General features: G+C 64.9%; 40 protein-coding genes and 2 pseudogenes (1 of these 42 running past the window's edge). 25 read left to right on the top strand and 17 right to left on the bottom strand.

The genetic code is table 11. The features are described 5' to 3' along the window. A protein-coding gene (locus tag VT84_RS07530) for an NAD-dependent epimerase/dehydratase family protein (protein WP_082839110.1) crosses the window boundary here: on the top strand, positions 1-714 show its 3' portion. The gene continues 210 nt to the left of window position 1, outside the view; the window shows 714 of its 924 coding nt (coding positions 211-924); its start codon lies off the left edge, out of view; the stop codon is at positions 712-714. After that, the gene (locus VT84_RS07525) at positions 705-1,472 is read left to right on the top strand and encodes a cephalosporin hydroxylase family protein (protein WP_082839109.1); all 768 of its coding nucleotides are present in this window, start codon (positions 705-707) and stop codon (positions 1,470-1,472) included. Before VT84_RS07530 ends, VT84_RS07525 begins: the two co-directional genes overlap by 10 nt. Before the next feature lie 151 nt (positions 1,473-1,623). On the opposite strand, the gene VT84_RS07520 is transcribed toward VT84_RS07525, so the two are convergent. The 4 genes from VT84_RS07520 to VT84_RS40595 form a co-directional block, all read right to left on the bottom strand. Then, a complete protein-coding gene (locus tag VT84_RS07520) occupies positions 1,624-3,093 on the bottom strand; it encodes a glycosyltransferase family 2 protein (RefSeq protein WP_204249724.1) in 1,470 nt (489 codons plus the stop codon). A 134-nt stretch (positions 3,094-3,227) separates the two neighbouring features. After that, entirely contained in the window at positions 3,228-5,030 is a 1,803-nt protein-coding gene (locus tag VT84_RS07515; protein ID WP_052559321.1) for a sulfatase-like hydrolase/transferase, read from the bottom strand. A gap of 412 nt (positions 5,031-5,442) precedes the next feature. After that, positions 5,443-6,870: a DUF1501 domain-containing protein gene (locus VT84_RS07510; RefSeq protein WP_082839107.1), complete on the bottom strand. Its 1,428-nt coding sequence runs from the start codon at positions 6,868-6,870 to the stop codon at positions 5,443-5,445. A 215-nt stretch (positions 6,871-7,085) separates the two neighbouring features. Next, positions 7,086-9,515 carry a PSD1 and planctomycete cytochrome C domain-containing protein gene (locus VT84_RS40595; protein ID WP_082839106.1) on the bottom strand — a complete coding sequence of 810 codons (2,430 nt, stop codon included), beginning with the start codon at positions 9,513-9,515 and terminating at the stop codon, positions 7,086-7,088. A 557-nt stretch (positions 9,516-10,072) separates the two neighbouring features. Here VT84_RS40595 and VT84_RS07500 point away from each other — a divergent pair. The 11 genes and pseudogenes from VT84_RS07500 (at position 10,073) to VT84_RS07455 (ending at position 21,307) form a co-directional block, all read left to right on the top strand. Beyond that, complete coding sequence (locus tag VT84_RS07500) at positions 10,073-11,380, top strand: DUF1501 domain-containing protein (RefSeq protein ID WP_239465725.1); 1,308 nt, start codon at positions 10,073-10,075, stop codon at positions 11,378-11,380. 98 nt (positions 11,381-11,478) lie between these two features. Further along, positions 11,479-13,971 (top strand): PPC domain-containing protein, encoded by a 2,493-nt coding sequence (locus tag VT84_RS07495; protein WP_157469300.1) that lies wholly within the window; start codon positions 11,479-11,481, stop codon positions 13,969-13,971. Positions 13,972-14,008: 37 nt separating this feature from the next. Beyond that, a complete protein-coding gene (locus VT84_RS07490; protein ID WP_162271634.1) occupies positions 14,009-14,245 on the top strand; it encodes an addiction module protein in 237 nt (78 codons plus the stop codon). Next, entirely contained in the window at positions 14,242-14,547 is a 306-nt protein-coding gene (locus VT84_RS07485) for a type II toxin-antitoxin system RelE/ParE family toxin (protein ID WP_082839102.1), read from the top strand. The genes VT84_RS07490 and VT84_RS07485 overlap by 4 nt, the downstream gene beginning before the upstream one ends. Positions 14,548-14,573: 26 nt before the next feature. Beyond that, on the top strand, positions 14,574-16,985 hold the full coding sequence (locus tag VT84_RS07480) for a DUF1549 and DUF1553 domain-containing protein (RefSeq protein WP_082839101.1): 2,412 nt from the start codon (positions 14,574-14,576) through the stop codon (positions 16,983-16,985). A gap of 6 nt (positions 16,986-16,991) precedes the next feature. After that, positions 16,992-17,636, top strand: coding sequence for an HTH domain-containing protein (locus tag VT84_RS07475; protein WP_082839100.1), 645 nt, complete (start codon positions 16,992-16,994; stop codon positions 17,634-17,636). Then, a complete protein-coding gene (locus tag VT84_RS38255) occupies positions 17,629-17,907 on the top strand; it encodes a hypothetical protein (protein ID WP_157469298.1) in 279 nt (92 codons plus the stop codon). Before VT84_RS07475 ends, VT84_RS38255 begins: the two co-directional genes overlap by 8 nt. A 55-nt stretch (positions 17,908-17,962) precedes the next feature. Then, the gene (locus VT84_RS07470; protein WP_239465724.1) at positions 17,963-20,095 is read left to right on the top strand and encodes a c-type cytochrome domain-containing protein; all 2,133 of its coding nucleotides are present in this window, start codon (positions 17,963-17,965) and stop codon (positions 20,093-20,095) included. Between the two features lie 48 nt (positions 20,096-20,143). Continuing rightward, positions 20,144-20,401: a transposase gene (locus VT84_RS07465; RefSeq protein ID WP_052559305.1), complete on the top strand. Its 258-nt coding sequence runs from the start codon at positions 20,144-20,146 to the stop codon at positions 20,399-20,401. A gap of 77 nt (positions 20,402-20,478) precedes the next feature. Beyond that, complete coding sequence (locus tag VT84_RS07460; protein WP_052559304.1) at positions 20,479-20,679, top strand: IS3 family transposase; 201 nt, start codon at positions 20,479-20,481, stop codon at positions 20,677-20,679. Between the two features lie 178 nt (positions 20,680-20,857). Continuing rightward, positions 20,858-21,307, top strand: a pseudogene (locus VT84_RS07455) (NADAR family protein). Positions 21,308-21,365: 58 nt separating this feature from the next. On the opposite strand, the gene VT84_RS07450 reads toward VT84_RS07455, so the two are convergent. Together VT84_RS07450 and VT84_RS07445 are read right to left on the bottom strand one after the other, a co-directional pair. After that, positions 21,366-22,184 (bottom strand): hypothetical protein, encoded by an 819-nt coding sequence (locus VT84_RS07450; RefSeq protein WP_052559300.1) that lies wholly within the window; start codon positions 22,182-22,184, stop codon positions 21,366-21,368. Positions 22,185-22,363: 179 nt separating this feature from the next. Beyond that, positions 22,364-22,924, bottom strand: coding sequence for an inorganic diphosphatase (locus VT84_RS07445; RefSeq protein WP_232069813.1), 561 nt, complete (start codon positions 22,922-22,924; stop codon positions 22,364-22,366). A 125-nt stretch (positions 22,925-23,049) separates the two neighbouring features. Between VT84_RS07445 and VT84_RS07440 the strand changes: the two genes are divergently transcribed. Beyond that, positions 23,050-24,048 (top strand): hypothetical protein, encoded by a 999-nt coding sequence (locus VT84_RS07440; protein ID WP_082839098.1) that lies wholly within the window; start codon positions 23,050-23,052, stop codon positions 24,046-24,048. Positions 24,049-24,135: 87 nt separating this feature from the next. Here VT84_RS07440 and VT84_RS07435 read toward each other — a convergent pair whose 3' ends face one another. Together VT84_RS07435 and VT84_RS07430 are read right to left on the bottom strand one after the other, a co-directional pair. Then, positions 24,136-24,576, bottom strand: a complete 441-nt coding sequence (locus VT84_RS07435) for an Hsp20/alpha crystallin family protein (RefSeq protein ID WP_052559297.1) — start codon at positions 24,574-24,576, stop codon at positions 24,136-24,138. 263 nt (positions 24,577-24,839) lie between these two features. After that, positions 24,840-25,601 (bottom strand): sensor histidine kinase, encoded by a 762-nt coding sequence (locus VT84_RS07430; protein WP_082839097.1) that lies wholly within the window; start codon positions 25,599-25,601, stop codon positions 24,840-24,842. Positions 25,602-25,757: 156 nt separating this feature from the next. On the opposite strand from VT84_RS07430, the gene pfp reads away from it, so the two are divergent. The 4 genes from pfp to VT84_RS07410 all read left to right on the top strand — a co-directional run bounded on the left by pfp (position 25,758) and on the right by VT84_RS07410 (position 29,918). Continuing rightward, the gene (pfp, locus tag VT84_RS07425; RefSeq protein WP_082839096.1) at positions 25,758-27,044 is read left to right on the top strand and encodes a diphosphate--fructose-6-phosphate 1-phosphotransferase; all 1,287 of its coding nucleotides are present in this window, start codon (positions 25,758-25,760) and stop codon (positions 27,042-27,044) included. 1,194 nt (positions 27,045-28,238) lie between these two features. Beyond that, positions 28,239-28,712 carry a helix-turn-helix domain-containing protein gene (locus VT84_RS07420; RefSeq protein ID WP_082839095.1) on the top strand — a complete coding sequence of 158 codons (474 nt, stop codon included), beginning with the start codon at positions 28,239-28,241 and terminating at the stop codon, positions 28,710-28,712. Further along, a complete protein-coding gene (locus VT84_RS39510) occupies positions 28,675-29,001 on the top strand; it encodes a hypothetical protein (RefSeq protein ID WP_162271534.1) in 327 nt (108 codons plus the stop codon). The genes VT84_RS07420 and VT84_RS39510 overlap by 38 nt, the downstream gene beginning before the upstream one ends. Positions 29,002-29,357: 356 nt before the next feature. Beyond that, a complete protein-coding gene (locus tag VT84_RS07410; RefSeq protein ID WP_162271633.1) occupies positions 29,358-29,918 on the top strand; it encodes a response regulator in 561 nt (186 codons plus the stop codon). A 347-nt stretch (positions 29,919-30,265) separates the two neighbouring features. Here the strand turns inward: VT84_RS07410 and VT84_RS07405 are convergent, their stop codons facing one another. Continuing rightward, positions 30,266-32,995, bottom strand: a complete 2,730-nt coding sequence (locus VT84_RS07405) for an MGH1-like glycoside hydrolase domain-containing protein (RefSeq protein WP_082839093.1) — start codon at positions 32,993-32,995, stop codon at positions 30,266-30,268. A 547-nt stretch (positions 32,996-33,542) separates the two neighbouring features. On the opposite strand from VT84_RS07405, the gene VT84_RS07400 reads away from it, so the two are divergent. From VT84_RS07400 to VT84_RS07385, 4 genes are all read left to right on the top strand, one after another. After that, positions 33,543-34,040, top strand: coding sequence for a hypothetical protein (locus VT84_RS07400; protein ID WP_052559280.1), 498 nt, complete (start codon positions 33,543-33,545; stop codon positions 34,038-34,040). A gap of 296 nt (positions 34,041-34,336) precedes the next feature. After that, complete coding sequence (locus VT84_RS07395; RefSeq protein ID WP_082839092.1) at positions 34,337-38,275, top strand: PAS domain S-box protein; 3,939 nt, start codon at positions 34,337-34,339, stop codon at positions 38,273-38,275. A 28-nt stretch (positions 38,276-38,303) separates the two neighbouring features. Beyond that, on the top strand, positions 38,304-40,217 hold the full coding sequence (locus VT84_RS07390) for a hybrid sensor histidine kinase/response regulator (RefSeq protein WP_052559274.1): 1,914 nt from the start codon (positions 38,304-38,306) through the stop codon (positions 40,215-40,217). A gap of 220 nt (positions 40,218-40,437) precedes the next feature. Then, a complete protein-coding gene (locus VT84_RS07385; RefSeq protein WP_082839091.1) occupies positions 40,438-42,984 on the top strand; it encodes a protein kinase domain-containing protein in 2,547 nt (848 codons plus the stop codon). 513 nt (positions 42,985-43,497) lie between these two features. On the opposite strand, the gene VT84_RS07380 is transcribed toward VT84_RS07385, so the two are convergent. Beyond that, positions 43,498-43,710 carry a hypothetical protein gene (locus tag VT84_RS07380; protein ID WP_052559270.1) on the bottom strand — a complete coding sequence of 71 codons (213 nt, stop codon included), beginning with the start codon at positions 43,708-43,710 and terminating at the stop codon, positions 43,498-43,500. Positions 43,711-44,264: 554 nt separating this feature from the next. On the opposite strand from VT84_RS07380, the gene VT84_RS07375 reads away from it, so the two are divergent. Then, positions 44,265-45,200 (top strand): hypothetical protein, encoded by a 936-nt coding sequence (locus tag VT84_RS07375; RefSeq protein ID WP_082839090.1) that lies wholly within the window; start codon positions 44,265-44,267, stop codon positions 45,198-45,200. 19 nt (positions 45,201-45,219) lie between these two features. Beyond that, positions 45,220-46,098, top strand: a complete 879-nt coding sequence (locus VT84_RS07370) for a hypothetical protein (RefSeq protein ID WP_052559265.1) — start codon at positions 45,220-45,222, stop codon at positions 46,096-46,098. A 72-nt stretch (positions 46,099-46,170) separates the two neighbouring features. Here the strand turns inward: VT84_RS07370 and VT84_RS07365 are convergent, their stop codons facing one another. The 7 genes and pseudogenes from VT84_RS07365 to VT84_RS07335 form a co-directional block, all read right to left on the bottom strand. Next, positions 46,171-46,560 carry a hypothetical protein gene (locus VT84_RS07365; RefSeq protein ID WP_052559264.1) on the bottom strand — a complete coding sequence of 130 codons (390 nt, stop codon included), beginning with the start codon at positions 46,558-46,560 and terminating at the stop codon, positions 46,171-46,173. A 1,084-nt stretch (positions 46,561-47,644) separates the two neighbouring features. Beyond that, positions 47,645-47,818: a hypothetical protein gene (locus VT84_RS40590; protein WP_239465722.1), complete on the bottom strand. Its 174-nt coding sequence runs from the start codon at positions 47,816-47,818 to the stop codon at positions 47,645-47,647. A 141-nt stretch (positions 47,819-47,959) separates the two neighbouring features. Next, complete coding sequence (locus VT84_RS07355; protein WP_052559258.1) at positions 47,960-49,117, bottom strand: TlpA family protein disulfide reductase; 1,158 nt, start codon at positions 49,115-49,117, stop codon at positions 47,960-47,962. 636 nt (positions 49,118-49,753) lie between these two features. Continuing rightward, on the bottom strand, positions 49,754-51,169 hold the full coding sequence (locus VT84_RS07350) for a DUF6513 domain-containing protein (RefSeq protein WP_082839089.1): 1,416 nt from the start codon (positions 51,167-51,169) through the stop codon (positions 49,754-49,756). 598 nt (positions 51,170-51,767) lie between these two features. Beyond that, positions 51,768-52,001: pseudogene (locus VT84_RS42150) on the bottom strand (glycosyltransferase); the annotation flags it as partial. A gap of 203 nt (positions 52,002-52,204) precedes the next feature. Next, positions 52,205-53,701 (bottom strand): ArnT family glycosyltransferase, encoded by a 1,497-nt coding sequence (locus VT84_RS07340; protein ID WP_162271632.1) that lies wholly within the window; start codon positions 53,699-53,701, stop codon positions 52,205-52,207. Positions 53,702-53,745: 44 nt separating this feature from the next. Beyond that, on the bottom strand, positions 53,746-55,860 hold the full coding sequence (locus VT84_RS07335) for an ABC transporter ATP-binding protein (RefSeq protein ID WP_082839086.1): 2,115 nt from the start codon (positions 55,858-55,860) through the stop codon (positions 53,746-53,748). An 879-nt stretch (positions 55,861-56,739) separates the two neighbouring features. Between VT84_RS07335 and VT84_RS07330 the strand changes: the two genes are divergently transcribed. Further along, the gene (locus VT84_RS07330) at positions 56,740-57,411 is read left to right on the top strand and encodes a hypothetical protein (protein ID WP_052559247.1); all 672 of its coding nucleotides are present in this window, start codon (positions 56,740-56,742) and stop codon (positions 57,409-57,411) included. Positions 57,412-57,671 lie beyond the last annotated feature (260 nt).

Genomic DNA, 57,671 nt, shown 5'->3' with positions numbered 1-57,671 from the left:
TGGGTCGCGACCCCCGGCGTGTACTGGACCTCGCCTGAAAATCACCGCTGGGCGGAGGCGTCGAAGCACCTGCTCCTCGCGTTCGCGCGGTACGGCGGGGAGCGTGCAGTCGTCGCCGGGTCGTGCGCCGAGTACGATTGGGGCGCGGGCGGAGTGTGCCACGAGCGCGACACCCCGACGCGCCCACGCACCACTTACGGCCGCAGCAAACTCGAATTCGGGAAATGGGCCGAGGCGCTCGGTTCAGCACGCGGCATAAACGTCGCGCGCGGGCGCCTGTTCTTCCTGTACGGCCCGGGCGAACACCCGGCGCGCTTGGTTCCGTCGGTCGCGCGCGCGTTACTCGCCAGAACCCCGGCCGCGTGCTCCACGGGCACACAGGAGCGCGACTTCCTCCACGTCGAGGACGCGGCCGACGCGCTCATGGCCCTCGTGCGGAGCGAACTGACCGGTCCCGTGAACATCGGCTCCGGCTCCGCGGTCGCGGTCCGGGACGTGATCGGGCACGTGGCCCGCGCGTGCGGGCGCCCGGACCTGGTGCAACTCGGAGCGCGCGAAACGCCCGCGGGCGAGCCGCCGTTACTGGTGGCCGACGCCGGGCGCCTTCGGAACGAACTCGGGTGGCACCCGCACATCGAACTGGCACGCGGACTACGCGAAACCGTGGGCTGGTGGCGCACAACGGGAAGTGAAGGAGTACGCAAATGCGGCTAATCATCGACACGGACGCGCGGACCGTCACCGAACAGACCGCGAACGGGCCGCACGACCACCCGCTCGACTCGCCCGAGGCGTTCCGGCTCATCACCGAGCACTGGCTCACCGTCGGGTGGACCCAGAAGTACACCTACGGGTTCACCTGGCTCGGGCGCCCCATCATCCAGTTGCCCGAAGACATGATTCGCATTCAGGAGATCATTCACCGGGTGCAACCGGACGTGATCCTCGAAACCGGGGTCGCGCACGGCGGGTCGCTGGTCTACTACGCGAGCCTGTGCAAGGCGACCGACCGCGGGCGCGTGATCGGCGTGGACATCGAGATCCGGCCGCACAACCGGACCGCGATCGAGGCCCACCCGCTCACGGGCTACATCACGCTCGTCGAGGGCAGTTCTACCGCCCCGGAGACAGTGGACCGCGTGCGCTCGCTGATCCGCCCCGGGGAGCGGGTACTTGTTCTGCTCGACTCGAACCACACGAAGGCGCACGTGCGGGCGGAACTGGACCTGTACGCCGGGTTCGTGAGCCCCGGGTCGTACATCGTGGCGACCGACGGCATCATGAGCCTGGTGGCCGGGCGCCCGGGGTCGAAGCCGGGCTGGGAATGGGACAACCCCTCGGAAGCGGCCCGCGAGTTCGCAACCGCGAACCCGCACTTCTCACTCGAAGAACCGGGGTTCCTGTTCAACGAAGGGAAGATCACACAGCACGTCACACACTGGCCGTCGGCCTATCTGCGCCGGGTCGCGTAAGGGAGATTACGCAAAGTGTTTTGACAGGATTAACAGGATCGACGGGATTCAAAGCGCACCAAGTCGAGGTGCGTTATCCTGCTCACCGTGTTAATCCTGTCAGTTTCTTTTCGGCCGATCAGAAGTGATCGTTTGATTCGCGCGACGTGCGTCACACTTTCGGGACAGGAACTCGACCGATAGCACGGGTGAGCAAGCGCTTTGCTGCCAGGAGCGGGCGCTTGAGCGACCACCGCCGCTCCTCGCGGAGTTGCCGGTTCAGCTCGCGTGTCTGAGCGTCCGCGCGCAGGATGATCTTTTCGCGCTCGTCGCACACGCCCTGGAGCCGGTGTACAGTTTGGATCAGGTCGGTCGAAGACAGGTGGACTCGCAAAATGGCCCGCTCGCGCTCGTTGCACACGTGCGCGAGGTCGGCGATCTTCATCGCCGCGATGTGCCGGTCGTCCTCGGAGTGCGAGTACTGCACCGGCTGGTCGCGGTAGTTCAGCAGGTGCGCACACAACTGAGCGGCCCCGGCCACATCAGAAACCCCGAACGCGGCGGCGTCCAGGTGCAGGAGCCGGCCATCAAAACCCAAGCGCTCCGGGCGCAATTGGACCCGCGCCGGAGGCGTATACAGCGTTGCGGCGAGTTCCGCGTCGAACCATTTTTGTGACTCAGGATCGTCCGCGAACGAATCACGAATGGCCACCAGCGCCGCCGGCCAATCGTCCCGCGAGACGCGGGCGTTGGTCACGCACACGCGGGCCAGCGCCCGCCGGTCCAGGTCCGCGTCGAGGTCCGGGAACAGAGTCCGTTTCGCGAACGCGAACGCGTCGGCGACCGGAACGTGCGGGTACACGGGCAGGTCCGGCACCGTCGGCTCGGACCGCAGCCCGTCGCGGGCGTTGAGCGCGTGGAACTCGCGGTCGATCGCGTTGCGCCCGCGGTTGAACAGGGTCGCGATTCCGTTGCTCGCCGCGGACTGGCCCGAAACCGACATCGGGACCGCGGTCGAAAGGAACCGCTCGGCCGCGTGCGCGATGGAGAACCCGGAGTACACGTCTGGAACCGGGTGCGGGAACACACGGCCCGCCCGCGCCCGCAGGGTCGCGAGCACGTCCCGGTGAACGGCCGCGTTGTACAGCATTGGCAGCGCCGTGTAGAACTCGCGGAACGCCGCCACCTCGCGGATCACCGTGCGCCCGTCGCGGTGACGCAGCGTACACCCGAACGACATCTCGATGTAATCGCCCTGGCCCGGAAGTGCCACGTTCGGCCAGGTGTAATAAATCGGGCTCCACCGAATGACCCGCGCCCCCGGTTCGCGCGAGAGCCGGTCCAGTTCGGTTAGCGCGTGGGGAAGCAGCCCGTCGTCGTCGCCGATCAGGAGAACGTATTCGCCCCGGGTGTGTGAGAGCCCGAACTCCCAGTTCGTGCTCATCGCCACCGGCTCGGACGTGCGCACGTACCGCACTTTGGGCGATCCGCACTCGTCGACTACGGCCTTCGTTGCGGGCGAGCTGAAGTTGTCCGAAACGATGATCTCGTAGTCGTCGAACGTCTGGTCCAGGCACGTGCGCAGTGCGAACCGGAGCGTCTCGGCGCGCTCCCGCGTCGGGATCACTACGCTAAACTTCACCGCGGACATCATGAACCCCCGTGCGGCTGACAATCCTGCCGCCCGTTCGCTCAAATCAGGTACAGGGGTGTAACAGTTGCTCGAAAAACGAGCAACCCCAACCGCGCACCGTGCCCGGATTGAAGCACCAAGCGTTATTTCGCGGGTCGGAGCACGATCTGACGGAGGTCCATGACCGCGACGCCCGGCTTGGTTTTCGCGCGCACGGTCATCGTGTACCGCCCCGCCTTCTCGATCTTGAGTGTGCCGACCGCGCGGGCCTCAAAGTTCTGGAACCCGCCCGTATCCTTCACGGTGAAAACGACCTTCTCGTCCCCGACCGCGAGTTCCACGTCCGCGCCGCCGCTCCCCTTCCCGCACCCCTGGAATACTTCCACCGTGAATGCCCCGCCCTTCTCGACCGTGAAATCGAACGCGGCCGAATCGTCCTTGTTCACCCAGAACCCGAGCGTGTTCTTGTGCGGGAGCGGCTCGAACCTCAGCATCACACCCTTCACGAGCGCGGTCCGCGCGGGCATCGTAATCACGCCGTCTTTGTCGGGCGGGTTCGGACGGTAATCGGGGTTCGGCGTCGGCATCTTCGCCCCGACCTCTTTTCGCCACGAATCGAGCGCCTCGGCCAGCGCCTTCACGGTCTCGGGCGCGTCGTTGACGAGGTTACGCGACTCGGACAGGTCTTTGCGCACGTCGAAGAGTTCCCGGCGCCCGTCCTCGTAGTATTCGACGAGCTTGTAATCCCCGGACCGCACCGCGCCGCCGGGTCGACCGCCCTGGTTCGCGTAGTGCGGGTAATGCCAATAGATCGCACGCGGAGCAAGCGCGTCGCAACTCGTGACTGTGCGCAGGAGCGACACTCCGTCTGTCTTGAGATTCGCGGGTTTCTTCGTACCGGTCGCGTCCAGGATCGTGTCGAAGAAGTCGATGCTACACGCCACTTGGTCCGTTGTGCCCGATTTCACTTTACCGGGCCACTTCACGACGAGCGGCACGCGGACGCCCCCTTCGTAGAGGTAGCCCTTTCCCTCGCGCAGCGGGGAGTTGATGGTCGGTGCGAACGGCATCCCTTCGAGCGTCGCCAGTCCGCCGTTGTCACTCGTGAAGATGACGAGTGTGTTGTCGGAGAGTTTGAGGTCATCGAGCTTCTTCAGCACGCGCCCGACGGCCGCGTCCATGCTCTCGACCATCGCCGCGTACACGGGATTACTCTGCCTACCGTGCGTCGGCGTCGCCTTGTACTTGTCGACAAGCGCTTGCGGCGCTTTAAGTGGCGTGTGAACCCCGTAGTGCGGCAAATAGAGGAAGAACGGTTTGTCCTTGTGTTTCTCGATGAACCCTTCGGCCTCGGCCGCGAGCCGGTCCGTGAGGTACTCGCCCTCCTTCGCGCTTTCCAACCCCGGCATCTTGCCGAGCTTGTTCTCGAAGGGGGCGAAGTAGCTGCGCGGGGTACCGGTCTCGTCGCCGGCAATGTTCACGTCGAAGCCGTGTTTCTCCGGCTCGAACCCCTTCCGGCCGAGGTGCCACTTCCCAATAAGCGCGGTGGCGTACCCGTTCTGCTGAAGCACTTTCGCGATCGTGGTTTCTTCGAGCGGCAGTTCGTTCCGGATTTCAGGGCGATTGAGCCGCTGGTCCGGCGCGTCTTTGCGCCCGGGAATCCAGTCGGTAATGCCTGTTCGTTGTGGGTACCGCCCGGTCAGGATGCTGGCCCGCGTCGGGGAGCACACCGGGCACGCGGCGTAAGCGTCCGTGAAGCGCACGCCCTCCTTCGCCGCGCGGTCGATGTTCGGCGTCTTGTAAAACGTGCTCCCGTAACACCCGAGATCGCGCTGGCCCAAATCGTCGATCACGATCAGCACGACATTGGGTTTGTCGGCCGCCCGAAGAGGTAAAAGCGAACTGCCCAGACAAAGAAAGCACAACGCGAAGGAGAGGCGGAACATCAGGAACGCTCCAATTCGGGCCGATCACCCTGCGAAAGCACCACCATAACAAACCCGCGCCCCGAGCGCCCGGGCGCCTCAGCTGGGGCCGTTGAGTTCTCGTAGTTGCGTAAACCCGCCTGTTCGTTGGCACTCGCGGTTCGCCAAGAATACAGAAGCATTTTTTGACAGGATTAACAGGATCGACAGGATTCAAAAGACAACGTCGCATTCGGTCTTGATCCGGTTGATCCTGTTAATCCTGTCAAAAATGTTTCTTGCGTTCACACAGCACCGGCCGTTCGCCAAGAAAGCTCCGGGCCAACGACGAGTGTTAACGAACGGGAGCCCCAGTACCCGCCCACACGAAATCGCCCCGCATCTCTGCGAAAAGACCACGAGGTTGAGCACGGTCCGGCGAGTGGTGCCGACTCTACGACAAAATCTCCTTAATCACGTTCCCGTGATCGATGTCGAGGCGCTTGCGCCCGGGGATTTCGAGTTTGCGCGAGTCCAGGCCCAACTGGTGCAGGATCGTCGCGTGGACGTCGGTGACGTAGTGCCGGTTTTCGACCGCGTGGAAGCCGATTTCGTCCGTTGCCCCGTGAACGATCCCGCCCTTCAGCCCGCCACCGGCCATCCACGTACTGAAGCCGTAGATGTGGTGGTCGCGCCCGTCGCTGCCCTGGGTGCCCGGCGTGCGCCCGAATTCCGTGCAGAACACAACAATCGTGTCCTTCAAAAGCCCCGTGCGTTTCAGGTCTTTGAGCAACCCGCTGATCGGCTGGTCGATCGAGAGGCAGTTCTTCGCGTGGTTGGCCTTCAGCCCGCCGTGCGCGTCCCACACACCGGCGCCGCCGGCACCGTGCTGGATCTGAATGAACCGCACGCCGCGTTCCACTAACCGGCGCGACGCGAGCAGTTGCATCCCGAACGCCTTCGTCTCGGGCCGATCGAGGCCGTACAGTTTTTGCGTCTCCACGGTCTCTTTCGCGAAGTCGAGTACCTCCGGCAGCGATTTCTGCATTCGGAACGCGAGTTCGTAGCTCTTGATGCGGGCGTCGAGGGCCGCGTCGCCGGGGTACTGCTTCTCGCGGAGCTTGTTCAGCTTGCCCGACAACGCGAACCCGGCCTTCTGCTCGGCCGCCGTGACCGGCACTTCCGGTTTGCCATAGTCCAGCGGGTTCGCGGGATCGACGCGCATTGGCACCGCGTCGTGGGCCGGGCCGAGGTAGTGGCCGTCCTTGATGTTCCAGTATTCGCGGAATCCCATCGAGACGAATTGCGGCAGGTTCTCGTTGAGCGTGCCAAGGCCGTAATGCACCCACGCGCCGAGCGTCGGGTACTCGCCGTCGAGCATGTGCCGGCCGGTGTGGAACTGCGTTTGCGCGCCGTGGTTGTCATCGGTCGTCCACATCGATCGGATCAGCGCGATGTCATCAATGCACGATCCCGTATGCGGCAGCCAGTCGCTCAACTCGATGCCCGACTTGCCGTACTTCTTGAAGCCCACTTGCAGCGGGTAGAGTTTGTTCCGCTGCTGGCCGTTCGCGTCGTTGACGACCGTCACGCGCGCGAGTTTGAGTTTCTCCGGGTCTTGCGCGTCCGGGACCGGCGATTCTTTGATGGTCTTCCCGGCGAACTTCGTGAGCGCGGGCTTGGGGTCGAACGTCTCCATGTGCGAGACACCGCCGTTCATAAACAGCCAGATGACGGACTTGGCTTTCGGCGCGTGGTGCGGTTTGCCGTCGGGCGGTGCCCACTTATCCTCGGCGGAGTACCCGTCGCGGTGGAGCATGGCCGCCAGAGCAAGTCCCGAAAAGCTCCGGAACGAATCGTTGAGAAAAGAGCGGCGGTTCATAAGGGCACCGTGCGAATTCGCTTTTCAGCCCCGAAAGGGGCGCGGGCGAGTAGCCAGGGGTGAAGCAACGCGAAACCCCTGGCGAGACATCGCGGACCAACGGCGCACATCGCGCGTCGGTCACCGGATTTGTGGTTGGCTGTCCGCCAGGGGTGGAGCTTCGCTCCACCCCTGGCTACCATCTGTCGCCCCTACCGGGGCTACAAAATGCGGTGTCACCTGACGGTGACAAAATCATTGTGGTTGATGAGTGCCTGGACCACCTGGAGCCGGGCACGTTTGCCCCTCTCGGGCTCCTTCGCGTCCTTGAGCACGGCACGCAACTCCGTGAGCGTCTCCAGGCACGTCACGAGTTCGTCCTTTGTGGGTGACGTGCCCAGAACCGTCTCGAACGCGGCCGTCACGAAGCGCGTATCGTCGGCGTCCTTGAGGCGCGCGTGGAGTTGGTCGTTGATCTTCGCGGCCATCGTTTGCGCGAGTTTGCTGTTCCACAGCGCGAGCGCCTGTTGCGGTACGATGCTCTCGCTGCGCCGGTAGCACTCCAGCACGTTCGCGTTGTCGAAGATGTCGAGCAGCTTGTTGTGCTCGTTGTGCGAGTGGAAGAAGTACAGCGACCGGCGCCGCGACGCCTCCTGCTGGGGCATCGGCACCGGCGGGCCGCTTTGAGTGAGGTCGAGATCACCGGCTAGGTGGAGCAGGCTGTCGCGAACGGTGTTCGCGTCCATGCGAACCGGGTTCATGCGCCAGAGGTACTTGTTCTCGGGGTCGATCTGAGCGTTCGCGTCAGCACCCGCGGCAGACGAGGAGAGCCGGTACGTGCTGCTCGTTACAATGAGTTTGTGCAGGTGTTTGAAACTCCACGGTTTCGCGCTGCTGCCAACTCTGTATTGAGGGTTGACCAGTTCGCACGCGAGCCAGTCGAGCAGTTCCGGGTTCGACGGCAGCGCCCCCTTACGACCGAACTCAAACACGCTGGGCACGAGTGGCACGCCGAAGTGCCGCACCCACAGGTGGTTCACCGCGACACGAGCCGTGAGCGGGTTCTTCGCGTCCGCGATCCAGTTCGCCAGCGCAGTTCGGCGCCCGGTGCTCGTATTGGGGAACGGCCGCCCCTGCGACTTGGCGTCCTCCACGTTCGACTCAGCACTCTTCACCGCGCCGCGGTAACTTGTGGGCGCGCTCTTCGGGTCGCGCATGGCTGCGTCGAGCGCATCGCGTTCCCTGACCGCAGCGGTGTGAGCCGCACGAGCCGGGAGCACGCGCCAACTCTGAAACGCTCCGCGACTCGCCACGGTTTCTGCGTGCGTGAGAGCGGCTTTGGCCTCCTTCAATCTCGTTTCGACCACAACGCGATAAGTCTCTGCAATTTCTGCGCGCCGGAGCGGTTCGTGCGACTCCGCGGGGAGTTGGACCGGCGCGATCTTCAGCCCACCGGCCGCGAGGAACTGCGGGAGGCCCGGAAGCACCACGCGGTCCTTGTCCGGGTTGCGCTCGTCGCCGCGAATGTGGAACGGTGTCTTCGCATCGAGGTTGCAGTCGAACACGCGCGGGATACCGGCCTTCGTCACGTCCGGTTCGCCCGGTACCACGTCGGTGCGGACCTGATACGGCTCGAAGATCGCGCGGAACTGGTAGTAGTCGGCCTGCTTGATCGGGTCGTACTTGTGGTCGTGGCACTTGCAGCAATTGAGCGTCAGCCCGAGGAACCCCTTACCCGAGTGCTCCACGACCTCATCGAGCCACGACGTGCGGTTGAACAGGAAGTACGATCGCGCGAGGTACCCCGTCGCCCGGAGTTTCTTCGGCTCGGTGGGGTACAGTTCGTCGGCGGCGAGCATTTGCCGAATCATCTCGTCGTAACCGAGGTCGGCGTTGAAGCTCTCAATGGTCCAGTCGCGCCAGTGCCAGATGTGCCGCTGGCTGTTGCGGAGTTCCGATCCCAGCCCCCACCAGTCGGAATAGCGCCAGATGTCGAGGAAGTGCCGCCCCCAGCGCTCGCCGTATTGGGGCGACGCGAGCAACTGATCGACCACCTTCTCGTAAGCGTCGGGGGACGTGTCCCTCACGAACGCATCCGTTTGTGCCGCAGTGGGTGGCAAACCGATGAGGTCCAAGTACACTCGGCGCAGGAGCACGCCCCTATCCGCGGGCTGGACGGGGGTGAGTCCGTGCTTCTGCCGCTGGGCCGTCACGAACGCATCGATCGGGTTCGCGTTCTGTGTACTGCGATCCGCGCTCGCGGGCATTTTCGAGCGCACAGGGGCCCGAAACGCCCAGTGATCGCGCGGGTCCGGTTCGGGCGCGTCGTCGGCCGGCACCTTCGCGCCCTGCGCGATCCACGCCTTTAACTTCGCGATCTGTTCGGGTTTGAGCGGGTGGCCTTCTGGCGGCATCCGCTGCGCTTCATCATCGGAAACGACACGCAGAACGAGTTCGCTGGTATCGGGCTTCCCGGGAACGACCGCCCCACCCTTCAGCAAATACGCTCCGCTATCGACGCGCAGTTTCCCCTTCTGTGCCAGCGCGCCGTGGCAGGCGTAGCAGCGCTCTTGCAACAGGGGCTTGATGTCCTTGCGATACTCGACCGGCTCCGCGGCGCGGACCGAACACGGGGCCAAAGCCAAGAGAGAGAGGAAGAACCGCATGGGAAGGCGTTCCGAGGAAGGCGGAGTGCGAGCGCGGGGGGCGCAGACACACTAAACGATTCGCGCCCCGCGTTCAAGAAAATGACAGACTCGCGAACAATTGACGGGACGGCAGCCCGGACTTGGCACAGAGCCGGCTCTGTGTTTCACGGACCTCACCGCTGCGAATTTCTCACCGTCATTTTTGAAGTTCACGACGAGCTGAAGCTCTCGAACAACCGGCAGCAGTATCGCCTTTAACGGCTGTTCGCCCGGCCCCTGTATTCCGTAAAGGCCGCGTGCTCTCATACTTTGGCCCCATCAGAACCACTCGACCTTACCGTCTGGGTAATTTCTGTGGGGACCAAAGGAATGAATTGACTACCGCTCTCCGACCGCCTATGTTCTACCTGCGCGAATGACGCTGCCACGGCGTTCGCGCGCTGCCACGTTTTGACGTCCTGCCAATAACCGCGCTGCCTGCCCTCCCCAGGCCCGAGCCTGCGTTCTACGTCCGACACCCTGAAACTGACCCGCCCCAATAACATCACGCACTCTTTCCGACAGGAGTCCTGCCGATGAACTTGCTGTCTCGTTGCATGGGTTCGCCGCTCAGCCGGAGAAGCTTCCTGCACGTCGGGGCAATTGGTGCTCTCGGCCTGACCCTCGACCAGTACATGCGGCTCCAGGCCGCGGAACCGGCCGGGAAGAAGAAGCCGAAGGCCGAAGCGTGCATCCACATCTTCCTGCCCGGCGGCCAGGCCCACCAAGAGAGTTGGGATCCGAAGCCGTTCGCGCCGGTCGAGTATCGCGGGCAGATGGGCACCGTGAAGACCAAGATCGAGGGCGAGGTCTTCAACGAGTGCCTCACGAAGACGGCGGCGATCGCGGACCAGATCGCCGTGTGCCGGGCGATGACCCACGGCGAAGCCGCCCACGAGCGCGGCACGCACAACATGTTCACCGGCTACCGCCCCAGCCCTGCGCTCAAGTTCCCCAGTATGGGTAGCGTGGTCAGTCACGAACTCGGAGTTCGGAACAACCTCCCGCCCTACGTCGCGGTGCCGAACCTGCCGGCGAACGACGCGGGCAGCGGGTACCTGTCGTCGTCCTTCGCGCCGTTCAGTTTGGGTAGCGACCCGGCCAACGGGGGGTTCCGCGTGCAGGATCTCAGCCTCCCGGGGAGCGTCACGCCCGACCGGTTCGCCACCCGGCGGAACATGCTCGACGCGGTGAACGCCCACTTCGCCGGTAAAGAGAAGTCGGACAATATCGATGCGATGGACACCTTTTACCAGCGCGCCTACGGCCTGATCTCCAGCGAGAAGGCCCGCGACGCCTTCGACATCAACAAGGAAGAGGGCAAGCTCCGCGACGCCTACGGCCGCAACGCCGCCGGGCAGCGGATGCTGATGGCCCGCCGGCTCGTCGAGGGCGGCGTCCGGTTCGTCACGCTCACCTACGGCGGGTGGGACCTTCACAACGACATCATCAACGGCACGAAGGGCCAGCTCCCGCAATTCGACCAGGCGTTCGCGACCCTCGTCACCGACCTGAAGCAGCGCGGGATGCTCGACAGCACGCTCATCATGGTGTCGAGCGAGTTCGGGCGCACCCCGAAGATCAACGGGACCGCCGGCCGCGACCACTGGCCGAAGGTGTTCAGCGTGGTGCTCGCCGGGGGCGGCATCAAGAAGGGCTTCATCTACGGCAAATCCGACGCGACCGCCAGCGAGCCGGACGAGGACGGGCTGACGGTCGAGGATCTCGCGCACACCGTTTACGACTGCCTGGGCATCGACGCGACCAAGAAGCTGATGTCGCCCGGCGACCGCCCGATCGACATCGTCCGCGAGGGGAAGACCCGCAAGGAACTGTTGGCGTAGTCAGGTGAACCCCGCCCGCAAGGGTGGGGGTGTTGTTCTCCTGACACTTGCTCACCTTACCCCCGCCCTTGCGGGCGGGGTTCGCTGGGTCCAACACCATGATTTCCCGTTTTTGGCTTTCCATCTGCGCAATCTGCGTGATCTGCGGTTCCGTTTCGGCGGCCTCCCCTTCGGTGGGCGGAATCCAGCCGCGCGGTGCTCAGCGCGGCACCGAAGCCGTACTCACGTTCTCCGGCGGGCGCCTCGCGGACGCGCAGGAAGTGCTCGTCTACTACCCCGGCATCGCGGTCAAGAAGCTCGAAGTTGTCAACGACGCGACGCTGAAGGCCACGGTCACGATCGCCCCGGACTGTCCCCTCGGCGAGCACGCTTTCCGTGTTCGGACGGCCTCGGGTATCTCGGAAGTGCGGACGTTCTGGGTCGGGGCTCTTCCCGTTGTGGAAGAGGTCGAGCCGAACAACGATTTCGACAAACCGCAACCGATCCCGCTGAACGTGACCGTTCACGGCGTCGTGCAGGCGGAAGACCAGGACTACTTCGTTGTCGAGTGCAAGAAGGGGCAGCGTCTCTCGGTCGAAGTCGAAGGTATGCGTCTGGGCGTCACGTTCTTCGATCCCTACGTCGCGATTCTCGACGCGAAGCGGTTTGAACTCGCGACCGGTGACGACTCCGCGCTCAGCGCGCAGGACGGCGGGTGCTCGGTCGTGATCCCGGCCGACGGCAAGTACATCGTTCAGATCCGCGAGAGTGCTTACGGCGGCAACGGCGCGTGCCAGTACCGTCTGCACATCGGTAACTTCCCGCGGCCTACAGCGGTTGTGCCAGCAGGTGGCAAACCGGGCGAAGAACTGGAAGTCACCTTCCTCGGCGATCCGTCCGGCCCGATCAAGCAAAAGGTCAAGCTCCCTGCAAACCCAGACGACCAGTGGCGGTTGCACTGCCAGGCGCCTGAAGGCATTCACCCCACCGGCTTCAAGTTCCGTATCGCGAACCTGCCCAACGCACTCGAAACGCCGAACAATGGCACGCCCGCGACCGCCAGCCCTGGCACAGCACCGGGCGCGTTCAACGGCGTCGTGAGCACCCCGAACGAAGTCGACTACTTCAAGTTCAGCGCGAAGAAGGGTCAGGTATTCGACGCCCGGTGCTTCGCCCGGCAACTCGGCTCGCCCCTCGACTCGGTGCTCTACTTCGGCAACGCGACCGGTGGCGTGATCGCCGCCAACGACGACAACGGCACCCCGGACAGCTACTTCCGCATCACGATCCCGGCCGACGGCGACTACACGCTCTGGGTTTACGACCACCTGAAGAAGGGCGGCGCGGACTACTTCTACCGCATCGAACTGACGCCGGTCGCGGCTTCGATCAGCACCACCATTCCGAAGGTGGACGGCAACAACCCCGCGAACCAGGATCGCCAAACGATTACCGTTCCGAAGGGCGGGCGGAACGCGGTGCTCGTGATCGCGAACCGCGCCGACTTCGGCGGCCCGCTCAACATCGGGCTGGATAAGCTCCCCGCGGGCGTCACGCTGACCGCGGAGCAAATGGAAGCTGGGTTGAACGTCATTCCCGTGGTGCTCGACGCCAAGCCGGACGCTCCGACCGCGGGGCACCTCGCGGCGATCACCGCGGTCCACCCCGACCCCAACGTGAAAGCGCCGTACAAATTGTCGCTCGATGCAGCGCTCGTTCTCGGCCCGCCGAACCAGACTGTGTACGCGCGGCACGAAATCACCCGTACCGCGGTCGCAGTCGGTGAGGTCGCACCGTACTCGATCGAGGTGATCGAGCCGAAGGTGCCGCTCGTGCAGAACGGCTCGTTCAACCTCCGCGTCGTCGCCAAGCGCGCCGCGGGCTTCAAGGGCGCGATCACGGTGTTCCCGCTGTGGACCCCGCCGGGCATGGGCATTCAAGGCTCCGCGGTGATCCCGGAGGGCCAGACGGAAACCGTGCTGCCGATGAACGCCGCCCCGGACGCGGGCGCCCGCAAGTGGAAGACCGCGGTCCACGCGGTGGCGGACGCGGGCAAAGGCCCGGTCTGGGTTTCGAGCCAACTGTTCGCGCTCGAAGTCGCGGCCCCCGTCGTCACGCTCGCGATGGAGCGCCCGGCCGTTGAACAGGGCGGACAAACGCAACTGTTCTGCAAGGTCGCGGTGACGCGGCCGTTCGAGGGCAAGGCGAAGGTGACGGTCTACGGCCTCCCAGCCAAAGTCACGACTCAGGTACTGGAAGTGACGAAGGACACGAAGGAGATCGCGTTCCCGATCGTCGCAGACAAGACCAGCCCCATCGGTCAGCACAACGTCTTCGCACAGGTGGTGATCGACAAGGGTGGCGAACTCATTACGGGGAATACCGGCGGTACGCAGCTCCGCATCGACGCCCCGCTCCCGCCGAAGGCCGCGGCTACACCGACACCGCAACCAACCCCGATGACGCCGAAGCCGCCCACCCCGACACCAGCGACTCCCGAAAAGCGGCTCACGCGCCTCGAACAGCTCCGCAAGGAAGCCGAGGAGCGCGAGAAGGCCGCGGCCGGCGGCACGCAACCGCCGCCCAAGAAAGAAGAACCGAAAAAGCCGTGATAAGATGAGGCGTTCGCCCACTCGACACGGAGAAGCCATGAGCGAAGACACCGAGAAACTGAAAACCGCTCTGCTCGAGCTCCCCGAAACCGAGCGGTGGGAACTACTGGGCACGCTCTTCGATTCGTTGCCGACTGTGAGTACGGTATCGGAAGACGATCCAGAGTTTGATGCGATGCTCCGGCGCCGAATCGAGGAGATGGATAGTGGGCGGGTGAAGGGAGTACCCGCAAACGAAGTGATGGAACGGCTCCGGGCGAAGTACGCAAAATGAAACCGGTCATCCTGCACCCGGAAGCCGAAACGGAGATCGAGGACGCGGCCGATTTCTATGAGTCGCGTAGGACCGGTTACGGCGAACGGTTCCGGGCTGAAATCGAAGCCGCTCTCACCCAGATCGGCAACGTGCCCACGATGTTTGCCCTCCACAAAGGTGGTCCCGCGCGGCGCCGGCTCCTCAACCGGTTCCCGTTCGCGGTCTATTTCATCGAACGAGATGCCGCGGCTCACGTGATCGCGGTCGTGAACCAACGACGAAAACCGGGCTACTGGCTCGACCGACTGAACGACGTGTGAAGACCCACCGCATGAGGCTTTCTGACATGCGCCTTGCTCACCTGCTTTCGCTCTGTGCCCTCTGCGCGTTCGGCGGTGAATCGTTCGCCCAAACGATCGCCGTTTACCCGCCCGACATCAACCTCGAAACGAGCCGCGACCGGCAATCGTTCGTGGTGCAGCTCACGCAGCCCGACGGCATCACGCGGGACGTCACCGCCCAGGCGCAAATCACGTTCGCGAACCCCGCGCTCGTGAAGCTCGACAAGTTCCACGTCCTGCCCGTCGCGGACGGGGCCACGGAAATGGCGGTCGCGTTCAACGGGCAAACGGTCAAGGTGCCCGTGAAGGTCACGAAGGCGAAGGACGATCGCGCGATCTCCTTCAAGCAAGACGTGATGCCCGTGTTCATGCGCGCCGGGTGCAACACCGGCGGGTGCCACGGGGCCGCGCGCGGGAAGGACGGGTTCCGGCTGTCGCTGTTCGGCTTCGACCCCGAGGGCGACCACTTCCGGCTCACGCGCGAACTCAACGGTCGGCGCATCAACCTCGCGCTCCCGGCCGAGAGCACGCTGCTCGAAAAAGCGACGGGCAAGGTCGCCCACACCGGCGGCGGGAAGATCAAAGAGGGCGACGAGTACTACCAGACGATCACGCGCTGGCTCGAGGCCGACGCCCCGATGGATGCGCCCACGATCGCACTGCCGGTGAGCATGGAAGTGTTCCCGCCGAGTGCGGTGCTCGACGGTAAGAGCGAGAAGCAGCGCATCGTGGTCCGGGCGAAGTACTCGGACGGCACCGACCGCGACGTAACGAGCCTCGCGCTCTTCCTCACCAACAACGACACGGCCGCGAAGATCGACGACTCTGGCGCCGTGACCGCGGGCGAGCGCGGTGAAGCGTTCGTGATGGCCCGGTTCTACACGTTCACCATCGGCGTGCCGTTCATCACGCTGCCGAAAGATCTGAAGTTCGCGTGGCCCAACGCGCCCGAAACGAACTACATCGACACACTCGTTCACAACAAGCTGAAGAAGCTCCGCATCGAGCCGTCCGGCGTGTGCGACGACGCGACGTTCGTGCGCCGCGTGTACCTGGACATCATCGGCGGGCTGCCGACGCCCGAAGAGTACGCCCGGTTCATGGTGTCCGCGCTGCCGAACAAGCGCGACCTGCTCGTCGACGAGTTACTCGACCGCAAGGAGTTCGCGGAACTGTGGGTGCTCAAGTGGGCGGAACTGCTCCAGATCCGCTCGTCGAACGAGGTCAGCTACAAGGCGATGCTCCTGTACTACGGCTGGCTCCAGGAGAAGATCGCGAAGAACGTGCCCACGGACGTGTGGGTGAAGGAGTTGCTCGGGGCCAACGGCGGGACGTTCAAGAACCCCGTGACCAACTACTACCAGCTCGAGCGCGACGTGCTGAAGGTGACGGAGAACGTCGCCCAGGTGTTCATGGGCATGCGCATCCAGTGCGCCCAGTGCCACAACCACCCGTTCGACCGCTGGACGATGGACGACTACTACGGGCTCGCGAGCTTCTTCACGCAGATCGGGCGCAAGGGCACGGACGACGCCCGCGAACTGGTCGTGTTCAACAGCGGCGGCGGCGAGGTGAACCACCCGGTGCGCGGGCGCCCGATGCCGTCCAAGTTCCTCGGCGGCGCGGCCCCCGACGTGAACGGGAAGGACCGCCGCACGGTACTGGCCAACTGGCTCGCGAGCGCGGACAACCCGTACTTCGCCAAGAACCTCTCGAACGTCGTGTGGAACCACTTCTTCGGTCAGGGCATTGTGAACGAAGTGGACGACGTGCGCATCTCGAACCCGGCGAGCAACCAGGAGCTGCTCGACACCCTGGGTAAGAAGTTCACTGAGTACAAGTACGACTTCAAGAAGCTCGTGCGAGACATCTGCACGTCACAGACGTACCAGCGCAGCACGCAGCCCACGAAGACCAACGAGGGCGACACGCGGAACTTCGCGCGCGGGCCGGTCCGCCGGATCCGGGCCGAGACGATGCTCGACGTCATCACCCAGGTGACGGACACGAAGAACAAGTTCCAGGGGCTGCCGCTGGGCGCGCGGGCGGTGCAAATCGCGGACGGCGGCGTGAGCACGTACTTCCTCACGACCTTCGGCCGGCCCACGCGCGAAACGGTGTGCTCGTGCGAGGTGCGGCTCGAACCGACCCTCTCTCAGAGTCTCCACCTGCTGAACGGCGAAACCGTGGAGCCGAAGATCGCGCAGGGCAACCTAGTAGGCAAGATGCTCCAGGAGAAGAAATCCCCGGCGCAGATCATCGAACAGATCTACGTTCGCTGTCTCACGCGCGCCCCCAAGCCGGAAGAGCTGAAGAACCTCACCGCCATCGTGGACGCTGCGAAGGACAAGAAACAGGCGCTCGAAGACGTGTTCTGGGCCGTGATGAACTCGCGCGAGTTCATGTTCAACCACTGAGGCTTCATGGCCCTCACGATCCACAAAGCCATTACCCAAGTATTGCGTACACAAGGCAATCCTCTGACTGCCGAGGAAATACTCTCGGCAATCAGAGCGCAGAAGCTCTACGACTTCAAAGCCCAGAATCCACTTGCTATCGTCACGAGTACTTTGCGCCGGCATTGTAACGATCTCAATTTCCCATCAGCGCGTGAAATGAAATATTTCACGCGCGTCAATGGAGGGAAATGGAATCTTCTCGACACGCCTGTGCGTGTTAAGCCAGCTTTATTCCGCATACAATCTACAAAAGGAAAGACATCTACAGTCGTCAGCGTTCCCGGAGACGAAGAGGAAGAGGACCGCGACCTAACGCCAGGCCCAACACATTATGAGATCCAGTGGCGCCTCCTCGATCTTGGCTCCCAAATGGGCTTACGTGTTTGGTGCCCACAAAATGATCGAGGTAGGGCATGGAACAACCAACTACTCGGCGCGGTCTCGGGAATGCTGAACAAGCTCCCCACGCAGTTCGACAATGCGACGAATAAGACCATCGAGAATATTGACGTTTTGTGGTTGGATCGAGAAGCAATTATTGCAGGTTTTGAAGTCGAGCATACGTCAACGATTTACTCCGGCCTACTCCGGCCTACTCCGGATGTCTGACCTTGTAGCGATGCAACCTAATATTGAAATTCGTCTCTACCTAGTTGCTCCCGATGAGCGATTTGGGAAGTTTGCCCGCGAGGTTGCCCGACCAACATTCTCTCGCTTACTTCGTAAGCCTCTTCATACTCTCTGCCGCTTTTTACCATATACTCGGCTGCTTCAACGCCTTGAGACAGCAAAAGATTTACTGAGCGATTTGAAACCAGAATTTCTGAACAAGATTGCAGAATCATATGATCCAGAGGCAGAATTCGCAGAAGACGAATAATAAAAATCGGAACTTGTGATCTGCCCCTTGATTGATCTCAATGAGGCTTCTTGATATGCGGCAACTGGCATTCCTCTGTTCCGTTGTCACGGTCCTTGCGGGCGGTGCCCGCGTCCTCGCGGACGCGAAGAACCCGACCTTCGACGACGACGTGTTGCCCATCATCAAGCAGCACTGCGTGAACTGCCACGGCAACGACAAGCAGAAGGGCGACCTCAACCTCGCTACCTTCGCCGCGCTGCAAAAGGGCGGCTCGTCCGGCGCCGCGGTGAAGCCGGGCGACCCGGCGAAGTCGCGCGTCTACACGCTCTCCGCGCACATCGAAGAACCGAAGATGCCGCCCAACGGGAACAAAATGCCCGACGCGCAACTCGCGGTCATCAAGTTGTGGGTGGAGCAAGGTGCGAGAGAGAACGCCGGGAGCAAAACGGCCGTGATGCCCAAGCCCACCGCCGACATCGGGCTGAAGTCCATCGTGAAGGGCCGGCCGGAAGGCCCGCCGCCGATGCCGGCCGTTGGCAAACTGAAGCTCGATCCGGTGGTGACCGCGCGCCGACCGGGGGCCGTCCTCGCGATGGCGACCAGCCCGTGGGCGCCCCTCGTCGCCATCGGCGGGCAGAAGCAGGTCATCCTGTACAACACCGACACCGGCGCGCTGATCGGGTTCATCCCGTTCGAGCACGGGCAGATCAACAGCATCAAGTTCTCGCGCAACGCCCGGTTCCTGCTGGTGGCGGGCGGTAAGGGCGGGTCGTCCGGTAAGGCCGTGCTTTACAAGGTGGAGAACGGCGAGAAGGTGATCGAGGTCGGCATCGAGAATGATGCGATCCTCGCGGCCGACATTTCCGCGGACCAAACGCAGATCGCCGTCGGCAGCCCGTCGAAACTCGTGCGCATCTACTCCACCACCGACGGCAAGGTGATCCGCGAGATCAAGAAACACACCGACTGGGTCACGGCGGTCGAGTACAGTGCCGACGGCGTGCTGCTGGCGACCGGCGACCGCAACGGCGGCGTGTTCGTGTGGGAAGCGTTCACCGGGCGCGAGTACTTCAGCCTCCGCGGGCACACCGCGATGATTACGGACGTGTCGTGGCGCGACGACTCCAACGTGCTCGCGACGTGCAGCGAGGACACCACGATCAAGCTCTGGGAAATGGAAAACGGCGGGAACATCAAGAACTGGGGTGCGCACGGCGGTGGCGCGGCCAGCGTGCAGTTCACGCACGACGGCAAGCTCGCCAGCACCGGGCGCGACCGGGTCACGAAATTCTGGGACCAGAACGGCACCGCACTGAAGACCTTCGAGGCGTTCCCGGATCTGGGGCTGAAGGTCGCGGTAACGCACGATAACGCCCGCGTGATCGCAGGGGACTGGTCCGGCGTGGTGAAAACGTGGACTGCGGCCGACGCAAAAGCGGTCGCCACGCTCGACGCGAACCCGCTCCCGGCCGCCGAACGGCTGAAGAAGGCCGAAACCGCCATCGCCGCCGCGAACGCGAAGATTCAGCCAACCCAAGCTGCGTTCGATGCGGCCGCGCTCAAGGCGAAGCAAGCGACCGACGCCCATAACGCGGCCGTCGCGAACGTGAACAAGATCAACGCAGATCTGGCCGCAGCAAACAAGGCCGTGACCGACTTCACCGCTGCGGCGAACGCCGCTAAGCCGCAAATGGACGCGGCGAAGGCCGAAGTAGACAAGGCGACGCCAATCGCAACGGCAGCGGCGAACAAAGCCGCGGCTCTCGAAGCGGTGGTGAGCGCGGAAACCGTCGCGGCAAAGGCTATTACCGACGCTTCGACAAAAACGCCCGCGAACGCGGACCTCGTCGCGCAAGCAAAGAAAAAGGCCGATGCACTCGCCGCTCTCAACGCGGAACTGACCGTCGCGAAGAAGGCCCAAGCTGATACCGCCGCCACCCTCAAAGCAGCGACCGACAAGCACGCGGCTCAATCGAAAGCGTACACCGACGCAACGGCGACGGTCGCTGCCAACCAAAAGACAGTGGCGACGCTCACGCCCACGCAAAAGCCCGCCGCGGACGCTGTGGCTCCCGCAAAAGCCGCGGCTGATGCCGCCAATGCAGCGGTCGCTCCCGCAAAAGCTGCGCTCGACGCGCTCAACGCCGAAATCGCTACGGCAAAAGCGACGCTCGAACAACTGAAGGCCGCGCCGAAGAAGTACTAGGCCGCGTCTGGTGAATCCAATTGTGCCGCGGGTCCATCCTATGGGTAGATGCCCGTCTACCCCCCGAAGGATTCCGATGGCCGACTCCCGACGTACCGACTGACCGACGACCAGTGGGCCGCCCTGCGCGACGTGCTCCCGACCAACCGGGGCAAGCGCGGCGGCCAGTGGCACGACCATCGGACGATGATCGACGGCATCCAGTGGGCGCGGTCCGACGGGGGCCGGTGGCGGAACGTGCCGGACGAATTCGGCCCGCGGCAGTCGGTGTACGACCGCTTCCGCCGCTGGAGCGGCTTCGGATAGCGGATCTACGCCGCCGTCCGTCACCAACCGGCTCGACCGGTACGACGAGTTACGGCCCGAGCTGGGGCAACACCCCGATGGGGTCGCTCTTCGGACGACTCAAGTACGAGATGGCATCGGGTCCGATGTTCGTGCCCCGCGACCAGGCGCGGGCCGGGATCTTCAAGTGCCCGGAGGCGTTCTACAACCGCGTTCGCCGTCAGTCCGCTCTGAGGTTCTTGTCGCCCGAAGAGTTTGACGTGCAGGGGCGCGTCTCAGATCGCACGGCGCGACGATAAAGCCGCTGCCCTTCGGGATTTGCTCGGCACGCTCGTCGAAACGACCGAGTTCAAAAAACACACCGAAGAACTCCGCCGAATGGTGAAATAGCCACGGTCCGCTGCGCCGCGCGAACCGACATCGGTGCCCGGTCCTCCGGTGAGGTAGTGTTCACACTTCCCAACACTGGAGACCGTCATGGGCGAGCCGGTTCCGACCGTGATCGAGTTCTACTCCACCACCGGTGAATACGGGTGCTTCTCGAACTTCTCGCGGCACTCGATCCACCTGAAGGGGAAGCGGTGGGCCACCACTGAACACTACTTCTAGGCCCAGAAGTTTGCGGGTACGGCCCACGAAGAGGCCGTTCGGATGTGCAAGAGGCCGAGCGACGCGGCCAACATGGGGCGGTCGCGCAAGCTCCCGCTCCGGCGCGACTGGGAGAGCGTGAAAGACCAGATCATGCTCGACGCGCTGCGGGCGAAGTTCACCCAGCACGACGACCTGAAGGCGATTCTGCTCGGTACCGGTGACGCGAAACTGGTCGAACACACCGCGAACGATTCGTACTGGGCCGACGGCGGTGATGGGGGCGGTAAGAACCGCTTGGGCCAACTCCTGATGCGGTTGCGTGAGGAACTCCGCTGACGCGGAGTGTCCGTCGAGGGGTAATTTGCCCGCACTCGCAAGCTGTTTCTTTCTTCCGCTATTTCGAGTCAGAGTTGGCTTCTACGAACGCTTGCACCTGTTCAACGGGGATTTGCTCTAAGGCCGAAAGCCGTCCCCGCCACGAAATTTCGTCCAGCACCTCCGGCTTCACTGAGCAAGTCTGAATCAGTACGTAGAACTGAACTGACTGTGCTCCGCAGTTCTCTCCGGACACCTGCACCTTCACCCGGTACATGCCTGGTACTTCAAACCCTTCCATGTAACGATGGACGGGTGGGTTGCTCGCGATTTTCAGCAATGTTGGTTCATTCACATGATTCTGCGGCTCATCCCACATCGTCCGCTTCTGCCGTTCCTCCGGCGTTAGTTGTGGAGCAAGCGCAATCTTCGGAGGCAGGACATAGACGACATCCAGCCACACCGGGATTCCCGGCAGCAGGTCCATGCCGTGCGATTCTTTGTTAAAGCTCCACTCCAAACGCAAAAAATCTTGGTACTTGGTAGGCGAGAACTCGCATTTGGCGACGTCCCATTGTTCCAACCCGGCCAAATAACCGACGCAGCCGGTGGCCTTCCCCGGTGTGCGATACTTGCCTTCCTTGTTCGTCACCTTCGCCCGGACGAAGATCGCATCCCGTCTAATCTGCGTTGGAGAACCGCCAACGCCGTTGGGGTAACTTTTGATGAGCACGTTCTCGTAGATGTGCCCTTCGGCGTTGCTCACTTCGATGACGACACGAGGCTGGTTCCACCAATCGTTTGCTCGCTTCCACGACCACGCGAGGGCTGCGGTCAGCACTGCACCACCTCCCGTCAACACCGCGCCGAGAATTTGATCCGCATACTTCTCAAGCATCGCATCCCCTTCGCCGGAAATCCGGCTGCCCTTATCCCTCAGTCGTATTCGCTGTCGGGAGCAGGTAATTGCGGTTAAGGGAGGAACTGCGGGCCGAATAAGTACGAAATGCCGCGGGCCACCAAGTTTGGTGGCCCGCGTCGTTTCGCTGCGTGTCTTTTAATTCCTGGTCGTGCCGGTCAGTCGCGCACGTTGCCCAGCGACGAGCGGAACCGGTCCACCGACGACCGCACTTCGGACGTTCCCTCTTCGCTCGACGCCCACCCCAGCGCCTCGACCGACACCCCTTCGAGCTGCTTGTAGGTCGTGAAGAAGAACTCGACCTCGCGCACGAAGTGAACGGGCACGTCTTCGAGCTTCTTGATGTGCGCGAACAGCGGGTCTTTGTGCGGGACCGCGAGCACCTTGAAGTCGTTGAACCCCTTGTCCTTCATGCGGAAGATGCCGACCACGCGGGCCTCGATGAGGCACCCCGAGAACGTCGCCTCGTTCACCATGACGAGCGCGTCGAGCGGGTCACCGTCCTCGGCGAGCGTTTGCGGGATGAACCCGTAGTCCCCCGGGTACACGGCGGAACTGTACAGGTACCGGTCGAGTTTGATAAGACCGGTGACCTTGTCCACCTCGTACTTGTTGCGCCGGCCCTTCGGGATCTCGACGATCACGTTCACCACTGCGGCCTCGCCGGTGCCGGGCGGGATCATCATGTAGTCGCGGATGTAGTCGCGCCGAGCGAACATACGTCGTTCCTTCGTGGGTCCGAGTTCTCGTCAGACTGTATAGAGTAAGCGCCGGCGGGCCGAAAGGCAGGTGTACAGTAGCGACGGGCGCGGTACACTCGCGGTCCCACTTCGGAGGATTCCCAATGCGCCGGACATTTGCCGCGCTCGTATCGCTCTCGCTGTTCGTATCGAGCGTTGCGGCGGCCGATCCCCCGCACATCGTCCTGAAAAATGACGATTTGAAGTTCACACTGTATGAGGCAGATGCAACACGCGGGTTCTACCGCGGGACGCGGTTCGACCACGCCGGGGTGTTCGGTCACGTCGAATTCGCGGGTCACAAGATTTTCGGCCCCTGGAAGGGCTCGCACGACCCGACCAATCACGACGACATTGTCGGTCCGTGCGACGAGTTCGGTATCGAGAAGGCTCTCGGTTACGACGACGCGAAGGTCGGCGAGACGTTTCTCAAGATCGGGGTGGGGGTGTTGGAGAAGCCTATTGAGGCACAGTACAGCTTCGCGAACAAGTACAAGATCGTGAAGCCGCTCGAATGGAAGCGGAGCGAACCCGTTGTGGACGGGTTGTTGATGCACAAATGGGTGGGGGAGCAGAAAGCGAACGGTTACGGATACCGCTTCACCAAAACGCTGTTCGTCTCCGACAAAAAAGGCACCGTGATTACCCTGGAGTACGCACTGGAGAACATCGGCGAGAAGCGGATCACAACGGACTTCTACAACCACAATTTCTTCAACGTGGACGGGGACGCGGTCGGGCCGAATTACTCGTTCGCGTTCCCGTGGGAGCCGAAGGCGAAAGAGTTAAAGGGCAAGTTCGCCGATCTGGTGGAACTGAAGAACAAAGAGTTCCACTTCAAAGCCAAGATTCCGAACTCGGACTTTGTGATGGCGGGCCTCACCGGGTTCGATCCGCAAGCAAAAGCGGACCGCCAATTCGATATGCGCCACGAACCGAGCGGTGTTTCGATCGCGGTCGGGCACAGTTACCCGTTCGCCAAGTTTAACGTCTGGGGCATCGTTACGACCATCTGCCCGGAACCCTACATGGCGATCGACCTGAAGCCGGGCGAAGATACGAAGTGGAGCATCACCTACACGTTCACCCAGGAAAAGAAGTGAGGAACGGAGCCGTGTGCTCCGTTCCTCTCATTGTACTTAAGTGTCCGACAAGCCAGCGGTTCGCCGGCCGTTCGTCTCAAGCATCGCTTACTCGGCCTTGATCGGCACCGTGCGGGGCTTGACCGCGGCGACTTTCGGCAGCGTGACTTTCAGGACACCGTTGACGTAGCTCGCTTCGACTTTCTCGGCGTCTACGAGCGTTGAGAGGTTGAGAATGCGGGAGAACTTGCCGATCGCGCGTTCGCGTCGCAACCACGCCGTACCTTCGGCCGGGGTCGCGGCGGGGCGCTCGGCGCGGATCGTCAGGGTGTCGCCGCCGGTTACAGTCACGTCCAAACTTGCGCGGTCGACACCGGGCAGGTCGCCTTCCACGAAGACGGCATTTTCGTCCTGCCAAACGTTGATCGGGAAGGTCGCAGCGGGCGCGTCTTGGCCGGCGAGCCGGGTGCAGAGCGCGGCGAACTCGTCCCCCGCGGCGGTCACTTCGTGCAGGAACACCCCGAGCGGGTTTCGGCGGTTACGGGTCATAGTTGGGCCTCGAGTTAAAGTGGTTAAGGATCTCGCGGAGCGTGTTTCCCGGAGCACTAGATTCGAGTGTGGCGCACGGGAAAGGATTCGATCCTTTTCTCCGCGGGACAGCGAAATTTGAATACTCAACCCGCGTGCCAATTCGCTCCGTCACCACGAACTGGACGGCTATGCGCGGCGGAATCGCAGAAAAATTGCCGAGTTGCGACGAGACTGTGAGCGAACAGAACGCAAGTAACCGGCGCGCACGAACTGTCAGACTGTCAGCTTTGCGGCCCCGGTGCGGTCGGAAGTGCGATGGTGAACTTCGTTCCGCGGCCGGGGGCGCTCTGTACTTCGATCGTTCCGCCGTGGGCGACGACAATTTTGCGCGTGGTCGCGAGGCCCAGCCCGTTCCCGTCCGGTTTTGTGGTGTGGAACGGGCGGAACACCTTCGCCATTGATCCCGGATCGATCCCGACGCCCGTATCGATCACGTCGAGTAGCACCCGCCCCCCGTCCGTGCGCCCGATGAGCGTGAGCGTACCGCCCTCGGGCATCGCCTGCTCTGCGTTCAGCATGAGGTTCAGTAACCCCTGCTCGAAGAGGTCACAGTCGAGGCACACGAGTGGCAGGTCGGGGTCCGAGAACCACTTGATCTCGACCCCGCGTGGGGTCGCGGTCGGCCCGAGGAAGTCGATCATGCGCGACACGACCTCCTCAAGTTCGACCGGGCGCATGTGCAACTCCCGCAGGTGCGCGAACCGGAGGAAGTCGTTCGACAGGTCGAGCAGCTTGCGGCACTCGCCCGAGAGCCGCGACACGCGGTCGAGCGCGCGGCGCTCGCGCGGGGTCTCGGCGCGCTCGAAGTCCTCGGCGAGCAGTTGCAGGTTCAGCGAGAGCGTTCCGATGTGGTTCTTGATCTCGTGGATGAACCCGGCCGCGAGTTCCGCGATGCCGGTCGCCTCGGCCGCGCCCGGCGCGGGATCGGCGCAGGTGTTTTCGCACGGGACGGCGGGGGTGTCGAGGACCGCGGGATCGTTCATGGCGGGGCCTCCTCTGATCACTTAATCTACGCACCGGCGGGGGCGGGGGCGCCCTTGAAAACGCCCCGCGGATTCCAATCCTATTCCGTGTCGGCCCGGCCTCTCCTTGTCCCCCGTACTCCGGGTCATTCCGGTCTCCATAACTTGGACCCCATCATGGCGGATTCCACTCGCGGTAAGCTCGGTATCGTGGTCGGCGGCGGCCCGGCGCCCGGTATTAACGGCGTAATCAGTTCGGTCACGATCGAGGCCATCAACCGCGGGCTCGAGGTCGTCGGCATCCGCGACGGGTTCAAGAACCTCGCGGCCGGCGATATTTCCCAGGTGCGCCCGCTCACGATCCCGGACGTCGCGCCCTACTACCAGCGCGGCGGCGCGCTGCTCGGCACGAGCCGCACCAACCCGGCGAAGAACCCGGACCACATGGCGGCCGTGCTCGACGGGCTGAACAAGCTCGGCATCAAGTACCTGGTCACGATCGGCGGCGACGACACCGCGTACAGCGGGTCGCAGGTGTACGCGCACGCGAAGGGCGCGATCAAGGTCGCGCACGTGCCCAAGACGATCGACAACGACCTGCCGCTGCCCCCGGGCATCCCCACGTTCGGGTTCGAGACCGCCCGGCACTACGGCGTGCAGGTCGCGCGGAACCTGCACGAGGACGCGAAGACCACCACGCGGTGGTACATCCTGGTGAGCATGGGCCGCGCCGCCGGGCACCTGGCGCTCGGCATCGGCAAGGCGTCGGCCGCCACCGTGACGCTGATCGCCGAAGAGCTGAAGGGCAAGGACGTCTCGCTCGAACTCATCTGCGACGTGGTCATCGGCTCGATGATTAAGCGCAAGGCGCAGGGCAAGGGCTACGGCGTCGCGGTGCTGGCCGAGGGGCTCCTCGAAGAGATCGGCGAGGAGCGCCTGCGCCAACTGATGGAGAAAAACCCGGGCAAGTTCGGGAACATCGAACTCGACGCCTTCGGGCACCTGCGGTTGGGCGAGATCGAGTTCGGGCGCATGATCCGCACCACGATCGCGAGCCGGCTCAAGGATCTGGGTCTGAAGTTCGACATGGTGGACAAGGACCTGGGCTACGAACTGCGGTGTGCCGACCCGATCCCGTTCGACGCGGAGTACACCCGCAACCTCGGGTACGGGGCGGTGAAGTTCCTGCTGTCGCCGGCGGCGGAGAAGAACGGCGTGGTCATCACGTTCGTGGGCGGGAACATGGTTCCGTGCCCGTTCCAGGAGATGATCGACCCGGCCACGAAGAAGATGCGGGCGCGGCTGGTGGACATCACCGGCGAGAACTACGAGGTCGCCCGCCGCTACATGATCCGGCTGGAACAGAGTGATTTCGACGACGCGAGCCGCATCGAGCGCCTCGCCGCGGTAGTGAAGATGACCCCGGCTCAGTTCCGCGACCGCTTCGGGTACCTGGTGAAGTGACATCGCTTCGGTGAACCCCGCCCGCAAGGGCCGGTCGCACGGGCTTTTGGGCCAGGGCGGGGGCCGTCAGGGTGCGGGTCGAGACCCGACCGTGTCCCTTGTGGACGTTTGCGTCAAGCAGCCGTGGCCCGTCTCCAGAAGTCGGTCCACTGGCCCAGTTCGCTGCGGTGCAGCGCGCGGACGTGGCAGAGTGCGTGTGCCCGCCTTCGCTCCACCGCATCCTCCAACCCTTGAGCCGTTGGCCAACGACCGTCTTGTACGCGCCACGGTACCCGAGCCGGTGCACCCGCTGTTGACCTCTAGACGGGGTAATCCATTCGACGCGCCTGATTGCCGAAGTAGCCCCGACACTTCCGCACGAACCGCGGGCACCCCTTTGCGATTGGGCCACGCCCATTCTTACTAGCACCGCGATCAAGACCTCACTGCCTTCATCCCGGAGTCACGCGCCCGCGCCACAGTCCGGCTCTGCGCGCCCTCTTCGTCGGTCGGGTGTAACGCGCGGGCCAGCTTCGCAGATATTCGACCGCGTGATCGAAGCCCAAGGTCACCGCGCCCAACCGAGAGCGGCGAGGCGCGCAGATACGACGCCCAACAAGAAGGTCAATGCGCGCAAGCGGCACGCGGTCGTCGTGGACGCGATAGGCCGGCTCGTGGCCGCGGTGACGACGGGATCACAGTCACGGTCGTGTGGGTGAGGTCACGAGCACTCAATTGCGACTGCGGCTGTTGTAGGTGGACAACAAGTACCACAACCACAGTTTGTACGCGGGTGGCCCAGAGCACCGGGTACGAGATCGCGGCGGTAAGCCGGCCGGAAGGAACGAAGGAGTGGTGAAGTTGCCCCGGCAGCGGGTTGTGGAATGCACGTTCGCGTGGCCCAAGCGGTGGTGCGTCTGACCGTGGACCGGGAGAAAAGCACCCGCTCGAGCCGCGCCATGATCCAACTGGCCATGATTCGGATCATGTTCCGGCGACTTCACCCGATCAATGATGAGCCCCCGTTTTGTTACCGGAATGCCTCACGCCTCTGCAGGACAGTCATCAGACCGTATTCACGATAGCTGTCGTTTCGTAGGATGCCGGGACGAATCTCCGTTTGGTGATCCCTCATTACGATCGCGCGTCTCGACAACCTGCGAAAGCAACCGTCCGTGTTCGGTCACCTGACCGGTCTGGCGGTTGCCGCATTCGATGAGTTGGCCACACAGGTCGTTCCGGCCGTCGAAGCCGCGCACTACAAGTGCACTCGATCGGCCGAACCGGAAACGGGCCGTCGGCGGTGGCGACGACTTCGACCTGTCGCTCACCGATCAGGTGCTCCGAACCGTCATCTGGTTGCGCCAGTACCCGACCAACGAGGCCCTCGGGTTCTTATTCGGAGTGTCCGACTCGACCGCCAGCCGGGTTCGGAACCGATGCGCGCCGGTGCTGGCCAAGGCCGGGCGGGGCACCATGCGAATGCCGGCCCCCGGGTACCCCGCGCCGCCGGGCGTCATCGATTCGTTCGAGCCGCGGGCCCAGCCAGCAGGCGCGCGACTCGGGCACGAAGAGCGCCCACGCCCTGAAAACTCACCGCGGACGAAGAGTCCGGGCGGATTGTGTACGTGTCCGATTCGGTATCCGGGTGGTGAGCGGACATCAAGCGGTCGGACCGGTCCCGGCTGATGAATCGTCCCGGACGGCGTCGGTGCGCGGGGATCTGGGATACACGGGGGGGCGGGCCCGGCCCCCGGTCGGTCGGTGCCGCGTGGCGATCTCGCTGACCGGTCCGTCCCCGCCGCTCCCGGAACACTTGGCTAAAGCCGAGGCCGCGGCGGAAACGCTCCGGATGCCGGGCAAACCACTGATCCCGAAGAAATACTTCTCGCCGGAAACGTCCCGCCTCACGGCCGACGTCGTGGCCAAGACCGACAACGTCTTCGATTTCCCTCTGGACGGCGACCTGACGCCGTGACGTGAGGTCACAAAGATTCACAGGGCATCCGCCCTGTGCTACGTCAGTCGGCCCCTCCGGGGCGAAAATAAAAATCACCAACTACAGCGTTGGTGCACCACGGTCCCTCGCGGTGCGAAGATTAGCACTTCCAATGCGTTCGTAGCACAGGGCGGGAGCCCTGTGGCCTAATACGGCACGCGACTTGCTAAAGCAGTATGTCGGCGGTGACCGGTGCGGGACGGTTACGGGCGACGCCCCGCACCGGCTCACTTGCCATAATTGGTCCCGGCGCGTTACTCGGACTAGGCGGAGCCGGGCGCCCAGGTTATTCACTATTCTTCGTGAACGAGTTCGTTGTCGCCGCCGAGGTCATCGTGGATACGCTTCGCCCGGCCGCACTCCGGGTTCTGGTCGTAGACGACAACCGGGACGCGGCCGACACCCTGGCCATGCTCCTCGAACTGCGCCGGTACGAGGTTCGGGCCGCCTACGACGGTTCCCACGGGCTGCGCGTCGCGCGCGAGTGGGTTCCAGACTGCGTGATCTCGGACATCCAGATGCCGGAACTCGACGGCTACGCGCTCGCGCGGGCCGTTCGCGCGGACCCTGCCCTGGCCGAGACGAAACTGGTCGCACTGTCCGCGTTCTCCGACGCGGGGCACGTACACCGGGCCGCGGGCGCGGGGTTCGATCACCAAATCACCAAGGCGAGCGACACACAAGAACTGTTGGAGGTGTTAACCATGATCGAGGAAATCAAGAAACTCGCGACCCAGACGCAAGAACTGGCTCAACAGAACGTCGAACTAGCCGGACAAACCAAAGAGCTTTTGAGAGAAGTCAAGGAAGAGGTGAGGGAGGTCAAACAGGACGTCAAGGAACTGAAGCGCGAAGTGAAGGAACTCAAAGACGAGCGCGACTCCAAGAAATCCTGAGCGCGCGCCGCATTTCCACACACCGCTCGTGTCTCAATTCTGCACCAGCGCCGAATTAATGGTTCGCACCAAACCGTGCTGATTGTTTGTCTTCTGTAGCCGGCCTCTGCGAGGCCGGTGAGCCACAAACACAGGACATCCCGGCCTCGCAGAGGCCGGCTACAGAAGACAAACAAACGAGGCCAACTCGGGTTCGACGGCCCCAACACTTCGGCCGTCACCGCTTTGCCGCGTGAAAGCGCGTGTTTTGTGTTCGTGGCACAGGCCAGAGGCCTGTGGAGGCGCTCACACAGGCCAGAGGCCTGTGCCACCAAACCAAAGATCAACTCCACCAATTCAATGCTGCGCTACCCGTTCGGTGCGGGCACTCCGTTACAACCCGCTGGTGCGTAAGCCCCGCTGCGCCCGGTGTCGAGGAGCTTCTCGGCGTCGAGCGTGCGGAACAGTTCGATCGTTTTGGCCACCAACCCCGTCCACCCGGTTTGGTGGCTCGCGCCGATCCCGGCCCCGTTGTCGCCGTGGAAGTACTCGTAAAAGAGCAGGTGGTCGCGGAAGTGCGGGTCCGCCTGGAACTTCTCCGCGGCGCCGAAGACCGGTCGGCGCCCGGAAGCGTCCTTCAGGAAGATCGCGTTGAGTCGGGTCGAAATCTCCCGCGCGACCTCGAACAGGTTCATCTCCACGCCCGAACCCGTCGGGCACTCCACCCGGAACGTGTCGCCGTAGTAGAGATAGAAGTGGAGGAGCGAGCGCACGATCAGGATGTTGATGGGGAACCAGACCGGCCCGCGCCAGTTCGAGTTGCCGCCGAACATCCCCGAATCGGACTCGGCCGGGAGGTACGCGACACGGTACTCCTGCCCCTCGACGGTCACCGAGTACGGGTGATCGAGGTGGTAGCGCGAGATGCTCCGCAACCCGTAAGGCCCGAGGAACTCGTTTTCGTCCAGCACGCGACTCAGGATGCGGCGCAGGCGCTCGGGGCCGACCAGTGCCGCGAGCCCGCGGTCCCCGCACCCGCGGTTCTCCGCGCCGAGCGGGTGCGCCCCGCGCACCAGGTGCGGCATCACGCGCACGCGCTCGGCCATGTACGCGAGCATGCGCGGCACGTGCTCGCGCTGCTGCGGTTCGATCACGCACGTCGCGGCCAGCGGGAGCAGCCCCACCAGGGAGCGCACCTTTAACCGCTCCGAGCGCCCGTCCGGGAACCGGAGCACGTCGTAGTAGAACCCGTCCTCTTCGTCCCACATCCCGTCGTCGCCCACGCGGTTGAGGGCGTTGGCGATCCAGAGGAAGTGCTCGACGAACTTCGTCGTCAGCTCGTCGTACTCGGGGTCGTGCGCGGCCAACTCGACCCCGATCTCAAACATGTTCTGGCAGAACATCGCCATCCACGCGGTGCCGTCGGCCTGTTCGAGGTACCCGCCCCCGGGGAGCGGCGCGCTGCGGTCGAAGACCCCGATGTTGTCCAGCCCGAGGAACCCGCCCTCGAACACGTTGTGCCCGAACCGGTCCTTGCGGTTCACCCACCAGGTGAAGTTGAGCATCAGCTTGGAGAACATCCGCGCCAGGAACGCCCGGTCCCCCTCGCCGCGCTGGGCCTGTTCGATGCGGTACACGTACAGCGCGGCCCAGGCGTGGACCGGCGGGTTCACGTCGCTGAAGTTCCACTCGTAGGCCGGCAACTGGCCGTTCGGGTGCAGGTACGCCGCGCTCAGCATCAGGTCGAGTTGCTGCTTGGCGAAGTCGCTGTCGACCATAGCCAGCGGCACGCAGTGGAACGCAAGGTCCCACGCCGCGTACCACGGGTACTCCCACTTATCGGGCATGGAGATGACGTGGGCGTTGGCCATGTGGAACCAGTCCCGGTTCCGCTGCGCGATGGGGCGCTGGCGCATGGGATCGACCCCGCGCTCGACCAGCCAGTTGTGAACGTTAAAGGAGTAGAACTGCTTGGACCAGAGCATACCGGCCAGCGCCTGGCGCGCGACCGCGGCCTCGTCCGCGGTCGCGGCGCGCGGGAGGACTTTGGCGTAGAACTCGTCCGCTTCTCGCGCGCGCGCGCCGAAAGCGGCGTCGGCCGCGGAGCCGAAGGGCACTTGCGCGCTCCCGGGGGGCGTATCGGACAGGCGCAGCCGGATCACGGTTTGCCCGCCGGGGGGCACCGTGATCGTGTAGTGGGCCGCGACCTTGGTCCCGGTGCGCGCCGGATTCACCGCGGCGCGCTCGCCGTGAACGAGGTACCGGTCGATCGCGTCCTTGACGAACGGGGACGCGCTGGGGGAGCCGAACACGCGCTCGTTGTTGGTCTCGTTCTCGGTGAAGAGCAGCTCCGGTTCGCCGTCGCAGTAGAACCAGCGCGGCCCCAGTTCCTCGTGGGCCGCGACCACCGTCCGCAGCCCGCGCGGGCCGTCGACCTCGTGCAGCGCGGGCTTGGGCGCCGGGGCCGCGCCCCACGACCAGATGTTGCGGAACCAGAGCGTCGGGAGTACGTGGAGCGTGGCGGCCTCGGTCCCCCGGTTGGCGACCGTGACGCGGACGAGTACGTCTTCCGGCGCGGCCTTCGCGTACTCAACGAACACGTCGAAGTACCGGTTGTTCGCGAACGCCCCGGTGTCGATCAGCTCGTACTCCGGCTCGGTGCGCCCGCGCCTTCGGTTGGTGTCGACGATGTCGGAATAGGGGTACGCGCCCTGCGGGTACTTGTAGAGGTACCGCATATACGAGTGCGTCGGCGTGCTGTCGAGGTAGTAGTAGTACTCCTTGACGTCCTCGCCGTGGTTCCCCTCGCTGTTGGTCAGCCCGAACAGGCGCTCCTTGATAATAGGATCGGCGCCGTTCCACAGTGCCAGCGCGAAACACAAGTGCTGCTTGTCGTCCGAGATCCCGGCCAGTCCGTCCTCGCCGCGGCGGTAGGCCCGGGACCGGGCCTGGTCGTGGCTGAAATAGTCCCAGGCGTTGCCGGACGCGCTGTAATCCTCGCGTACAGTTCCCCACTGCCGCTCGCTCAAATACGGCCCCCACTTGCGCCAGGGCGCCCCCGCTCGCGCTTCTTCAAGTCTCGCCGCTTCCGCGTTCATGGTCCCTCCGCTCGGTCCGAGATGGGCGGCGCGCGACGCGCCGCGTGTTATCGGTGGACGGGTACACGGGTTCCTCCCACGAAAGCCCGCACGGACCGCACCGCACGAGCGCTATCGAGGTGAGCGCCATTCCAGCGCGAGTTACGTCAGTCACACGCCATCAAAGGGAACTGTCGACCGCCGCGCGAGATCGCGTGGTGTGTGAGGGGCGCCGGAACGGATCACGTGATGCCATCAATCTCGCCGACCTAACAGAATTTGTCAAAGGCTTTTTTCGAGCCGAAAAGCGAGTTTCCGACAGGTCTTGCGCGCACCGGATTGCCCCGTGGCCTCAATTTCGAGGCGCCGCGAATCAGACGCGAAACAAAAACCGCTCTCGATTGATTCCCCACGCGAAGTTGCCAACCTATGCTTGGTACGGCGATGAGTTCGATCGAGGGGCCGCCCTTGATGATCTAGCGACGATAATAATCTCCACGGTCGCGGGCCGGAGGTCCGAGACGTTTTCGCCCGGGTACGGTTACCGGTCCGACACACGGAACGCGGCATGAATGTGATTCAAACGTTCCCGTTTACAGGAGCGGCGCTCCTGTTCAGTGGGGCCGCGGGGCTGTTCATGCTCGCGACGGGCACCGACGTCGTACACCTGGAATTTTTCGCGGAAGAAACGCGCCCGGTTCACAAGTTCGATGACCTCGGTTTGGCTCTGGTTTTGCTGGTTGGCGCCTTCGGGTTGGACCGCACAGTGGCCGCGGGCCGGTTGCGCCGGGAGCGCGAACTTGAAACCGAGCGACTCCGGGTGCTGAAAGCGACCATGCGGACCGTTCACGACATCGTCAACAACTTCCTGAACGGGCTCCAACTGGTCCGGATCGAGGGCGAAGGCGTCCTCCCAGCGGAGACGCTCGACCTGCTGGACGTTTTGAGCCGGGACACGGCCACAAAACTCAAGGCGCTCGGCGACCTCGAATCCGTCCCCGAGCGCGAAATGGCGAGCGGGATCGGTATCGACTTCGCCCAGAATGCCGGGAACCGAACCGAGTGACGGTCGGCACCAACAAATACCGTGTCGCGCGAATTGGTGCCCTTCTAACAATCAACTGAGTTACTCAATCGCTCCGCGGGCCTCGTGCCGTTCCGTTGGAACGGCGCAAACGATGGCGCTGGCTGCGATTAACCTCAACACGTCCCCTTCCGACCGGACCCGCCGAGCGCGGCTCTCTCCTCACATAATAATCAGTGCGTCGGATCAATTTTGGTTCTACCATAAATTAATGATGGTACCGGTCCGGCGCGCCCGGGCGCGCCCTCTCCCGACCCGCACGGCAACCGGAACGCACGATGGAATCACGACACTCGCGCTGGCGCCGGTGGGCCGTCGTGCCCGGGCTGGCACTGGTGTACGCCGCGACCGCCCGGATGGGTCTGGCCCTGGGGCTCCCGCCGGACCACAAGGTGACGGCGATCTGGCCCCCGTCGGGGATCGCGTTCGCGGCCGTACTCATTTTCGGCCCCCGCGTGTGGCCCGGGATCTGGCTCGGCGCGGTCCTGGCCAACGTGTGGGACGCCTTTACTCCCGTGGGAGCCGGGGCGTTCGGCGCGCATCTCGGCGCCGCGATCGCGATCGCATCGGGATCAACCCTTCAAGCCCTCGCGGGGGCGCAACTCGTGCGCCGGGCCGCCGGCGCGGTACCGCCCCTGGACCGCGCCCGCCACGTGTTCCGCTTCGTGGCACTCGTGCCCGGCGCGTGCCTGATCGCGGCCACGATCGGGGTGACCGCGCTGTGTACGAGCGGGTTGGCCCCCTGGGGGGCGTTCGGCACACTGTGGTGGACGTGGTGGCTGGGCGACGCGGTCGGCGTACTGGTGGTCGCACCTGTGCTCCTGACCTGGGGACGGCCCCGGGCGCCCGGGGCGAACCGCCCGGGCGCGGGCGAAGCGGTCGGCATGTTCGCGCTGCTCCTGGGCGCCAGCGTACTGGCGTTCGGCGGTTGGGAGCACACGGGCGCGCGCGCCAGCCCGCTCGCGTACCTGAGCCTGCCGTTTCTGGTGTGGGCGTCGGTCCGGTTCGGGCCGCGCGGCGCGGCCCTGACGGTCGTGGTGATCGCGGCGTTCGCGGTCTGGGGCACGGTCCGCGGGACCGGGCCGTTCGTGCGCGCGGACGTGTACGAGTCCCTGCTGCTGCTCGACGTGTTCCTCGCCGTGGCGGTCGTCACCTCCCTGGTGCTGTGCGCCGTGCTCCGCGAGCGCGCCGACATCGAGGCCGCGCTGCGCGCGAGCGAGGCGCAGCTCCGGAACCTCGCCGAGGCCATCCCCCAAATCGTTTGGGGGACCACCCCGGACGGAGCCGTCTCGTACCTGAACCAGCAGTGGACCGAGTACACCGGGCTGACCGGGGCGGCCCCCGACGACCTGGCCCGGGTGGTCCACCCCGACGATCTGAAGCGCTTACTAGGCGCGCACGCGGACGCGCGCCGGGCCGGGGCCGTGTTCCAGAGCGAGTTCCGGATGCGCCCGGTTCGCGGCGGGGAGTACCGCTGGTTCCTCGTGCGGTCCGTGGCGGTAGTCGGGCCCGACGGGGCGCCGGCCGGCCGGATCGGGACGTCGACGGACATCGACGAGCTGAAGCGCGCGCAGGCCGAACTGGTCCGGCAGCGCGCCGACCTGCAACTGATCCTCGACACCGTCCCGGCCCTCATTTTCCACAAGGACCGGGACCACCGCCTGGTGCGGGTGAACAACGAACTGGTCCGGCTCGTCGGGCTCCCGCGCGAGGCCCTGGAGGGGCGCACGGACGCCGAGATCGGCTCCCCGCACGCGGAGCAGTACCGCCGGGACGACGAGGCGATCATGACCGAGGCCCGCGAGGTGCGCGGGGTCATCGAGCCGCTCTACACGCTCGCCGGCACCCGGTGGCTCCAGACGTCCAAGCTCCCCTACCGCGACGCGACCGGGCGCGTCACCGGGCTCATCGGGTTCTCGGTGGACGTCACCGAGCAGAAGCTCGCCCAGGACGAGGTGCGCCGGCTGAACGCCGAACTCGAACAGCGGGTCGCCGAGCGCACCGCGATCGCCGAGGCGCGCGCGACCCAGTTGCAGCGCGCGGTCGGGGCGCTCCGCGAGCAGAAACAGCTCCTCCAGACCGTCCTCGACAGTTTGGGCGAGGCCGTGCTCGTGGTCGATAAGAACGGCAAGTTCCTGATGCAGAACCGGGCGTTCCGGCAACTGCACCCGGAGCCGACCGAGCACCTCTCGCCCATCGAGCGCGCCCGCGTCAACGGGGTGTACCTGCCCGACGGGAGCGCGCCGTGCCCCCCGGACCGGCTCCCGATCTTCCTGGCCATGCGCGGCGAGTCGTGCGACGACGTGGAGCTGATGACCGTCAGTAACGCGCACCCGGACGGGATCCCCATCAGCGTCACCGGGCGCCCGATCCTCGGTCCCAACGGGGTCGAGGGCGGGGTGATCGCGATCCGCAACGTGTCGGACGCGCGGACCGCCGCGCGCGCGCTGCGCGAGAGCGAGAAGCGGTTCCGGGCGATCTTCGACCAGACGTTCCAGTTCATCGGGCTGATGACGGCCGACGGCACCGTCATCGAGGCGAACCGGACCGCCCTGGCCGCGGCCGGGTTGTCCGAAGACGAGGTTCTGGGGAAGCCGTTCTGGGAAACGCCCTGGTGGACCCACGACCCGGTCCAACAGGACCGTCTGCGGGACGCGATCGCCCGGGCCAACCGCGGGGAAACGGTGCGGTTCGTAACCACGCACCGCGCCGCGAACGGCGAACTGCTGTGGGTCGATTTCTCGCTCAAACCGTTCCACGACGAGAACGGGACTGTGACCCTGCTCATCCCCGAGGGGCGCGACATCACCGCGATCAAGCGCTCGGCCGACGCCCTGGAAGCGGCCGACATGCTGCTGCGCCAGTTCATCAAGCACGCCCCGGCCGCCATCGCCATGCTCGACACCGAGATGCGGTACGTGCAGGCCAGCGACCGGTGGCTGACCGACTACCACCTCACCGGGCAGAACGTCATCGGGCGCTCACACTACGAGGTGTTCCCGGACATCCCGGAGCGCTGGAAGAGGATCCACCGGCGCGTCCTCGAGGGGGCCGTCGAGATGTGCTCCGAGGACCCGTTCCCGCGGGACGACGGAAACATCGAGTGGCTCCAGTGGGAGGCCCGGCCCTGGCGCAAGGCCGGGGGCGAGATCGGCGGGCTCGTGTTCTACACACAGGTCATCACGGACCGCATCCGGGCCGCCGAAGCGCTGCGCGAGAGCGAGGAGCGGTTCCGCAGCGCGTTCGATGCCGCGCCCATCGGGGTGGCCCTGGTCTCCCCGGAAGGGCGCTGGCTCAAGGTGAACCAGTCCGTGTGCGCGCTGGTCGGGTACTCGGAAGCCGAGCTCCTCACCATCGATTTCCAGACGATCACGCACCCGGACGACCTCGGGGCGGACCTCGCCCTGGTCGAACAAGTACTCCGCGGCGAGTTAGCGTCGTACCAGATGGAGAAGCGCTACTTCCACAAGTCCGGGCACGTCATCGACGTGCTGCTCGCGGTCTCGCTGGTGCGCGACGCGCGCGGGGAGCCGCTGTACTTCATCTCCCAGATCCAGGACATCACGGAACGGAAACGGGCCGAGGCCCGGTTGCTCGCGTCGGTCCACGAAAAAGAGGTGATGCTCAAGGAGATCCACCACCGGGTGAAGAACAACTTGCAGATCATCTCGACGCTCCTCGACCTCCAGGCGGACGGGATCACCGACCCCGAGGCCCTGGCCGCGTTCCGCGAGAGCCGCGGGCGCGTCCGGTCGATGGCCCTGATCCACGAGCGCCTGTACCGGTCCGAGAACCTCGCCAGCGTCGAGTTCGGGACGTATGTCTTGAACTTGGCAGAAGATTTGTTCCGGGCGTACCGGGCCGACGACGAGGCGATCCGGCTGACCGTGTCGGTCACGGTCCCGCCCGTACCACTGGACATCGCGATCCCGTGCGGGCTGCTGATCAACGAACTGGTCTCGAATTGTTTAAAGTACGCTTTCGCGGGCCGGGAAGGTGGTATGATCGAGGTATCCTTAGTGCGCGCGGAACCCGGTACGAACGTCCTCACCGTCGCCGACGACGGCGTGGGGTTGCCGCCCGGGTTCGATTTCCGGCAGTCGACCTCGTTCGGCCTTCAACTCGCAAACACGTTGGTCGACCAGCTCGGTGGGGAAATCACCCTGAACGGGACCGGGGGAACGCGGTTCACGATCCGGTTCCCGGCCCGCGGGTAAGCGGTCAGGCACGTCAGCAGAGGGGCACATGCCAACCAGCGTACTGATCGTCGAGGACGAGCGCATCATCGCTCTGGGCATCCAGAAGCGCCTGACGAGCATGGGGTACTCGATCGCCGGGCTCGCCGCGACCGGGGCCGACGCCGTGCGCAAGGCGACGGACCTGCGCCCGAGCATCGTGCTCATGGACATCCGCCTCGAAGGGGACATGGACGGGATCGAGGCCGCGGCGCGCGTCCGCGGCCAGCTCGACCTGCCGGTCGTGTACCTGACGGCCAACTCGGACCCCGAAACGCTGCGCCGGGCCAAGATCACCGAGCCCTACGGGTACGTCCTCAAGCCCTACGAGGACCGCGACCTGCAGACCGCGATCGAAATGGCCCTGTACAAGCACGAGATGGAGCGCCGGCTGCGCGATAACGAGCGCTGGCTCGCGGCCACGCTCGGGAGCATCGGGGACGGGCTGATCGCGATCGACGAGGGCGGGCGCGTCCGGTTCATGAACGGGCTGGCCGAACAACTGACCGGGTGGGCCGCGGTCGACGCCCAGGGGCGCCCGGTCGAGGAAGTGTTCCCGATCGTCTCCGACCGCACCCGCGCGCTGGTCACGAACCCCGCGCTCGAGGCCCTGCGGACCCGGCAGCCGGCCGCGATCGCCGAGGGCACCCTGCTCCTCCAGCGCGCGGGCGGGGAGGTGCCGATCGACGACAGCGCGGCCCCGATCAGCGACGCCAACGGGCGCCTCGCCGGGGCCGTTCTGGTGTTCCGCGACGTGACCGAGCGCAAGCGCCTCGAAGAGCACCTCCGGCAGGCCCAGAAGATGGAGGCCGTGGGCCGGCTCGCGGGCGGGATCGCCCACGACTTCAACAACATCATGACCGTGATCGGCGGGTTCAGCGAGCTGATCCTCTCCGGCATCCTGCCCCCGAGCGAGGTCCGCGAGCACCTCCAGGAGGTGAAGGCGGCCAGCGACCGGGCCGCGGCCCTCACCCGGCAGATCCTCGCGTTCAGCCGCAAGCAGATCCTGCTCCCGTGCGCGCTCAACCTGAACGCCGTGGTGCGCGACACCGCCGGCATGGTGCGCCGGCTCATCGGCAGCCACATCGAGTTCGCGACCGAGGCCGACCCGTTCCTCGGGTCGGTGATGGCCGACCCGACACAGATCACCCAGGTGCTGATGAACCTGGCGCTGAACGCCCGCGACGCGATGCCGCGCGGGGGCCGGCTCACGGTTCGCACCTCGGACCTGCGCCTCGACGACGGGGCCGTGCCGCCGATCCCGGGGCTGAAACCAGGGCGCTACGCGGTGCTCGAAATGACCGACACCGGTTCGGGCATGACCGACGAGGTGAAGGGCAAGATCTTCGAGCCGTTCTTCACCACTAAAGGCAATCAAGGAACGGGCTTAGGGCTCTCAACTGTGTACGGTATCGTGAGCCAGACCGGGGGCGACGTCGGGGTCGTCAGCGCCCCCGGGCGCGGGACCACGTTCAGCGTGTACCTCCCGGTGTCCGAGCCGCTCCCCGATCCCCGGGCCGCGGAGGGCGGGCCGCAGACGGACCGCGGGTCCGAAACGATCCTGGTCACGGACGACGACGCCGGGGTGCGGCGCGTCATTACGATGCTCCTGGCGCAAAAGGGGTACGCGGTCCTCGACGCCTCTTCGGGACCGGAAGCCCTGGGACTGGCCCGCGCGCACGCCGGGCCGATCCACATGCTCCTCACGGACGTGGTGATGCCGGGGATGAGCGGCGGCGAACTGGCTCAGGCCGTTGTCCCGTTGCGCCCGGGGATCAAGGTGATGTTCGTGTCCGGGTACACCGAGGACGCGCTCGTCGAGCGCGGGCTCGCGGAATCGACCGCGGTGTTCCTTCACAAGCCCTTCACGGCCGAAGTGCTCACGCGCCTCGTGCGCGAGGTGCTCGACCGGCCCGCGGTCTAACGCGCCGCGCGAATTTGGCCCCGAGCGCAACGACGGGGCGTTTTTCATTTCTCACGAAAGAAAATTTTACGGAAATTGCCCATCTTCCCCCAACAGCCGGGCGGTTCCGTTCTACAGGGCAAGTACGGCAGTGTATTCGTTACAACCCGTGCCCCCGGCGCGGGTCGTTCCGGTCGGTGAAAATCCGGCCGCCGCCCATACTGTTTCGCCCGAGTTGCCCGTGCATCCCACGACGGTCTTTCCGAGCAACGACCCGAGGTTCGTGCCCGCCCCGGAACCCGCGCGCCCCGCGCCCGGGGCGGAGGACCAGCCGACGATGCGGGTTCCCGCGGCCCTGCCGGCGCCGGCCGAGGCGTTCCCGGTGGTGACCCCCCCGCCGCGCGGGCGCCTCGCCCCACTATCAAACGCGCCGCTCGGGATCGCGAACCTTTCGGGCTCCGACTGGAGCTCGGAATGGGACGACGACGGTGAGTCCATGTTCCCGGGGGCACGCCGGCCCCCGCGTGTCGGGGACACGGTGCTCGGGTTCAAACTTGTTGGGGAACTCGGGCGCGGGGCGTTCGCGCGAGTGTACCTCGCGCACCAGGAGAGCCTCGCGAACCGGCCCGTCGCGCTCAAAGTCACGCTGCGCCCGACGCACGAGGCCGAGCGCCTCGCCCGGCTCCAGCACACGAACATCGTGCCCGTGTACTCGGTCCACACCGACGGCCCCGTGCAGGTGCTCTGCATGCCGTTCCTGGGCAAGGTCACGATCGCGGACCTGCTCCGGGTGTACCGGTCCGATCCCTCGCGGGTGGCCGGGCGCCGGAGCACGGTGGCGCGCGGCGCGCGCACGACGCTGACCACGGACAGCAAATCGGTCCCGGCCTCCGACGGGCGCTCGGGCGCCCCGCGGGTGCCCGTTTGGACCTGGGACTCCGCGGACCCGCCGCCCATCGTGGGCGACCCGCGGACCGTTGTGCAGGCGCTCGTGCAACTCGCCGAGGGCCTCGCGCACGCCCACGAGCGCGGCATCCTGCACCTCGACCTGAAGCCCGCCAACGTGCTCCTCGCCGACACCGGCGAGCCGATGCTCCTCGACTTCAACCTGTCGTTCGACGCCGCCCGCCCGGACCGCGAACTCGTCGGCGGGACGATGCCGTACATGGCGATCGAGCAACTGCTCGACATGCGGAACCGCGGCGCCGGCGCCCTCGACCAGCGCACCGACCTGTACGCGCTCGGCGCGATGGCGTTCGAGATGCTCACGGGATCGGTGCCGTTCCCCCCGACCCCGAAGGGGCTGCGCGACATCGACGGCCAGGTCGCGCTCCGGCGCCAGGGACCGCCCGCGCTGCGCCCGCTGAACCCGGCGGTGACGCCCGCGGTCGAGGCCATCGTGCGGAAGCTGCTCGCCGCCGAACCCGAAGACCGGTACCAGAGCGCCGAGCAGCTCCGGACCGACCTCGAGCGCCACCTGAACGACCAACCGCTCCGGTACGCCCGTGAGACCTCGGTCACCGAGCGCCTCGGAAAGTGGCGCCGGCGCAACCCGGGGCTGACCGTGCGCCTGATGGCCGCGGGGCTCATCGGGCTGGCACTCGGGCTGGGCGGCATCCTCCACCAGCGCGCGGAGGCCACGGCCCGGGTCGGCGCCGTGGAGCAGGCCCGCGTCACGCGCGCCGCGCTCGACACGGTGCGCATCGACCTGATCCTGTACGGCGACAAAACCACCCACGAGCGCGGCGAGAAGCGGGCCGGGGAACTGCTCGCGGCCTACGGGCTGCCCGGCGACCCGGACTGGCAGAAGCGCCCCGAAGTGAGCCGGCTCACCGAGACCGAGCGCGGCGCCCTGACCGCGGACCTGGGCGAACTGCTGCTCCTGTTGGCCCAGGCCCGGTGGCAGGGCTTCGAGACGCGCCCGGAATCGGAGCGCCGCGAGCGCGCGGCCCAAGCGTGGAAGCTGAACCGCGCGGCCCAAGCGTGCTTCGGCGCGAGCGCGGCCCCGGCCGCTCTCGACCGGCAAGCGGCGCTCATCGCACCGGCAGTCGGTGAAGTGTTCGAGGCCCCCAACCCCGCAAAAGCGCCCGGCGCGCGCACGGAATTCATTGAGGCCGCGTTCGCGCTGATGAGCGGGCGCTACGCCACCGCGGTCCCGCTCCTCGACCGCGCGATCGCCGACCAACCGGCCCACGGCGCGGCGCAGTTCTGCCTCGCGTACTGCCGCCAGCAGCTCGGCCAGTACACGCGGGCGCTGGAGCGCTACGACGTGGCCCGCGTGCTGCTCCCCAAGGACCCGCGCCCGGCGCTCCAGCGCGGGGCGATCTACGGCCTGTGCAAGAAGCCGGCGCTCGCGGAGGCCGAGTTCACGAAGGCGATCGACCTCGACCCGGGCTACGCCGAGGCGTACCGCGCACGCGGGTTGACGCGCTACCGGCTCGCCAGAACCGACGAGGCGCGCCCCGGCCGGGCCGCCGCCGCCCGCGCGCAACTGGAGGCCGCGGACAAGGACTACACGTGCGCCCTCGAGCGCGGCGCGTCCCGCTCCACATTCACTTGCTCCGCGCCGCGGCGCGGGACGGGCGCGACCCGTTGGGCGCGAAGGCGGACCGCGAGGCCGCCGGCAAACTCACCGCGACGACCGAAATGGACTTCCTGGTCCGCGGAACGGTGCGCGTCATTGAGGACCCGACGAGCGCGCTCGCGGACTTCCGCAGCGCCGAGGAATTCAACCCGCGGTCCCTGGTCGCGCTCCAGAACCAGGCCCACGTTTTGGCCGACCGCTTGAAAGAGAAGGATCCGCGCGGGGCGCTCAAGGTCGCGACGCGGGTGGTCGAGTTCTACCCGGAGTTCGCGCTCGGGCGCTCGGGCCGGGCGGTCCTCCTCGCCCGCCTCAAGGATCGCGACGGCGCGCACAAAGAGGTCGAGCAAGCCCTGCTCCTGTCCGACGACGCCGAGGTGAGCTACCAGGCCGCGTGCGTGTACTCGCTGACCTCCGCGACGAACCCGGAAGACAAGGCGAAGGCACTGGAGTTCTTGCGCCAGGCCGTTCGCGACGGGTACAGCAACCTCCCGGGGTTGGCGCGAGACCCCGACCTCGAACCCGTGCGCAAATCCAAGGAGTTCGAGGGAATCAGCTACGCGGCCAACCGCCTCGTCAAGTAACCCCGCTCGAACTCAACTAAAACTCAACTAAAAGAAACGGCCCCGACCAGATCCTCTGGTCGGGGCCGTTCGCGTTTCAGGCCCGTCGTACCGCCCGGATGGGAGGAGCGGTTCCGCGCGCCCGCGCGGGTTCACATCACGGGACGAGCGGGATCTGGTAAATCGGGTTGGTGCCGAGCAGCGGATCGGTCGGGGGCGTCGGGGCGACAACGACCGGGGTCGTCGGCGCGGGCGGCGGCACCGGCTCGGTCAGGGGCGGCGTTTCGATACCGATCGGATCGAGAACGGACACGCTCGGGTTTTCGCGCTGTTCGAGGGCGAACACAGACAGACGGGCGCGGAAGCTCATGGAAACCTTTCTGCATTGAGGGGGTGCCAGAGTTCATCTGGCGAGTGAGCCGACGGGTAGCGAGTCAACTCACACGTGATTCTGTCGCAGTCGAAATTCCTTGACTAGTGGAATTTCTGTTTAAATACGAGTTTTCTCAAAGCATTGTTCACGGGTGGAAAGAGATTTCTTCCCCCGCCACCAACGGCTTTTTATCTCACCAGAAATATCGCGGTGGATGTGATCCGACGTGAATGAAAATTGGTTTCGCAATAGTCAGGTACCGGGCACTCAGAACCCAGCGCAGATCGATCCTGAACTGACAATTTTCTCGGTCCCGGGTCGATTTCCGTGCTAGTTCGGGCCGGCCGTCGTGACGCTCAAAATACGCAGCTTGCCGCGTCGCGGCCAATTTCGACCGCGCGATTTTCAATTGCCGAGCGCGCACGAATAGCGAGCCGGTTTGAAACTAGGAAAGATGCGAATTACGGGTCAACTTTACCGACGAATAGAAAGGCGCTTCTCGATTCGCGGCGTGTGAGTATCTTCAATCTCGCACTTGGTGCGAGGGGAACATGCGAGTCCGGAAGGCGCTACTAGCTCTCACCATCGTCGCGCTCGCCGCGCTGATCGCGGTCGGCGCGGCCATACGTCTGTTGCGCCCGAACCCCGTGACGCCCGCGTGGGTGGACGAGTACGATGTGACCGCGTCCGCCCCCGAAACCATTGCCCCAGGAACGGTGATCGAGCGCGCTGCGCCGAAGGGGTGGTCGCACCTCGTCATCAAGAGTTTGCCGCGCGTGCGCCCAAGCGAAGTGGAGCACGTACCGAGTCTCCCGATCGTCGGCCGTGACTTGACCGTGCGCATGGTCGCGTGGATGTTCACCGCGTTCACCGCGGACGTGGTTCAGGAGCACCAGGGGGACCAAACCCGGTACCGGCTCCGCGCGATCGGACTGGGGCTGGGCACGAACGTGAACGGGCGCGATGTCGTCATCACGACGGCCACGGCGGGGCAACACGGCGCCGATATGAACGCGATCAAACGACAGGTTCTGGACACCGGGTACCGCATTCAAAAACAGGCGATCATCCCCGTCCACGGTCCGTCGTTTGCACTTCTCGACACGCCAGTCATCAGCCGTTGCGGGAACAAACACCGGACGATCCGGTACCGGTACGCGCTGCTCGTGGACACGAAAACGGGTTCGCTGGATGTGTTACTGTGGCTCCTCGGAGGCGACGGCGGCGAGTGCAACGATCTGACACGAGCGGTTTGGATCGAGCCGAACTGCATTGACCCGGCGGAGTTGGTGCCCGACCCCGAAGAATTTAAGGGGAACATCCCGTCGGACCTGTCGTTCGCGGTGGACAAACTGCCCCCGTATCGGTTAGAGATGGCGGTCCCGCCCGAACTGCGCGAACTGGTCGGGAGGACCAAATTCACCCCCGACGAAGCCCGCGCGCTCGAAGCCGGTTTGCGGAAGCTAACGGCCGAGGCCCGCCCCTAACGTTTCAGGAAGAATCACGATGAGCACAATACTTCTCGCGGCCCTGGCGCTCGCGCCCGCACAACCCGCGGGCGACAAGCACGACGATCTGAACCCGTTGTTCAAGCGCCTGATGGACCCGGGACTCGAGGTCGGCCCGAACGCGAAGGCCAAGTTCCCGGCGCCGACGATGGCCGACGGGCTGACCGCGGACAAACAGAAGGCGATCATCAAATCGGCGATCGGGACCGACTACAACTACGACGAATTTGTCCGCGACTCCGTGGTGGCGCCGCAGGTGATGAAGATCCGCGACCTCGAACCGGCGGACAAGACCGCACCGGCGCGGGCCGTGGACGTGTGGTTCGTCGTGTACGGCGATTTCAAACTGTTGGAGGACGAAAAGTTCCTCGACAAGTTGATCGGCGCGGGCAAGTCAAGCGGCGGGGGTAAGGGCGGCCCGCTGCCCGCGGCCGAACTCACCAAGCGAAACATCGAGATCAAGAAGGGTGACGAGAAGCGCGAGGGTTACGGGACCATCGAGTTCGACTTCTTGGAGAAGGTGCGCCTGCGGGCGACCGGGCACGCGATGTGGAGCCGCAACGGGGAGTCGGTCCTGGCCGCGGCGGAAGTCGATCCCCGGTTCCGCGACGACAAGGAGTTCCCGAACGAGTGGCGCTCGATCACGAAGACCGGCGGGCAGACGAAGGTCGGTAACCCGAACCCGTGGGGCGGGGCCGCGATGTACCTGAAGATCACCAAGCTCGCGGAACCGGCCGGCGCGCTGTTCGTCGAACAGCACATCGTGTTCGCCGAGCCGACCGGGTGGTTCGACGGCGCGAACCTGCTCCGCTCGAAACTGCCGCTCGTGGTGCAGGACAACGTCCGCACCATGCGCAAGGAGTTCAAGAAGAAGTAACCGCGATTGATGTGACAAAGCACAGCGGCCCCGGTCTGTTCCGGGGCCGCTGTGCTTTGTCACATCAATCGCTCAGCGCGGCTTGTTCGGCCCGCCGCGCGGACCGTTCAGGAACGAATTGACCCGCTGCTTCAACTTGCGGTGCGCGGAGGAGTTACCGATCGAGAGCTGGAGCGCGTCGCGCACGTTCAGCCCGGGGTCGGGGAACGGCAGCTTCGCGAGCGCGTCGTCCACCTCGCCCACCAGCGTGTACTTGGTGTCGTCGCCGACGTTCACCTCGATGCCCAGCGCGCGGAGCGATTCGAGGTCACGGTAGAACCCGCGGACGTCGAGCTTGAGCCGCCGGAGGAGCGCCGCGCGCGTTTGGGGACCGCTGCGGAGCAGCGTGAGCAGGCGGTACAGGCGTGCCGCCCGGAGCGAGGTGAGCGAAACCGCGGAGGCGTCCACCTTTTTTCTCCCCATACGTCGCCTCCGTCCTGGTGCGGGGAGGGGCCGCCGTCCGTGCGTGGTGCCGGGTGATCCCGACCGCGGACCCGCGGGCACCGTCGTCCTCGGGGCGCCCGCTACGTGTGACCTCCCACGCCGAACTGCCGTGGTGATATGGGCATGATGGTAGGGACGGCGCACGGGGAAAGCAAGCGTTCGCCGCACGGACTCACGAGAAATCGAGCCAATTGAGGCGAGGCGCGAGCGCCGCGCCTTTAGGAGTGACACCGCATTGTCACTAAAACCGGGAACCAGGGTTCGCGTGATCCGTGGCTCTTGCTTCTTCCTCTCAACACCGGACACTTACTCGCACCCAGCACAGCGCCGCGTACCCACCGCTCCACAGATCCGGGTGAGGTAACAAACGCTAACGCTTTCGGCCCGCGCCGAGAATTTCTCGCGGCTTCAATCCCCAAGTATTGCCTGTGCAATATGTTATCGCAGATTCGACCCGCGTAGTGCTCACACAAATTGCTAACATCGGCTAAATACGGCTTCAAGGCCTCCATTTCGCCCCCGAACCGAGCTAACAACAGGCTGACGCTCTCGTCCCCCGAAGCGTCATTGTCTTGTCGCCGCCGGAGTATCTGCACGGCTTCGGCTTAGCAATTATACGCCAGTGAACAGGTGATTGTACTCAGAGGTGCGGTCGAGATATGTCGCTGATCCGGCGCTGTTTTATTTAACTGTCACCCGTAGCCGACCTCGATCATCAGATTGCAAAAGTGCGATACGCGAGTACGGGTTCGCCCTCCCCCGCTCGTGAAACGCCGCGCCGTTAAAAAACGAAACACAACCCAGGCGCGATCAGGTGCTTACTAAGATGCGTTGGCCCTGGATAAAGGCCAAAACCCTGCGGAAGAACGAGGTTCCGGCCTTCTTGGGTGCGCCGATGGTGCCCGGGGTCGAGTGGTCCCCGTAGAACGGCACGTAGTGCACGTCGAGGGCACACGTCCACCAGCGGTTCCGATCCCGGCGGGTGAACGCGGCCACGTCATGAAGGGCATCGACCAACCGCCGTGAGCTGGCCACCAGATCAAAAGGCAGCACGAACGACAGATCATACAGTCTCGTGCGAGGAGTGGAAGTACCGGGTCGCCACCACGAACAGGGTCTGGGTAGCGGCCGCCACTAACAGCACCACGTCGATCAGTTGGCCCCAGGTGGCGGATCCCTTGTAGTCGGTCCAATTGAGGACCCGTTCCAAGGTCCGGCGCGTCAGTGCGTGGACCACCGTCGGGGTGACCGCAGAGTAACCACGTCGCGTGGGAGCGTCCCGTTCAAGTGTCTGAGAACATTGAGCTTAGGAACTCCCGTGCGGCACTACCAAATCTCTCGGAACTACTGGCTGGGGAAACTCGTTACAAAGGCACTATTAGCCCTTCGCCTTGATCGCGGCCTTCACCAGTTCCTCGATCGCCGCGTCGACCTTGTCGTTACCCGGGTTGCCGACCCACTTGTGCCGGATCACGCCGGTGTGATCGATCACGTACAGCGTGGGGAACGCGCGCACGCGGTACTTCTTCAGCACCGGGCTTTCCGGGCCGTTGTCCCACCAGTGGGTCCACGGCATCTTCTCGCCTTCCAGAAACTTTTCGAGCGTTTCCTTCTTGTTGTCCGCGCTCACGCTGATGAGCTCAAACGGCTTGCCCTCCATCTTCTTCACCAGGTCGCGCTCGTGCGGGATCATCGCCTTGCACGGCCCGCACCACGTGGCCCAGATGTCGAACAGGACGACCTTGCCCTTGTAGTCGGAGATCTTGACCTTCTTGCCGTCGAGGGTCATCGATTCGACTTCCGGTGCGGCCTTGCCCACGACCACCGAGGTCACGGCCTTCAGGTTCTCGATCTCCTTGGTTGCGAGGTCGCCCACCGTGGGGCTCTTGGGGGCCGACGGGTTGATCTTCGCGTTCGGGGCCTCCTTCGCGGCCAGTTCCAGCATGGCGGTCGCGTCCTTCACCATGAGCGCGATCTGCTTCTCGTCCTCTTCTTCTTCAATCGCCTGCGCAATCTTGTACCCGCGGATGAACGTCGCGACGCCCTTCGTGTCCTTGTCGGTGGCCTTCTCGGAGACGGCCTTGAGGAGCTTGTCGCCCGGTTCGCCCAGGCGCATCGCGGGAACGAGCAGGTCCCGGACCTTGGCGCTGGCCGCGTGGTGCAGGGCGATCATCTGGGTCGCCTTGTCCACGTCCTCGTTGTTCGCACCGATGCGCCCCGCGATTTGCACGACGAACGCGGCGGCATCGAACCCGACGTCGTCCTTCGGGTCGTCCTTCGCGATCTCGAACGCCTTGCCCGCGGTGAGGAGCACGAGCTCCTTCATCTCGCCCTGAATCGCCCGCGCGTCGCCGGGGTTCTCGACCTTCGAGAGCTGGGTCGCGAGTTCCTTGTTCTCGTCCTCGAACTTCTTCTTGAGGGCGGCGAACTTCTCGGCCCGGTCGGTCTTCGGCCCATCGGCCGGCTTCTTGTCTTGTGCGTAGGCGACCCACAGGCCCACGGACAAGGACAGCGCGGCGGCACAAAGCAGGCGCATTGCGGCGTCCTTACGGTGAAGGGGGATACGAGCGAAACGGCCCGCGTGAGCCGTTCGGGAACCAACTCAGTTTACGCCAACGTATTAGACGAGCAAAGGGAAACAGGTATTCGTCACTCAGAAGCACCTCGCGTCATAAAGTCTAAAATCAGAATCCTCATTTGAGAAGTTCGCACCCGAGGTTGCCCAGCGGGAGTAGCCCGGTGATACCGTTGGCGTCCGAAACACCATGCCTTTTGGACCCCGAAGGGGGTCACCGGGAATAGCCCGGGGTTTCAACCCCGGGTTGTGGAGACGGGCCACGCCCGGTGGCGCCGTTGGGGTCCGAAACACAATGCCTTTTGGACCCCGAATGGGGTCACCGGTAATAGCCCGGGGTTTCAACCCCGGGTTGCGGAGACGAGCCACGCCCGGTGGCGCCCGAAACACCATGCGGGGCCGGCAATGGGCTCTCGTACCCGGGATTTCAACCCGGGTTGCGGAGACGAGCCACCCCGGAGTGACGCTTCGGGATCCAAAAATAACGCACGACCCGGAGCCCACACCCGGGGTTGAACCCCCGGGCTATTACCGGTGCCCCCTTCGGGGTCCGAAAACAACGCACGGTGTTTGCGCCCCAAAGCGAAATCCGGGGATTCACCCCCGGGTGTGGTCGCCCGAATTGCGGTGGCTCGCCTCGGGTACCGTGAGGAAGCCCCAACGCAGGGCCTGGTCCTGCGTGTAAGCCTTTCCGAGAGTGAGTGCTGTTACGGCTTTGGCGAATTCGTAGCCGAGGTAAAATGCGTGCGCGGGGTCGAGCTTGGGGTCGTTCGCCGCGAGTTGCTCGAACAGCGCGAACGGGTCCGTGCCGCGCAAATACGTGCTCCCGTTGATAACGTGCAGTTCCCCGCGTTCCGCGAAGATGCGGTAGTTCCGATCGGTCACGCGGCGCGCCAGTTCTTGCAGCAGTTCCTCGCCCTGTTCGGGCACCTTCGGGTCGCGGAGCATGACCAAGCCCGGTTCGAGGCGCTTTGGGAGCACCTTCTCGCGGACCGCGTGGAACACGAGCCGGCGCGCGAGGTCGAACTCCTTCACCGACGAGCGCGCCCAATTGATGACTTCCGTCGTCAGCACGCTGCGAACGCCGAGTTCCTGACAAAACCCCGCGAGTAGCACGTTCAACCCCGCGGAATCCACGTCCGTGAGTTCCGTGAGGTTCCCCACGCCCATCATCAGTTCCGCGTCGGGGAACCGGCGCCGCGAATCGACGTAGCGCCCGAGCGAGGCCGCGAACCCGAACCCGATCGGTTCGAGGATCGGGTCGAGGCGGTGCTTGATCCCGATACCGCGAAGAACGTCGACCGTGCGTTCGAGGCTGTCCGAATCGCTCGGGGTGTCCGGGATCGCAACGACTTCGACGCGCGGGTACGCGGCGTGCCACCGGCGCGCGTGCTCGACGTTCGTGCCGTTCACGCTCAACACGAGGTCCGCACCGGCCGCGAGCGCCGCGTCCACTTCGTCCGAATTGAAGCTGTCGATCGATACGCGGAACCCGTCCGCTCGGAGGGCACGAACCGCGTCGCCCACGCCGCCCCACGCGGGACCGGGGTCGCAGCCCAGATCGATCACGTCCGCGCCACTATCGCGATAGCGCCGGGCTTCGCGCAAGATCGTATCGAGCGACTTCTTCGCGGCGTGGTTCACCTCCGCGAGAATCTCGATGTCGTACTTCCCGTAGTCGCGCGGAGCGGACTGTTTGCCGAAGAACTCGGGCAGGTCGCGGAGGTCGGTCGGTCCGCGCTCGGCGGGAGCGCCCACCGCGCGCGACACGTCCTCGATTTCCCCGCGGCAAAACCCGGGGAGAATCACGCGATTGAGATCGGGGGGCAACGGGGGAAGGTGGCGCGAGACCCAGTTGGTCGTCATCAGCGCCGCAACGGTGATCGGGAGCACCGCGACGTGTGGCTCGAACGCGGCCTTCGGTGCGAGTTCTTCCACGACGCGCCGAAGGGCCGGCTCTGCCAGTTTCCCGGTGATGAACAGAATGCGCGGGAGAGGCGCGGGCGCACTCATGACGCGGGCACTGGAGAACCGGGGGACTCGGTTCCCCGGCGTTCGCCTCCGTCGCGGGTACGTCGGGCGCTGTGGGCGGGTTCCCCGCTTCCGGCGGCTTCACTTCGGCGGGTGTGTTGAAAGCGAACTTCGGGTCTCTGAACACTTTGCTCCGGTCCGCGGACACCGAAGCGAGCGGCGGGAGCGGCTCGGTCTTCGGGGTGAGCGGAACTTCGTCCATGATGCTGGTGAGGAACGTCGCCTTCGCCACGAGTTCGACGTGAACGAAGTCCCCGTCCGACTGGACCGGCACGCGCTTCAGGAACGCGGTGCGATAGAGTTTGAACTCGCTATTCACGTCCGCCAGCGGCACGCCGAAGACCCAGCTCGCGCGGTTCTTGTACCACCACTGTCCCCACCCGTACCACGGCGGCGAATCGACGATCGGTAGCCCCGCGAACACGCGCCAGAACAGCTTCCACAGGAAGCTGATCACTTTCACAAGAGCCGGGCGCGGTTGGCCGGCGCGGAACCCGCTGATGAGGTCCGGTTGTTTGCCGAAAATCTCGTCACGCAGCTCGATCCGCTCCAGCATCGACCGGATGTCGTTCGGCGTGTACTGGTTATCGATCCCCGCGTACATGAAGAGCGGCTGCGTGGTTTCCGCGAGCGCGGTTCGGAGGCACGCGCCGAACCCGCGGCGCGCGTCGTGCGTGAGCACTTGCAGGTGCGAGACCCGCGGTGCGAGCTTCTCTAAGGTGGCTGCGGTGCCGTCGGTGCTGCCGTCGTTCACGACGATGATCTGGTACGGCCGGTTCTGTTTACCGAGCACCAGTCCCCACGCGGGCAGCATCTTTTCGAGCTGCGCGGCCGCGTTGTGAACCGGGATGACGACGGTCACGCCGTCGTGTGGGGTAGTAGGTTTGGCCATAGATGGAAGAGCACAGAACCTACCCCCCGCCCTTCCCCGCTGGGAGGAAGGGGGCAAACGGAACGCTGTCCGCTGCTCCCGGCAGAGGAGCAGCGAGCGGAGCGAACGGGGAGGGGTTCACCCGGTCACTCCGCGGTGCGGAGGCACACCAGCGGGCGGGGCGGTCGAACGGAGGTGAAGTCCGCGAGCGTCGCGACCGGCACGAGTTTTCGGCCGGTGATGCGTTCGGCCTCGTCCACGTACTCGGGCGGCATCACGACCGCGTGCGGACCGGGCACCGCGAGCACTTCCCTCAGTTCGCCCCACTCCACCAAAGTATGCAGCGGCGCACCCAGATGGTAGGCGAGCAAATGCGACTCGGCCCGAAACAGCAGAATTGTTTGCGGTTTCGGAGCGTATTCGCGGATCGCGGCGGCGAACGGGCGCTTCTCCTGCCGGGCGTTTTCCGCCGGTTCGACCACGATCCACATCACCGGGCACACCGCGAGCGCACCCGCCACGAGCACCCCGAATCCCCACTTCGCACGCACCGCGGACCGCGCGTCGGCACGCGACGTGAGCCAGCGCTCGGCCGCGCAGCCCAGAGCAATGGCCGCTCCCGGGAACGCGGGCAACAGGTAATCCGCACGTTTGAATCGCGACGCCGACAGCACCGCGACCATTACCACGAGCCACACCACGCCCAAACGGAAGGCCCGATCTTCTTTCCAAACGCCGGACCGCAGTCCCCACCACACGAGCGGCACCAGCGGCAGCGTCCACGGCAGGAACGCCATCGCGAACCGCGGACCGTAGTACCACCAGGGGTGCGACGCGAGCGCCTCGGACGTGCCCGCGAAACGTTCGACGTTGTGGTGCCAAAAGAACACGCGCACGAACTCGCCCCGCGTCGCGTGCTGTGCCCACACGAACCACGGCACCGCGACGAGCGCGACCACGATCACGCCCACAATCGCCGAGAGCAGCGGCAGACGGGCGCGGTCCGCGGGCGCCGTTGCGAACCGCTCTGCGATCAGGAACGCGACCGCAGTGCTTCCGATAAGGGCCAGTCCCACCGGGCCTTTGAGCAGCACCGCACCACCAGCCGCGAGCGCGGAGAGGACGAACCACCCTTCTCTCCGCGCCACTCGCGTGCCTACCCCGGCCGTGGTTCCGCGGTAGAACGCGAATAGAGCCACCGTCACGGCACACGTCAGCGGAACGTCGATACGGGCGGTGCGCCCGATGGTGATGAAGTGGTTCGCCGTTCCCAGCGCGACCGCCGCCACGAGCGCGGTGGTTTTCCCGCTTTCGCGCCGGAGAAAGCCGTACACGAGGAGCACCGCCAGAATGCTACTCGCCGCGGCCGGAAAGCGCGCGGCCCAGGGAGACACGCGCCCGCCGTCCAAATACCCCGCGACCGCGCCGAGCCAGTAGTAACCGGGGGGCTTCTGGAGGTCGCGCTGTTCGTCGAAGAGCGTGGGCAGCCCCCACTCACCCGTATCGAGCATGCGCTGCGAGTTCTGCGCGGCGCGGGCCTCGTGGCTGCTCACCAGATCGCGCGCACCGAGCTGGAAGAAGAACAACAGGATCAGCGCGAGAACGGGAACCGCAGACGTGACGAACGGGAACCATCGCAGCACGAACCGATTCGACGTGCTGCGACCGAGAGTTAACGGAACGCTACTCATGCCGCGCCGCGCTGGGTCGGGTGTGAGGGCTTGGGCGTTTCGGTGAGAGGGGCGGACTCCTTCGTACCGCCCGGCGCGGCCGCGTCCGTCTTCCACATCTGCACCGACTCGAACAGCCGGCGGTACGATTCGCACCGCGTGAGCAGTTCCGCGTGAGTGCCGAAGTCGAGCAACTGGCCGGCGTCCATTATCGCCACGCGGTCCGCGATCTCCGGCACCGTGTGGAGCTTGTGCGTGATGAGGAACGTGGTGCGCCCCTTCACGAACTCCTTGAGCGCGTCGTGAATGTCGATCTCGCTCTGCATGTCGATGGCGCTGGTGAACTCGTCGAGGATCAGGATCTGCGGGTTCCGGAGGATGGCCCGCGCGAGCGCGACCTTCTGGCGCTCGCCGCCGGAGAAGTTGCTCCCGGCGGTGCCCATGAGAGCGTCGTACCCGCCCTCTTTCTTCTCGATGAACTCGTGCGCGCGGGCCTGTTTCGCGGCCGCGATCACCTCGTCGCGGGTGGCGCCGCGCTTGCCGTAGGCGATGTTGGCCAGCACCGTGTCGTCGAACAGTTGCGTGTCCTGGGTGACCACGCCGATCAGCTTGCGGAGCGAGCGCAGGTGCGCGGTGCGCAGGTTCACACCGTCGATGAGCACCGCGCCCGAATCCGGGTCGAAGAACCGCGGGAGCAGCGCGAGCAGCGTCGTCTTCCCGCACCCGTTCCCGCCCACCACCGCGATCGTCTCGCCCGCTTTAACGGTCAGGCTCACGTTATCGAGCGTCGGGGTGTCCGCGGCCGGGTTGTACGCGAAGCAGACGTGCCGGAACTCGATCCGCTTCTTCACCGCGGTCAGGCGCGGGCCGTCCGCGTTCCCGCCGATCGTCGGTTCACGGTCGTACAGCTCGAAGATCCGGGCCGACGCCGCTTCCGCACCCTGGAGCTTGGTGTACACGCTCGACAGCTTCCGCACCGGGTCCGCGATGGCCGCGAGGAACACGTAGAACTGCAACAGCGTTTCAAAACTGATCGGCTGCGAACACATGCGGAAAATGCCGATGTGCGTGCTCTGGCTGACCACCAGGTACACGCCGGCCCCGAGCGCCAGCCCGACCGAAAGAACAACCAGGACTTCGATCGCGGGGTTGGTGAACGCATCGATGTTCACGAGCCGCAGCGCCTTCCGGTAGAACTCGTAGTTCGCCTGCCGGAACCGGCGCCGCTCGTGGGCCTCGCGCGTGAACCCCTTGACCGCCCGGATGCCACCGAACGTCTCGTTCAGGATCTTGTACATGGCCGACATGCGCTGGAGCGCCTTCTTCGAGGCCTTGCGCATGGCCTTGCTCACGCGCATGAGCACGTACAGCGCGAGCGGCACGACCACGACGAACGTGACCGCGAGCTGCCAGCAAATGAAGCACGCGGCCGCGAAGCACGCGACCGCCTTGAGTGGCTCGGCGACCACCCGCCCGTACAGCACCTTGACGCCGGACCCGATCTGCTCCGTGTCGTTGGTGAACCGGGCCATGAGGTCGGTGGTCCCGGCCGAGGACAGTTGCCGCACGTCCTGCCTAACGACCCGGCGGAAGAACGAGTTGCGCAAATCGAACAGGGTGCGGTTCGTGACCCAGCCGACCAGGGACTCGTGAAGGAACTCGAACACGCCCTTCACGACCACGCAGACCAGCACCCCCACCATGATCCACAGGAACGCCTCGAACCGGTCCGTCGGCATGTACCGGATCAGCTTCGCGCGCAGCCACTGGTAGCGGTAGTCCCAACTCGCGTGGTAGTCCTGCAGGTCCGTGGCGCGGGCGAGGTCGGCCGAGTAGTTCCGCTTCTGTTTCTCGCGCTCGGGGGTGTCCGGCTTGGTTTCCAGTGTGGCCAGCGCGAAGTTGAGGTTCGCGACCTCCCGCGCGCGAATTTCGCGCTGCTTCTGCTGCTCCGCGATCTCCTCGTCGACCCACTGCTGGAGGTTCTTGCCGGAACTGAGGAGCTTGAGCACCGGGTAAATGGCGCCCAGGTTCACGCTCCACAGAACGGCCACAACCAGCGCACAAAAGACCGACGCCACCAACCGCTGCCGGTACGGCCACGAGAACCACACGCTCCGCCGGAAGTTCCGCATCGGTCTCGACTCTCCCCACTCACCTCGGAACCCACAGTTCGCGGGCGCCGAGCGCGGCGTTATAACCTTCCCGCCCGAGCAGAACAAGCCGGCTTACCCCGAGCGCCCGGCCCCGATTTCCCCCTCGACCTACCACCATTTCAAACCCAAGAGCGCACCCGCCTCTTCCAGCTCCATCAGTGAAGAATCTCTTCACAAAAGGACACGGGCGTGTAACTCCTTCCGAAATCGGACCGGCCGGCCTCGCGCGGTAGCCCCCGGAGCAGCGGTTAATGTGTTGCCAAAAAGAAGCGCGCAACAACAAGTTCTGTACTCTCCGGCTGCTCTCGTGCACGGGCCAACTACCCGATGTATTTAGTGACAAACGACTTGTAGAAACGAACATAGGATACGGTGCCGCAACTCGTACCCGCCTAAGGTGGTTGCTGCATGCTAGAAATTTTCGCACATCCCCCTTAACTCGTGTAACTTGCAATTGCTATACTCACTCACACAACGGTGCCCCAAACACCAGTTTTGGAACTTAGCCCGCCGCCTGCTTGGCGCGGTAGCCCGCCGGAGTTGATGCGCCCCAACCCGGATTCGCCCATGCCGATGCTAACGCTTCTTTCGGCAGTGTTTACTGCTTTGGGAAGGTTATTCCTCGTCGTGGTAAACTGCTCGTTTCCCGCGCCCTGCGTGGGACTTGACCTTCGGCGCAAGTCACTGCGAACCGCGTAGCAGTTCGCAGTGAGTGTTGGTGGCCAACACCGAACGGCGATGCCCCCAAACGCGGCACGTTCGGCGCGTCAAGAAAGGTAACGCGGGACGTGCCCCTCACGCCCCGCGTTCGGTGTCGCGGTTCCCGTTCCCCGCCGATTCCCCGAGGAGGCTCCTGTGATGAGTCGTTTCCGAAATGTTCTGCGCGTGCTGGCCGCCGTTTTGGTCGGCACAGCTATTTTTGGAGCGCCGACTCAGGCGCAGGCCGCGTTCGCCATTCAGTACAGCATCGACGGCGGCACGTTCATCACGATCAACGACGGCGACTCCGTTGCCGGCCTGAAGATCACCGCGTCGAGCTACACGGACCCGACGGTTTCGCTCCTCGACCTGCACGTGACCGGTACCTTCATCCCGAGCAGCGAAACGCACACCATCGTGATTCAGGCAACGGTGACCGACCTGACCACGGCCCCCGCGCCCCAAACGCTGACCACGAAGTTCACCGGCGGCACCAGCACGGGGACGGCGACCTTCACCGGGCAGTCGTGGGTAGACGACGCCAACAACTTGTTTGGAATCCCAGGCACTTTCACCACCGGGAGCATTGTCCCGGGCAACGGGATCACCCCCGACTTCGTTGGAAGTTTCACGGGGAACGTACCGTACTCCCTGACGACACAGATCACCATCGCCACGGAAGGTAGAAAAGAAGTGAATCTCGGGGCGGACATCGACAACGTGGTCACCCCGACCCCGGCCCCCGCCGGGATCGTCTTGGTGCTAAGCGGGTTGCCGCTCCTCGGCATCGCGCGACTGCGCCGCCGGAACCTCGCCGCGCCGGTGGCGTAACGATCCGCTCACCGAGACCGGCTCCCCTTGGTGCTCAACCCGAGCACCAAGGGGATTCTGGCCCTCTGAATTTTTAACGTCGGGCGCGCCGCCGCGTCGAATCAAACCCGCTTCAGATAGTGCGATGAATCAGGCTCCGGGAAGCGTGCTTCCACGGAATCGGACGTTTGTTTGCCCGCGAGCTGCGGCCCGCTTCGGCCGCAGCTCGTTTTTTTGATTTTTGGACGCTTCCGCCAATCGCGTGTCCGTTCAGGCGGTTG

Origin of the sequence: Gemmata sp. SH-PL17 (assembly GCF_001610855.1) — a bacterium.
Taxonomy (GTDB): Bacteria; Planctomycetota; Planctomycetia; order Gemmatales; family Gemmataceae; genus Gemmata; species Gemmata massiliana.
The sequence above is the reverse complement of the archived record's forward strand: the minus strand, read 5'-3'. Positions and strand labels throughout refer to the sequence as shown.

What these genes read in the sequence shown, in the direction of transcription:
- VT84_RS07515 (WP_052559321.1), bottom strand. Translation starts at nt 5,030, where the DNA reads ATGTTCCGCCTCTCCTTCGCGTTGTGCTTTCTTTGTCTGGGCAGTTCG.
- VT84_RS07495 (WP_157469300.1), top strand. Translation starts at nt 11,479, where the DNA reads ATGATTTCCCGTTTTTGGCTTTCCATCTGCGCAATCTGCGTGATCTGC.
- VT84_RS07525 (WP_082839109.1), top strand. Translation starts at nt 705, where the DNA reads ATGCGGCTAATCATCGACACGGACGCGCGGACCGTCACCGAACAGACC.
- VT84_RS07380 (WP_052559270.1), bottom strand. Translation starts at nt 43,710, where the DNA reads ATGAGCTTCCGCGCCCGTCTGTCTGTGTTCGCCCTCGAACAGCGCGAA.
- VT84_RS07445 (WP_232069813.1), bottom strand. Translation starts at nt 22,924, where the DNA reads ATGTTCGCTCGGCGCGACTACATCCGCGACTACATGATGATCCCGCCC.
- VT84_RS07480 (WP_082839101.1), top strand. Translation starts at nt 14,574, where the DNA reads ATGCGCCTTGCTCACCTGCTTTCGCTCTGTGCCCTCTGCGCGTTCGGC.
- VT84_RS07465 (WP_052559305.1), top strand. Translation starts at nt 20,144, where the DNA reads ATGCCCGTCTACCCCCCGAAGGATTCCGATGGCCGACTCCCGACGTAC.
- VT84_RS07375 (WP_082839090.1), top strand. Translation starts at nt 44,265, where the DNA reads ATGCGAGTCCGGAAGGCGCTACTAGCTCTCACCATCGTCGCGCTCGCC.
- VT84_RS07370 (WP_052559265.1), top strand. Translation starts at nt 45,220, where the DNA reads ATGAGCACAATACTTCTCGCGGCCCTGGCGCTCGCGCCCGCACAACCC.
- VT84_RS07395 (WP_082839092.1), top strand. Translation starts at nt 34,337, where the DNA reads ATGGAATCACGACACTCGCGCTGGCGCCGGTGGGCCGTCGTGCCCGGG.
- VT84_RS07450 (WP_052559300.1), bottom strand. Translation starts at nt 22,184, where the DNA reads ATGCTTGAGAAGTATGCGGATCAAATTCTCGGCGCGGTGTTGACGGGA.
- VT84_RS07335 (WP_082839086.1), bottom strand. Translation starts at nt 55,860, where the DNA reads ATGCGGAACTTCCGGCGGAGCGTGTGGTTCTCGTGGCCGTACCGGCAG.
- VT84_RS07470 (WP_239465724.1), top strand. Translation starts at nt 17,963, where the DNA reads ATGCGGCAACTGGCATTCCTCTGTTCCGTTGTCACGGTCCTTGCGGGC.
- VT84_RS07430 (WP_082839097.1), bottom strand. Translation starts at nt 25,601, where the DNA reads ATGAACGATCCCGCGGTCCTCGACACCCCCGCCGTCCCGTGCGAAAAC.
- pfp (WP_082839096.1), top strand. Translation starts at nt 25,758, where the DNA reads ATGGCGGATTCCACTCGCGGTAAGCTCGGTATCGTGGTCGGCGGCGGC.
- VT84_RS07390 (WP_052559274.1), top strand. Translation starts at nt 38,304, where the DNA reads ATGCCAACCAGCGTACTGATCGTCGAGGACGAGCGCATCATCGCTCTG.
- VT84_RS07475 (WP_082839100.1), top strand. Translation starts at nt 16,992, where the DNA reads ATGGCCCTCACGATCCACAAAGCCATTACCCAAGTATTGCGTACACAA.
- VT84_RS07365 (WP_052559264.1), bottom strand. Translation starts at nt 46,560, where the DNA reads ATGGGGAGAAAAAAGGTGGACGCCTCCGCGGTTTCGCTCACCTCGCTC.
- VT84_RS07330 (WP_052559247.1), top strand. Translation starts at nt 56,740, where the DNA reads ATGAGTCGTTTCCGAAATGTTCTGCGCGTGCTGGCCGCCGTTTTGGTC.
- VT84_RS07440 (WP_082839098.1), top strand. Translation starts at nt 23,050, where the DNA reads ATGCGCCGGACATTTGCCGCGCTCGTATCGCTCTCGCTGTTCGTATCG.
- VT84_RS07420 (WP_082839095.1), top strand. Translation starts at nt 28,239, where the DNA reads ATGAGTTGGCCACACAGGTCGTTCCGGCCGTCGAAGCCGCGCACTACA.
- VT84_RS07355 (WP_052559258.1), bottom strand. Translation starts at nt 49,117, where the DNA reads ATGCGCCTGCTTTGTGCCGCCGCGCTGTCCTTGTCCGTGGGCCTGTGG.
- VT84_RS07400 (WP_052559280.1), top strand. Translation starts at nt 33,543, where the DNA reads ATGAATGTGATTCAAACGTTCCCGTTTACAGGAGCGGCGCTCCTGTTC.
- VT84_RS07500 (WP_239465725.1), top strand. Translation starts at nt 10,073, where the DNA reads ATGAACTTGCTGTCTCGTTGCATGGGTTCGCCGCTCAGCCGGAGAAGC.
- VT84_RS38255 (WP_157469298.1), top strand. Translation starts at nt 17,629, where the DNA reads ATGTCTGACCTTGTAGCGATGCAACCTAATATTGAAATTCGTCTCTAC.
- VT84_RS40595 (WP_082839106.1), bottom strand. Translation starts at nt 9,515, where the DNA reads ATGCGGTTCTTCCTCTCTCTCTTGGCTTTGGCCCCGTGTTCGGTCCGC.
- VT84_RS07490 (WP_162271634.1), top strand. Translation starts at nt 14,009, where the DNA reads ATGAGCGAAGACACCGAGAAACTGAAAACCGCTCTGCTCGAGCTCCCC.
- VT84_RS07510 (WP_082839107.1), bottom strand. Translation starts at nt 6,870, where the DNA reads ATGAACCGCCGCTCTTTTCTCAACGATTCGTTCCGGAGCTTTTCGGGA.
- VT84_RS07485 (WP_082839102.1), top strand. Translation starts at nt 14,242, where the DNA reads ATGAAACCGGTCATCCTGCACCCGGAAGCCGAAACGGAGATCGAGGAC.
- VT84_RS07460 (WP_052559304.1), top strand. Translation starts at nt 20,479, where the DNA reads ATGGGGTCGCTCTTCGGACGACTCAAGTACGAGATGGCATCGGGTCCG.
- VT84_RS07350 (WP_082839089.1), bottom strand. Translation starts at nt 51,169, where the DNA reads ATGAGTGCGCCCGCGCCTCTCCCGCGCATTCTGTTCATCACCGGGAAA.
- VT84_RS07435 (WP_052559297.1), bottom strand. Translation starts at nt 24,576, where the DNA reads ATGACCCGTAACCGCCGAAACCCGCTCGGGGTGTTCCTGCACGAAGTG.
- VT84_RS07405 (WP_082839093.1), bottom strand. Translation starts at nt 32,995, where the DNA reads ATGAACGCGGAAGCGGCGAGACTTGAAGAAGCGCGAGCGGGGGCGCCC.